Annotated in this window: 30 protein-coding genes (2 of these 30 only partly in view); 12 read left to right on the forward strand and 18 right to left on the reverse strand. The window is 74.7% G+C overall.

The annotated features are described in order from the left end of the window. On the reverse strand, positions 1-145 hold the beginning of the coding sequence (locus tag ACZ4UV_RS37405; RefSeq protein WP_467844138.1) for an amino acid adenylation domain-containing protein. Its footprint begins 1,349 nt before the window's first position; 145 of the gene's 1,494 nt are visible here — the first part of the coding sequence; its start codon is at positions 143-145; its stop codon lies beyond the left edge, outside the window. Between the two features lie 517 nt (positions 146-662). On the opposite strand from ACZ4UV_RS37405, the gene ACZ4UV_RS37410 reads away from it, so the two are divergent. After that, the gene (locus ACZ4UV_RS37410) at positions 663-2,849 is read left to right on the forward strand and encodes an AfsR/SARP family transcriptional regulator (protein WP_467844141.1); all 2,187 of its coding nucleotides are present in this window, start codon (positions 663-665) and stop codon (positions 2,847-2,849) included. A gap of 94 nt (positions 2,850-2,943) precedes the next feature. On the opposite strand, the gene ACZ4UV_RS37415 is transcribed toward ACZ4UV_RS37410, so the two are convergent. The 7 genes from ACZ4UV_RS37415 to ACZ4UV_RS37445 all read right to left on the reverse strand — a co-directional run bounded on the left by ACZ4UV_RS37415 (position 2,944) and on the right by ACZ4UV_RS37445 (position 21,696). Further along, complete coding sequence (locus tag ACZ4UV_RS37415) at positions 2,944-4,239, reverse strand: MFS transporter (RefSeq protein ID WP_467844144.1); 1,296 nt, start codon at positions 4,237-4,239, stop codon at positions 2,944-2,946. Next, positions 4,236-11,060: an amino acid adenylation domain-containing protein gene (locus tag ACZ4UV_RS37420; protein ID WP_467844147.1), complete on the reverse strand. Its 6,825-nt coding sequence runs from the start codon at positions 11,058-11,060 to the stop codon at positions 4,236-4,238. The genes ACZ4UV_RS37415 and ACZ4UV_RS37420 overlap by 4 nt, the downstream gene beginning before the upstream one ends. Before the next feature lie 62 nt (positions 11,061-11,122). Further along, positions 11,123-11,869, reverse strand: a complete 747-nt coding sequence (locus ACZ4UV_RS37425) for a hypothetical protein (protein ID WP_467844150.1) — start codon at positions 11,867-11,869, stop codon at positions 11,123-11,125. Further along, positions 11,863-14,742 carry a type I polyketide synthase gene (locus ACZ4UV_RS37430; protein ID WP_467844153.1) on the reverse strand — a complete coding sequence of 960 codons (2,880 nt, stop codon included), beginning with the start codon at positions 14,740-14,742 and terminating at the stop codon, positions 11,863-11,865. The genes ACZ4UV_RS37425 and ACZ4UV_RS37430 overlap by 7 nt, the downstream gene beginning before the upstream one ends. After that, positions 14,739-19,133 (reverse strand): MupA/Atu3671 family FMN-dependent luciferase-like monooxygenase, encoded by a 4,395-nt coding sequence (locus tag ACZ4UV_RS37435; protein ID WP_467844156.1) that lies wholly within the window; start codon positions 19,131-19,133, stop codon positions 14,739-14,741. Before ACZ4UV_RS37435 ends, ACZ4UV_RS37430 begins: the two co-directional genes overlap by 4 nt. Next, on the reverse strand, positions 19,130-19,903 hold the full coding sequence (locus ACZ4UV_RS37440) for a TylF/MycF family methyltransferase (RefSeq protein WP_467844159.1): 774 nt from the start codon (positions 19,901-19,903) through the stop codon (positions 19,130-19,132). The genes ACZ4UV_RS37435 and ACZ4UV_RS37440 overlap by 4 nt, the downstream gene beginning before the upstream one ends. Beyond that, a complete protein-coding gene (locus ACZ4UV_RS37445; RefSeq protein ID WP_467844162.1) occupies positions 19,900-21,696 on the reverse strand; it encodes a non-ribosomal peptide synthetase in 1,797 nt (598 codons plus the stop codon). Before ACZ4UV_RS37445 ends, ACZ4UV_RS37440 begins: the two co-directional genes overlap by 4 nt. 705 nt (positions 21,697-22,401) lie before the next feature. Between ACZ4UV_RS37445 and ACZ4UV_RS37450 the strand changes: the two genes are divergently transcribed. From ACZ4UV_RS37450 to ACZ4UV_RS37500, 11 genes are all read left to right on the forward strand, one after another. Continuing rightward, positions 22,402-24,219, forward strand: coding sequence for an asparagine synthetase B family protein (locus tag ACZ4UV_RS37450; protein ID WP_467844165.1), 1,818 nt, complete (start codon positions 22,402-22,404; stop codon positions 24,217-24,219). A 92-nt stretch (positions 24,220-24,311) separates the two neighbouring features. Further along, positions 24,312-25,919 (forward strand): condensation domain-containing protein, encoded by a 1,608-nt coding sequence (locus tag ACZ4UV_RS37455; RefSeq protein WP_467844168.1) that lies wholly within the window; start codon positions 24,312-24,314, stop codon positions 25,917-25,919. Continuing rightward, positions 25,916-27,310 carry an MFS transporter gene (locus ACZ4UV_RS37460; protein ID WP_467844171.1) on the forward strand — a complete coding sequence of 465 codons (1,395 nt, stop codon included), beginning with the start codon at positions 25,916-25,918 and terminating at the stop codon, positions 27,308-27,310. Before ACZ4UV_RS37455 ends, ACZ4UV_RS37460 begins: the two co-directional genes overlap by 4 nt. Before the next feature lie 9 nt (positions 27,311-27,319). Further along, entirely contained in the window at positions 27,320-28,738 is a 1,419-nt protein-coding gene (locus tag ACZ4UV_RS37465) for a condensation domain-containing protein (RefSeq protein ID WP_467844174.1), read from the forward strand. Positions 28,739-29,002: 264 nt separating this feature from the next. After that, entirely contained in the window at positions 29,003-30,019 is a 1,017-nt protein-coding gene (locus ACZ4UV_RS37470; protein ID WP_467844177.1) for an amino acid--tRNA ligase-related protein, read from the forward strand. Between the two features lie 59 nt (positions 30,020-30,078). Then, positions 30,079-30,924, forward strand: a complete 846-nt coding sequence (locus tag ACZ4UV_RS37475) for a class I SAM-dependent methyltransferase (protein ID WP_350790012.1) — start codon at positions 30,079-30,081, stop codon at positions 30,922-30,924. Positions 30,925-30,992: 68 nt separating this feature from the next. After that, positions 30,993-31,922: an FAD binding domain-containing protein gene (locus tag ACZ4UV_RS37480; protein ID WP_467844180.1), complete on the forward strand. Its 930-nt coding sequence runs from the start codon at positions 30,993-30,995 to the stop codon at positions 31,920-31,922. Then, a complete protein-coding gene (locus ACZ4UV_RS37485) occupies positions 31,919-34,774 on the forward strand; it encodes a molybdopterin-dependent oxidoreductase (RefSeq protein WP_467844183.1) in 2,856 nt (951 codons plus the stop codon). Before ACZ4UV_RS37480 ends, ACZ4UV_RS37485 begins: the two co-directional genes overlap by 4 nt. Then, a complete protein-coding gene (locus tag ACZ4UV_RS37490) occupies positions 34,771-36,027 on the forward strand; it encodes a His/Gly/Thr/Pro-type tRNA ligase C-terminal domain-containing protein (protein WP_467844185.1) in 1,257 nt (418 codons plus the stop codon). Before ACZ4UV_RS37485 ends, ACZ4UV_RS37490 begins: the two co-directional genes overlap by 4 nt. Further along, the gene (locus tag ACZ4UV_RS37495; protein WP_467844187.1) at positions 36,024-37,175 is read left to right on the forward strand and encodes a S66 peptidase family protein; all 1,152 of its coding nucleotides are present in this window, start codon (positions 36,024-36,026) and stop codon (positions 37,173-37,175) included. The genes ACZ4UV_RS37490 and ACZ4UV_RS37495 overlap by 4 nt, the downstream gene beginning before the upstream one ends. A 117-nt stretch (positions 37,176-37,292) precedes the next feature. Then, entirely contained in the window at positions 37,293-38,417 is a 1,125-nt protein-coding gene (locus ACZ4UV_RS37500) for an XdhC family protein (RefSeq protein WP_467844190.1), read from the forward strand. On the opposite strand, the gene ACZ4UV_RS37505 is transcribed toward ACZ4UV_RS37500, so the two are convergent. The 10 genes in view from ACZ4UV_RS37505 to ACZ4UV_RS37550 are tightly spaced (at most 52 nt apart) and all read right to left on the reverse strand, a layout consistent with a single transcriptional unit that may run on beyond the window. Next, entirely contained in the window at positions 38,340-39,641 is a 1,302-nt protein-coding gene (locus ACZ4UV_RS37505; RefSeq protein WP_467844193.1) for an MFS transporter, read from the reverse strand. The genes ACZ4UV_RS37500 and ACZ4UV_RS37505 overlap by 78 nt on opposite strands. Next, positions 39,638-40,708 carry a GntG family PLP-dependent aldolase gene (locus ACZ4UV_RS37510; RefSeq protein ID WP_467844195.1) on the reverse strand — a complete coding sequence of 357 codons (1,071 nt, stop codon included), beginning with the start codon at positions 40,706-40,708 and terminating at the stop codon, positions 39,638-39,640. The genes ACZ4UV_RS37505 and ACZ4UV_RS37510 overlap by 4 nt, the downstream gene beginning before the upstream one ends. Before the next feature lie 13 nt (positions 40,709-40,721). Further along, positions 40,722-42,197: a lyase family protein gene (locus ACZ4UV_RS37515; protein ID WP_467844198.1), complete on the reverse strand. Its 1,476-nt coding sequence runs from the start codon at positions 42,195-42,197 to the stop codon at positions 40,722-40,724. Then, the gene (locus tag ACZ4UV_RS37520) at positions 42,194-43,432 is read right to left on the reverse strand and encodes an ATP-grasp domain-containing protein (RefSeq protein WP_467844201.1); all 1,239 of its coding nucleotides are present in this window, start codon (positions 43,430-43,432) and stop codon (positions 42,194-42,196) included. Before ACZ4UV_RS37520 ends, ACZ4UV_RS37515 begins: the two co-directional genes overlap by 4 nt. Next, positions 43,429-44,505: a pyridoxal-phosphate dependent enzyme gene (locus tag ACZ4UV_RS37525; RefSeq protein ID WP_467844204.1), complete on the reverse strand. Its 1,077-nt coding sequence runs from the start codon at positions 44,503-44,505 to the stop codon at positions 43,429-43,431. The genes ACZ4UV_RS37520 and ACZ4UV_RS37525 overlap by 4 nt, the downstream gene beginning before the upstream one ends. A gap of 14 nt (positions 44,506-44,519) precedes the next feature. Then, complete coding sequence (locus ACZ4UV_RS37530) at positions 44,520-45,434, reverse strand: GHMP family kinase ATP-binding protein (protein ID WP_390047211.1); 915 nt, start codon at positions 45,432-45,434, stop codon at positions 44,520-44,522. A gap of 52 nt (positions 45,435-45,486) precedes the next feature. Continuing rightward, on the reverse strand, positions 45,487-49,917 hold the full coding sequence (locus ACZ4UV_RS37535) for an amino acid adenylation domain-containing protein (RefSeq protein ID WP_467844208.1): 4,431 nt from the start codon (positions 49,915-49,917) through the stop codon (positions 45,487-45,489). Next, positions 49,914-53,165 (reverse strand): non-ribosomal peptide synthetase, encoded by a 3,252-nt coding sequence (locus ACZ4UV_RS37540; RefSeq protein WP_467844211.1) that lies wholly within the window; start codon positions 53,163-53,165, stop codon positions 49,914-49,916. Before ACZ4UV_RS37540 ends, ACZ4UV_RS37535 begins: the two co-directional genes overlap by 4 nt. A gap of 6 nt (positions 53,166-53,171) precedes the next feature. Then, a complete protein-coding gene (locus ACZ4UV_RS37545) occupies positions 53,172-54,743 on the reverse strand; it encodes an amino acid adenylation domain-containing protein (protein ID WP_467844214.1) in 1,572 nt (523 codons plus the stop codon). Beyond that, positions 54,737-57,671, reverse strand: the 3' portion of a protein-coding gene (locus tag ACZ4UV_RS37550; protein WP_467844217.1) for an amino acid adenylation domain-containing protein. The gene runs 9,170 nt beyond the window's last position; 2,935 of the gene's 12,105 nt are visible here — the last part of the coding sequence; its start codon lies beyond the right edge, outside the window; it ends in the stop codon at positions 54,737-54,739. The genes ACZ4UV_RS37545 and ACZ4UV_RS37550 overlap by 7 nt, the downstream gene beginning before the upstream one ends.

The following is a 57,671-nucleotide window of genomic DNA, read 5'->3' on the forward strand; positions in this document are numbered from 1 at the left end:
CCGCGTCCACCAGCATCCGCCGTACCGTTTCGGCAGCCGCTCCCAGTTCGCCGTACGTGACATCCCGGGAGGAGTCGGTGACGGCGATCCTCTCGGGATGGTCGGCGATGCTCTTCTCGACCCAGACGTCGACCCGGTCGCCCATGACGCCGAACCACCCTTCCGCTGTGTGCCATTCGTGGTGCGCCAGGCACCGTCGGCGGGACGCTAGCCACTGAACGGATGCAGGTCAACACGTTCCGTGACCGTTCCGGATCGGTGCCCGGCGTGGACGGGCGGCAAGGGGGAGGCGTGCCGGCGCCGGGAGCTGGGGGATCGGCCGGGAAGGGGGTGATGGGGTCGGCGGCGGGCCGCGCGGGCAGCCTGGGGCGGGGGAGTCGCCGGAACCGGAAGAGAACCTGGGGTGGATCCTGACGCCCTGTCATCGCACCCCGGACGGAGGGGCAAGGGGGGAGGGTTCCGTACGCCGAAACCCTGTCCGTGAAGCGTTATTTGTGGCGGAGCGAGGCTTTTCGTGCCCCCGTTAGCTTGCTGCCGTGCAGGTCGGTGAGGCGGGTGCGGCATGGCCCGCGCCGTCCGGGCCCGGTGATCGTGGAGGGCCAGCACAGCCGTACACACCACGGCAACGCACGCCGGGGACGTACCAGAATCCGGAGACGCCCATGCCCCAGCACGAACTCCCGAAGCCAGACCACGAGGCCGCGCACGGACCGGTGTTCAAGGTGCTCGGCCCCTTGGAGGTGTGGGACGGGGATCGACGGGTCAACCCGGGCGGCGTGAGACAGCGTCACGTCCTCGCGACGCTGCTGATCTACGCGGACAGGGTCGTTCCCGTGAACCGGCTGATCCGCGCGGTCTGGGACGAGGAAGCGCCGGACACGGCGGGCAACCAGGTGCGCAAGATGATCTGGAACCTGCGCCGCAGGCTGCCCGGCTCGGTGCGCATCCTCACCGAAGCGCCGGGCTACCGGCTCGTGCTGAGCGAGGGCCAGCTCGACGCCCGTACCTTCGAGACCCTGCTGGGCCGCGCCGGTACCGCCGTCACCGAGGGCCGCGCCGAGGAGGCCGTCGAGCATCTCTCCCGCGCCCTGAAACTGTGGCGCGGCCGTGCGCTGAGCGGACTGAGCGGCGCCGTCGTCGGCTCGGGCGGCCGGGACCTCGACGAACGACGCCTCATCGCCACCGAGCGACTGGTCGACCTGCGGCTGCTGAACGGGGAGGCGCGGGCGCTGGTGCCCGACCTGTATTCCCTGGTCAACGCCCACCCTCTGCACGAGGGGCTGCGGGAGCGGCTCATGCTGGCCCTCTACCGGATCGGCCGACGCGCGGATGCTCTGCAGGTGATGGCCCAGGGCCGGGCGGAACTGGTGGAGCTGGGCATCGAGCCCGGCACCGGGCTCAGCCGCCTCCAGGAGCGCATCCTCAGGGACGATCCGGGCCTCATGCTTCCCGAACGCGAACGCGAACGCGAACGCGAACGCGAACGCGAACCCGAACCTGTAGCTGGACCTGGACCTGGACCTGGACCTGGACCTGGACCCGAGCCCGAAGCCGGCCCTGGCCCTGTACCCGGAACCGCGCCCCAGTCCGGGGACGAGCCCGACTGCGATCCCGCCCCCGTCCCCGCCTCCGCGTGGACCGTGGACGGCACCACGGGAAACGTCTCACCAGCCGCAGAGGCGACCGTGGCGACAGCCGCCGACCGGGGACGGGATCACGGCAGCCTGCCCTACGACCTCAAGGACTTCACCGGACGCCGCCGGGAACTGGACGCACTCCTCGCCCTCGGCGCCGCCGTCACCGACCGGGCCCCCACCATCGTGACCCTCACCGGCATGCCCGGTGTCGGCAAGACCGCCCTCGCCGTGCACGCCGCCCACCGCCTGTCCGCCGCCTTTCCCGACGGACGGCTCCACCTGGACCTCCAGGGCCTCACCCCGCACAGCGGTCCCCCGACCCTGGCGGAGGCACTGCGGCATCTGCTGCTCACCCTGGGCACGCCCGCTGGGGACGTTCCCGACGACCTCGACGCACGGTTGATCGCCTGGCGGCGGGCCGTGGCCGGACGGCGGGTGCTGATGATCCTCGACGGAGTGGTGGACACCGCGACCGTGCGCCCGCTGCTGCCCGGCACCGGAGGCTGTCTCGTCGTGGTGACCAGCCGTACCGTCATCGGCAATCTCGACGGTGCCGTCCCGATCCATCTGGGCCCGCTGTCCGAGGAGGAAGCCGTCGGCCTTCTCGGCAGCATCATCGGCACGCACCGGATCGGCGACGCCGGCGAGGCCCGCGACCTGGCGGCCGTCTGCGGGCGGCTCCCGCTCGCGCTGCGGATCATGGGCGCCCGGCTCAACAGCCGCCGCGCCTGGAGCCTCGCCCAGGCCGTCCGGCGGCTGCGCCGTCACGACCTGAGGCTGCGCGAACTCACCCTCGCCGACCGCAGTGTGGCCACCGGGATCGGCCAGTGCTACCGCGGACTGAGCCCCGCCCAGCAACGCATGCTGCTCGCCCTGCGCGCGGCACCGTCCGGCAGCATCGACGAACGGACCGCCGCCCGGCTGGCGGGCGTCAGCGCCGCCGAGGCGGAGGACGCCCTGGAAGGACTCGTCGACGCCTGCCTGTTGCAGTCCCTTCCGCAGCCCGGCGGCTACGCCCTGCCCGAACTGGTCCGCAGCTTCGCGGTCCAGGAGTCCGCCACGTCCCGCCCCGGGCCGACCCCCGCGCAGACGCAGCTCCCGCCCCGGACCGGGCCCCGGCCGACCGAGGGCCGCGCGACCCCGCCCGGCAACCGGCCCAGGCCCGACGGCGCCCGACGCCGCGGCCCCGCCGCCCGGCGGTCCGCCGCCTGAGCCCTCGGTGAGGGTGAGGGATGTGCCACGGCCCCGGGAACGGAGGTGATCGCCGCGGACTCCGCCGGACCCGGCCCGTGGCGCGACGCCTGGTTCACGGTCTGGCGGCCCCGGCCGTCTGGACTGCGGTGTGCCTTGGCAGCGCGGTGCGCAGCGGCAGCAGAAGGAGACAGGCCCCCGCCATCCCGACGGCCCCGACGAGCAGTGCGGTCGGGGCCCCGGCGCGGTGGCCGAGCCAGCCGCCGGCCAGTCCGCCCAGCGGTGCCACGCCCAGGACGACCGTGCGGATCGAGGCATTGACCCGGCCGTACAGCTCCTCCGGGGTCAACGTGGTGCGCAGGGTGCGCTGCGTGACGTTGAAGACGATGACGAGGGCGCTCGTCACGAAGTGGGAGCCCGCCACCAGAGCGGGCACCGCCGGGCCGGGCGCGAGGACCGCGGCCGGTACCGCGAGGCCGGCGGCCCCGGCGAGGGCCAGCGTCGCGAACAGTGTCCTCGTCGTCCCCAGCCGTCGCGCCACGCCGCCCGCGACCAGCGCGCCCGCGCAGGCACCGGCGCCGGAGGCCGCGTACACCGTGCCGATCCAGGACGCCGGGAGAGTCAGGTCGTGGGTGAGGAACACGAGCAGCGGCGGTTCGCTCACGAACAGGAACAGGTTGAAGACGGTGGTCGCGAGGGTCACGGCTCGCAGCGGGCGGCTGCGCAGGACGAAGGCCGCGCCGATCCGCATCTCCTCCCGCAGGGCCGTCCGAGCCCCGTCCGGTTCCCGTGCCGCACCGTTCTCCTGCCGTGGCGCCTCCGGCCGTCGCGCACGCTCCGTTTCGGGAAGTCGGCGGGTGAACAGCGCGGACACCACGTATGCCGCCGCGTTGCACAGCAGCGCCCACGGGCCGGTGAGCATCTGGACCGCCACGCCACCGACCGAACTTCCCACGATGGTCGCCCCCGACGCCGTCAGCTCGAACCGGGCGTTGGCGCGGGCCAGGTCCTCGGGGGCGACCAGGGTGGGCAGGCAGGCGCTGTACCCGACGTCGGACACCGCCCCCTGAGCGCCGATCAGCAGGGCCAGCACCGCCAGCAGGGGCAGCGAGAGCATCTGGCACACCGCCGCGACGGGCACCACGAGCAGCAGCGCGGCACGGACGAGATCGGCGCCGATGAGCAGGCGCCGCCGGGAGTGGCGGTCCACCCAGACCCCCGCGAACGGACTGACCAGAAGGTGCGGCAGGGTCCCGGCCGCGCTCAGCAGCCCCAGCTCCAGCGCGTCGGCGCGCAGGGTCACCGCCCCGACGAGGGGGAGCGCCACGACGGTGACGTTCGCGCCGAACTGAGAGGCTGTCTGCGCGGCCCACAGGTGTCCGAAGGCGGAACGGCGCAGGGGCGGGTTCATGAGCGGCTCGTCTCCTCACCCAGGTCCGCGAGGACTCGCGGATGCCGGACCAGGCCCTGGTGGTCGGTGTCGACCTCCCGCAGGTCGAAGTCGCCCGCCACCCGGTCCCGCCAGCGCCGTACGTCCGCGTCGGAGACGTCCCGGCTGCGGTGGAAGAGCAGCGCGCCGTCGTACCGGGGCGGCCGGTACCGGCTCAGCGCCCGCAGGTGTGCCCGGAAGACCGCGAAGTCGGCGTCGGGCGCCTCGCGCAGATGGCGTTCGCGCAGCTCGTCCTCCGAGGGCGGGCGCGCGCCCGGGTAGGCGCTGTCGAGGACCGCCAGCAGCGACACCTTCTCGCCCCTGGCGCGCAGTCGGGCCGCCAGTTCGAAGGCGACCACACCCCCGAAGGACCAGCCGCCCAGCCGGTACGGGCCGTTGGGACGGACCTGCAGGATCTCCGCAAGGTGGACCTGCGCCACCTCCTCCACGGACCCCAGCGCGCGGGACATGCCGAGCGCGTGGACCGGGACTCCCGAGGTGGCCAGTTCGCGGTAGCACAGGATGGTCCCACCGACCGGATGCACCATGAACAGGGGATCGCGCTCACCGGTCCGGCCGTCCAGCAGCGCGGCCTGGAGAGCCGGGGTCGAGTGGTTCAGGACCGCGCCGACCGGCAGGCGCTCACCGAACTCCTCCTGGAGCAGGCCGATCAGCCGCAGGGCCGCCAGCGAGTGCCCGCCCGCCATGAGGAAGTCGTCGTGCGCCCCGATCGGGCCACGGCGCAGGGCCCGCTCCCAGACGGCGGCCACCCGTGCCTCCGTGGGAGTCCTGGGCGCCGTCCACGTGGCGCGGTCAGCGTCGGGCCGGGGCAGCGCGGCGTGGTCCAGCTTGCCGTGCCGGGTCAGGGGCATCCGGTCCAGCGGGACGACCACCGAGGGAACCTGGTGCTCGGGCAGCAGCGTCCGGGCGAAGCGGATCAGCTCGCCGGGCTCGACCGGCGCCCCTTCGGTCACGGGTGCCCCTCCGGCCACGGCGTCCGCCGGCCGTGGCCCGTCGCCGGACGACCAGGTCACGTACGCGACCAGGCGGTCACCGTCGGCCGTGACCGCGCAGTGGCGCACCGCGGGGTGCCGGGTCAGGGCCACCTCCGTCTCGCCCGGCTCCACCCGGAAACCTCGGATCTTGACCTGCCGGTCGGCGCGGCCCACGAACTCCAGTTCACCGCCGGGCAGTCGGCGTACCAGGTCCCCGGTCCGGTAGACCCGGCGCGTGGTGCCGTCGGGCAGTACGACCCGCGGGAAGGAGCGCGCGGTCGCCTCGGCGTCGCGGTGATAGCCGAGCGCGAGCTGGGGGCCCGCGATGAGGAGTTCACCCGGTACCCCGAAGGGCACATCCCGGCCGTGCCGGTCCAGGACGTGCAGATCGACGCCGTCGACCGGGTGGCCGATGGGCACGCCGTCCCCGCCGCCGGGGACACAGCGCCACCAGGTGACCTCGACCGCGGCCTCGGTCGGACCGTAGAGGTTGAACAGCGCGGTGTCCGGCAGGGCGGCCAGGAAACGGTCCTGGAGCGGGCGCGGGAGGACTTCCCCGGTGCACAGCACGCGGGTGAGGCCCGTGCCGACGGCCGCGTCGGCCGTGTCGGGGTCATCGAGGAACGCGTCGAGCGCGGACGGCACGAAGACCGCGGCGGCGATCCGTTCCGCGCGCACGAGCCGGGACAGGGCGCCGGGGGTGCGGGGCGCCTCCGGTCCGGCCACGACCACCGTGCCGCCCGAGGTCAGCGGCCAGAACAGCTCCATCACCGCGACGTCGAACGTGCACGACGTCTGGTGCAGCACCCGTTCCCCGGGCGACAGCGCAAAGGTCTTCCGCAGCCACAGCAGCAGGTTGCACACGGCTCGGTGGGGCACGACGACCCCCTTGGGCTCGCCGGTCGAGCCGGAGGTGTGGATGAGGTAGGCGGGATCGTCCGCGGACACCGCCGGCAACGTCACCGGCGTACCGCCGGGCCCGGCCTCCCGGTGCACCTCGGCCTCCGCCTCCGGGGTCCGAACGTCCGCCTCCGCCTCCAGGGCGCGAACGTCCGCCTCCGTCAACGTCAGGTGCAGACCCGCTCGTTCGGCGAGCGCGGCCCGTCGCAGGGGCGGGTCGCGCGGATCCAGCGGGACATGGGCGGCGCCCGCCTTGAGCACGGCGAGGAAGGCGACCGCCTGGAGCGCGGACGGCTGGAGCACCAGCCCCACGAACCGCCCCGGGCCACAGCCCCGGCGCACCAGCGCGGCGGCCAGCCGGTCCGAACGGGCTGCGAGCTCCCGGTAGGTCAGGACGTGCCCGTCATGCCGCAACGCGGCCAGGTCGGGGGTGCGCCGGGCCTGGTCCGTGAAGAGCGCGTGCAGCAGGGCGGGGCCGCTCCGCCGCGCGCCCGCCTCGTCCTGTCGCCGGCCGGGGGAGCGTTCCGGCTGCGACAGCAGGACGGCGTCGGCGTACGGGGAGTCCGGCCGCGCGGTCATGGCGCGCAGGGCCGCCGTGTAGTAGCCGTGGGCGAGGGCGATCCGGTCCTCGGCGAAGCGGTCCGCGTCCCACCGGAGCCCCAGGCGCAGTGCGTCGTCGGCGCTGTCGAGCGAGAACTCCGCGCCGAACGGTATGTCCGCGTCGGCGGACCCCTCCTCCGCCACGATCTCGGGCGCCCCGGGCGGCAGTTCACGCTCGACGTGGAAGTGGGTGAAGTTGAAGAACGTGGTGAACAGGGCCGGCCGCCCGGTCACCCGCATGATCTCTGCCATCGGGTAGTGGACGTGCCGCTGGATCCGCAGATCGGCCTCGGCGGTGGCCCGGACGAGATCCGCCCAGCTCCCGCCGGTCATGGCCAGGCGCAGCGGGAGGGTGTTGACGAACAGTCCGATGGCCCGGTCGCCGTCGGGCTCCGGAACCCGGCCCGGGCAGACCGTGCCGCTGACCACGTCGTCCGTGCCCGACAGCAGGGCCATGACCCGCAGATGGGCCGCGAGGAGCACGGTGCGCACCGGCACGCCGAGGCCGCGCGCGAGGCGGGTGACCCCTTGGGAGAGGTCCGCGGTCACGGGCCGTTCCAGGTAGCGCATCGTGGTCCCGCCGCGGGCGGAACGCCGGCCGGGCAGTTCCGTCAGCGTCATGCCCGCCAGCTCCCGGCTCCAGAAGTCCCGCGGCGCCGGGTCGTCGAGCGCGGCCCGCTCCAGGGCGACGTAGGAGCGGAACCGGGCGGTGGGCGGCGGGCGTACGCCGGTCCGGGCGTACCGGGCGAGGAGTTCCACGAGGAGGGAGCGTTCGCTCCAGCCGTCCATGACGGCGTGGTGCTCGGTGACGAACAGCCGGGTCAGGTCGTCGGTGAGCCGCTGGAGGTGGAAGCGGATCAGGGGCGGCCTCGACGGGGCGAACGGGGTGGTGCGTTCGGCCTCGAACCGCGTCGCCGTGCGCTCCTGCCGGTCGGGCAGGCCGCGCAGGTCCTCCACGGTCAACGGCACCGGCACGCGCGCGTGGACGAGTTGGACGGGCTCGGTGAACCCGGTCGGCTCGAACGAGGTGCGCAGCAGTTCGTGGCTCTCCGTCAGGCCCGCGACGGCCTCCCGCCAGGCGTCCGCGTCGAACCCGCCGCGCAGGGTGTACGCCTTGACGTTGTGGTAGAGCCCCGAGCGCTCGCTGTGGAAGAACATCCCGGCCTGGAGCCGGGTCATCGGATAGGCGTCCGTGATCCCGGCGCCGACCCGGGCCCGGTCCTCGGCGGGGAGCAGGGCGAACGGCTCGTGCGGGTCCGGTCCGGTCGGTGGCGCGCAGACGGCGACGGCCGCCAGCTCGCGGACCGTCTGATGCCGCAGCAGGTCGGCCACGTCGATGTGCAGCCCCGTGTCCCGGGCGCGGGAGACGATCCGGACGGTGCGCAGGGAATCCCCGCCCAGCGCGAAGTAGTTGTCGTCCACGCCGACCACGGGCCGCTCCAGCACGTCGCGCCAGATCGCGGCGAGCGTCGCCTCGGCCTCGGTCGCGGGTTCCACGTGGGGGCCCACGGCCTGCTCCACGGGACTGGGCAGCGCGGACCGGTCGACCTTCCCGTTGGCGTTCAGCGGCAACCGGTCGAGCACCACCAGATGGGCCGGGACGAGATGGTCGGGGAGCCGCTCGCGCAGTCGGCGCCGCAGGACGTCGGAGCGGACCCGGGCGCGGGCGTCGGCGGAGGAGCCTGGCACGACGTACCCGACGAGCCGGCCGTGGCGGTGCGCGACGTACGCCTCCCGTACCCCGTCCAGTGCCGCGAGCGCCGCCCGCACCTCGCCCGGTTCGACCCGGAACCCGCGGATCTTGACCTGGTCGTCGATCCGCCCGTGGTACTCCAGCTCCCCGTCGGGCAGCGTCCGCACCAGGTCGCCGGTGCGGTACCTGCGGCCCCCCGGCCCCACCACGAACCGCTCCGCGGTCGGCCCCGGCAGACCGAGGTAGCCGTCGGCCAGTCCGGCGCCCTCCAGCCACAGTTCGCCCACGACGCCGCGCGGCACCGGGCGGCCCCGGTGGTCCAGGACATGGGCGCGCAGGTCCGGCAGGGTGACCCCGATGGGGCTGCCGGGACGGGTCAGGTCGGCTGCGGTCATCCGGCGGCACGTGGCGTGCACGGTGGTCTCCGTGATGCCGTACATGTTCATCACCTGGGGGCTGTCGTCGCCGTGCCGGGCGAACCAGCCGCGCAGCACGGCCGGGTCGAGCGCCTCCCCGCCCAGGACCACACGGCGCAGCGCCAGTCCGTGCGGCGCGTCCGCGTCGTACCGGATGAACTGCGCGAACGCGGACGGCGTCTGGCTGAACACGGTGACCCGCTCGCGGCGGAGCAGCGCGTGGAGGCGTTCGGGCGACCGGGTGATGTCCGGGTCCACGACGACCAGCCGCCCGCCGTGCAGCAGCGCACCCCACAGCTCCCACACCGAGTAGTCGAAGGCGTGGCTGTGGAACAGCGACCACACGTCGTCCTCGCCGAAGCCGAACCACCGGTCGGTCGCGGAGAACAGCCGCACGATGTTGCGGTGCGGCACCAGGGTGCCCTTGGGGGTGCCCGTCGACCCGGACGTGTGGATGACGTAGGCGAGATCGTCCGGGGTCACCCCGGTGTCCGGCGCGGTGTCCGGGTGCCGGGCGAGCGAGGGGTCGGTCACGTCGACGCTCTGTCCGGCGAATCCGGGCAGAGCGCTGTCGGCGACGAGGACGCGGAGGCCCGCGTCGGCCGCCAGGTGTCGCAGGCGGGCCGGCGGGTGGGCCGGGTCCAGCGGCAGGTACGCACCGCCCGCCTTGAGCACCCCCAGCAGTCCCACGACCAGTTCGACGGACCGCGACACGTGCAGACCCACCGGCGTCCCCGGACCCACCCCGTGCGCGCGCAGCCGATGCGCCAGCCGGTTCGCCCGCCTCTCCAACTCGCCGTACGTCAGGGCGCGGTCGCCCGCGACGACGGCGACCGCCTCCGGACGCCGGGCGGCCTGCTCGGCGAACACCTCGTGGGCGCACCGCGTCACCACGGGCTCGTCCCGGGCGGGCGCGGCGGGCGCCGGGACGACCTCCACCCGGGACAGGGGGACGTCGGGGTGCTCCGCGACCTCCCGCAGCACCCGCGCGTAGTGCTCGGCGAACTGCCGTGCCGTCGCCTCGTCCAGGGTGTCGCCCCGATACTCCAGGGTGCAGCGCACCCCTCGTCCCTCGTCCAGGACGTCCAGGAGCAGCGGGAACTTGGCCTCCGTGACGGGTACGTCGACCTCCTCGACGCGCAGTCCGGGCCGCGGGGTCCGGGGCGGCTCGTGGTAGCGCAGGGTGAACGCGGCCCGCACCAGCGGGGCACCGTCCACGCCCCGCTCCGGGCGGACGGCCGCCACGACCTCGTCGAACGGCAGCCGCTGGTGCTCCAGCGCGGCGAACAGCTCGTCGCGCACCGCGACGCTCAGGGCGCGGAAATCGCGGTCCGTGCCGACGTCGGCCCGCAGGGCGACGGTGTTGGCCAGCAGCCCCACCGTCCGGTCGAAGCGCGCGTCGGTCCGTCCGGCCACGACCGTGCCGATCACCACGTCGTCGACCCCGGTGTACCGGCCGAGCAGGATCGCGTAGGCGGTCAGCAGCACCCCGAACAGGGTGGTGTCCGACGCGGCGGCGAGCACGCGCAGCCGCTCGATCACCTCGGCGGGCGGAGCGAACACGTGGCTGCCGCTCGGCGCGCCCCGCGTCAGGGGCGGCGGAAAGGCGAGCGGCGGCGGCCCGTCGCCCAGTCTGTCCCGCCAGTACGCCCGTTCCCGATCGGCCTCCGCTCCCGTCAGGAACATGTCCTGGTCGGCGGTGAACACGCGGTACGGCACCGCGGGCGGCGCCTGCGCGGCGAACAGTTCCTCCAGCAGCAGACCCACCGACCAGCCGTCGCTGATGATGTGGTGCATGCACAGCAGGAGCCGCCACCGCCGGGGGCCCGTGCGCAGCAGCCGGACCCGGAACAGGGGACCGGCCGCCAGGTCGAAGGGGCGGTCGCGCTCGGTCTCCGTCCACCGGCGCACCGCGTCGTCCGGGAGGGACTCCCGCGCGGTCCCCGGCGGTTCGTCGTACCGCCAGTCGACGGCCGCGCCCTCGTCCACGACCTGGGTGAGCCGTCCGTCCCGGAGGGCGAACCGGGTCCGCAGCGCCTCGTGACGGTCCACCAGGCGCTGCGCGGCGGCGGCCAGTTCGTCCGGCCGCAGGTCACCGCTGATCAGGCGGGCCACCGGCAGGTGGTGGACGGCCGAGGGACCGGCCGCGGCCTCCAGGTAGTACATCCGTTGCTGGGCGCTGGACGCCGGAAGTTCCATGGTGGTCTCCGCTGGGGAAGTCGAGCCAGAAGGTCGTGTGCGGTGCCTGTGAGGGTGCGGGACTACGCCGGGGCCCGCTCGTGGCCGGTGAGGGCGCCGTGCGCGGTCAGGAAGGAGACGACGGCTTCGGCCGTGCGCGGATCGCGCAGCAGGTCCGTGCGGTCGCACCTGAGCCGCAGGCCGTCGCCCGGCGTGTGCGCCGACAGGATCCGCAGGGTCGGGCCCGTGCGGTCGGGCGGCGGTGCGTGGTGGGCGGCCAGCAGATGGGCCAGCCACCGCAGTGCGGAGTCCGTCACTGCCGAGGCGAGGTCGTCGACCTCCTCGGTGGTGGCCCCGTCGGCGCGCAGGGCCGCGCCGACATGGTCCGACAGCCGGGCCCGCGCCGCGCTGAGGAAGGCCCCGGGATCCGGGACCTGCGCGGCCAGGTGCCGCACCTCCCGGGGGTCCGGCCGGACACCGAGCTGGGCCAGGGTGGCGCCGTAGGCGGCCAGGACGGTCGCGGCGGTCACGGGTTCGGCGTCGAAGAGCACCAACGGCGCCGCACGGCCTCCGCGCCCGGCTCCGGCGGCGAGTACGGCGGCCAGCGGAGCCGAAGCGCAGTAGGCCAGCACCGCTCCGGCCGATCCCGGTGGCCTCCCGGCGGACAGCGCGGCCAGGTACCGGCCGGGCGGGAGGGGCGGCGGCGGCACGGCGAGCAGGTCGCGCGGTCCGGGCAGGCCCAGCTCGGACACGCGGGCCTCCGGACGCTCCCCCGGGTAGTCGAGCACCAGCAGGGGCCCGTCATGCCTGGAGCCCGCCGGGCTCACCACGGGAACCTCCGGCGGGCGAAGGGGTGGCCGGGCAGCGGGGCCCGTGGGCCGGGGCCGTTCAGCGCGGCCCAGTCGAGCGGGGCGCCGCGCCGGTACAGCGCGGCGAGCCCGGAGGGTCCCCAGAGGTACCAGGCGCTGTCGGGCAGCACCCGGCGGCCGAAGTCCCGCAGCACGGGCGTCGGTGCGATCTCCACGAAGTCCCGGGTGCCGGCGGCGCGCAGGGTCCGCAGCGCGGGGTCGAAGAGCACCGGGTACCGGACCTGACGCACCAGACAGTCCGCCTCGGGGACCGTCCCCGCGGGCAGGCACTCTCCGTCGGCCGCGGAGGCCCACGGCATGCGCAACGGATGCCAGTCGAGGTCCCGGGCGTGCTCGGCCAGCCGGTCCAGGACCGGTTCCATGAGGTGGGAGTGGTACGCGGTCGTCATCGGCAGCCGCCGGTGGGGCACCCTGTGCTGGTCGAGCCAGGACTCCGCCCGGTCCATCAGGGCCTCCGGGCCTGACAGGGTGTGCGAGGTGGGCGCGTTGTGGGCCGCGAGGTCCGCCCCCGTCGCCGCCGCCGCGTCGAGCGCCACGTCCACGGGAGCACTGATCGCCAGCATCCGCCCGGTTCCGGTGGACCGGGTCAACTCCTCGCGCACCAGCGCGAACCGGACCGCCTCGGCGAGCGGGAGGGCACCCGCCGTGCACAGTGCCGCCAGCTCGCCGAGGCTGTGCCCGACGACGGAACCGGGCCGTACCCCGGCGGACTCCCACAGCCGGGCGAGCGCGACCTGGAACACGACCTGGGCCGCCTGGGGCCGGTCCAGGACCTCGCCGAACGGTTCCACGACGGACCGGAAGACCGGCTCGTCCCGGAGGGCTTCGAAGTCCACCGCACCGGCGCCCTGGCCGCGGAACGCGAACGCCGCCGGACCGAACGCGACCGGACCTTCGCCGGGCTGTGGCTCGTCCCGCTGCGGCGCGGCGAGCGCGGCGTCCAGGGCGTCGGCCACCTCGCGGGACGTCCGCCCCGACACCGCCAGACGCGCGGCCGAGCGGGGCGGCCCGGCGTGCAGCCGCCTGGCCACGTCGCCCGCCGGGACGTCGTCGTGCCCGCGCAGCCAGTCGCGGAGCTGCTCGGCGCGGCGCCGCAGCGACGCCTGGTCCGGTGCGGCGAGCGGCACGAGCACCTCCCGCCCCGAGGCGCCCGCGACGGCGGGGGCGGGCGGTTGCTCCAGGACGACGTGCGCGTTGGTGCCGCCGAACCCCAGGGAGCTGACGCCCGCCCGGCGCGGTCCCGGCCCGGCCGGCCACGGTGCCTGTTCGGTGACGGGGAAGAACGGGCTGTCGGCCCACGCCAGCCGGGGATCGGGGACGGTCGTGTTCACCGTGGGCACCAGTTCGCCGTGGCGCAGCATCAGCACGGTCTTGATCAGACCGGCCATGCCCGCGCACGTGTCGAGGTGCCCGACCGACGGCTTGACCGAGCCGAGGCCGGTACGTCCGGTGGGACCCGGCCCGGCGGTCAGCGCCTCGGTGAGGGCCCGGAACTCGATCGGGTCGCCGACGGCGGTACCGGTGCCATGGGCCTCCAGATAGCCGATGGTGTGCGGCTCGGCGCCGGCGCGCTCCAGGGCGTGCCGGGCCGCCGCCGCGTGCCCGCCGACGGACGGGGCCGTGAAACCCGCTTTGGCCCGTCCGTCGTTGGTGACCGCCGACCCCAGGATCACCGCGTGCACGGTGTCGCCGTCGGCCAGCGCCCGCTCCAGCGGCTTGAGGAGGACCGCGGCGACGCCGTCCCCGCCCACGGTGCCGTCCGCGGCGGCGTCGAAGGCGCGCACGACCCCGCTGGGGGACAGGATGTACTCCGGGTCCGGCGGCCCGTCGGGCACGGGCGTGCGACGGACGGCCGCGGCACCCGCGAGCGCCAGGTCCGCGTCGCCCGTCAACAGGGCCTGGACCGCCAGGTGCACCGCGACCAGCGAGGTGGAGCAGGCGCTCTGCACGGTCACGGCCGGGCCGGTGAGACCGAGGTGGTAGGCGACCCGGGTGGCCAGGAAGTCCCCCTGGCCGCCGATGAGTTCCGCGACCGCGTCAAGGGGGTCGCCGGTGGCGTCGGCCCGCAGGAAGTACGGAGGCTGCGGACCGTAGAGGTTCATGCCGGACCCCGCGAAGACACCGATCCGCGTCCCGTCGTCCGGGTCCGGACAGCCACCGTCCTCCAACGCGTGATAGCAGGTCTCCAGGAGCAACCGGTGCGCCGGATCCGTCCGTTCCGCCTCGCGCGGACTCACTCCGAAGAACGCGGCGTCGAAAGAATCCACGTCGGACAGCGGCTCACCGACCGAGCAGACCCCGGCCCGCAGGTTCCGCCAGAACGCGTCGATGTCCGGCGCGCCGGGGAACCGGGCGGCCATGCCGATGACGGCCACCCGCCGGTCCACGGCCGCCGGCGCGCCGATCCGGGCCGGGGGCCGCGGCTCGGTCCGGTCGGTGCCGTCGAGATGCCTGGCCAGGGCGGTCACCGTGTAGTGCTCGGTCAGCGCGGCGGCGGGCACGGGCCGGGCGAACTCCCTCTCCAGGCGCACCCGCAGCCGGGTGCCGAGGAGAGAGGTCAGGCCCAGCGCGCGGAAGGGGACGTTCCGGTCGACCGGGTCGCCACCGAGCAGACCGGAGAGGGCTGCGGCGATGCGCTCCTCGGTGCCCCTCTCCGCGGCGCTCCGCTCCTCGGTGCCGTGTGCCGCGCCGCCGCGCGCCTCGGCGGCGGTCGACCCAACGCCCGGCTTGTCGGCGGCGGTCAACGCATCGCCGCGTATCTCGGCGGCGGTCAACGCATCGTCCCGCTTGTCGGCGGCGGTCAACGCATCGCCGCGCGTCCTGGTGCCGGTCATCGGACACCCTCGAAACGCCGGGCGAGGGCGCGGATCGTCGGCGCTCTCAGGAACTCGGCCATCGGCACCCGGTCGCCCGTCTCGGTGCGGATCCGCTCCAGCATCCGCACGGCGTTCAGCGAGTTGCCGCCCACCTGGAAGAAGGACACCTCCGCGGGAAGGCTCTCCGCCCCCAGTTCCAGGCACCACAGCCGGTGCACCCGTTCCTCCTCGGACGTGGCGGGCGGACCGCCGGCCGGCAGCGTCTCGGCGACGCCCGAACTCCGCAGCAGGTCCCGGTCCAGCTTCCCGTTGGCGCCCACCGGGAGCCGGTCCACGGCGAACCAGGCCGCCGGGACGAGATGACCGGGCAGCGATTCCGCCAGCCCCGCCCGCAGGACGGACACCCAGTCCTCCAGCGGCTCCCGCAGCACCACGTGCGCGACGAGCCGCGGTTCCGGCTCGTGCTCCGCGAGCACCGCCGCCCCGGCCACCTGGGGCAGCGCGTTGAGCGCCGCCTCCGCCTCGCCCGGCTCGACCCGGAACCCGCGGATCTTGACCTGGTCGTCGGTACGGCCGAGATGGTCGAGGGTGCCGTCGCGGTTCCAGCGGACGACATCCCCGGTACGGAACCAGCGCCGGGTCCCGTCGTCCACGAAGCGGCGCGCGGTGAGGGCCTCGTCGCCCGGGTAGCCGTCGGTCACCTGCTCCCCGCCGACCAGCAGCTCTCCGGGCACCCCGGGTGGGACCGGACGGCCGTCGCGGTCCTCGACGCGCAGCAGCACGCCGGTGACGGGGCGTCCGATCGGCGGACTCGGCCCGTCGTCCGGGGTCACCAGGTGTTCGGTGACGATGATCGAGGTCTCGGTCGGACCGTACTGGTTGAACAGACGTGTCTGCGGCTGGGCCGCCAGGAACCCGCTGAGCGGGGGCAGCATGCGCAGGGGTTCACCCGCGCAGAAGATCTCCCGCAGCGAGGGCATCGGCCCGGCGCCTCGCAGGAGCGCCGCCAGCGGTGTGCCGGGCAGGCAGAGGCGTGCCACCTCGTGACGCCGCACGATCTCGCCCACGGTCGCCGGGTCGAGGCGGTCGGCATCGTCCAGGAGGACCAGTTCGGCCCCGACGGCGAGCGTCCCGAAGATCTCCTGCACGCTCACGTCGAAGCCGGGGGAGGTCCACTGGAGCGTGCGCAGCGCGGGGTGCGCCCGCGACTGCCAGCGCACCAGCGCGACCGGACCCCGGTGCGGCACCGCGACCGCCCGGGCGCCGCCCGTGGTCCCCGAGGTGAAGATCAGGTAGGCCGTCGAGCCGGGGTCGGTGCGCAGGCCCGGCGAGGTCGCCGGGAAGCCGGGGTCCGCCTGCGGGTCGGTCAGGACGAGCACGGCTCCGCTGTCGCGCACCATGGCGGTGCGCCGGGCCTCGGGCAGCGCCGGATCGATGGGGACGTACGCCGCCCCGCACTTGAGGACCGCCAGCACGGCGGTGATCAGTCCGGCTCCCCGGGGCAGCAGGACGGCCACGGTGCTGCCGGGGGACACCCCTTCGCCGATCAGACGGTGGGCGAGGCGGTTGGCGGCGGCGTCCAGCTCGCCGTACCGGGTCGTGCCGTGCGGGCCCGACAGCGCGACCGCGTCGGGCGTGGCGGACGCCGCCCGCTCGAACAGTTCGTGCAGACAGGCCGGCTCGTCGGCCCCGACGGCCCGGGCCGAGGAACCGTCTTCGGCCCGCTCGCGCTCCGCGTCCCCGGACCCGTCGTGGGACGCCACGAACCGCGCGTCCGCCTCGGTCAGTCCGGCCAGCGCGGACAGGGCGCCCGCCGAGTCGGCGAGTCCCCGGCCGAGCAGCTCCTCGACGTAGCGCAGCAACCGGGCGACCGTCTCCGGGTCGAAGAGGCGCTCGTCGTACTCCACCGTGCACCCCAGGCCGTCCGGGCGCGCCGTGAAGTAGAAGGTCAGGGCGAACGGCGCCTGCGCGCGCGGCACGTGCAGAATCCGGGCGGACAGACCCCCGCCGCCCAGGTCCGCGTCGGCCGCCTGCTCGTACTCCACCAGCACGTCGAACAGCGGGTTGGTACCCGGGACCCGCTCCGGGTTGACCGCCTCCACCACGGCGTCGAGGGGCACGTCCCGGTGCTCCAGCGCGTCCATGACCGCGCCGCGCACCCGCCGCACGAGACCGGCGAAGGACGGGTCGCCCGACAGGTCCAGACGCAGGGCCAGGGTCTCCACGTACATCCCGATCCGGTCCTCGGCGCCCGGCGGGCGGTGGGAGACCGCGGTGCCCAGCACGACGTCGTCGGTGTCGCCGAACCGGCCGAGCACGGAGGCGACCGCGCTCAGCAGCGTGGTGAACGTCGTGGCGCCGACCGAGCGGCCGAAGGCGCGGACGCGCCGGGCGAGCGCGCCGTCGAACTCGTGCGAGAGGGTCGCGCCGAGCGCGGGGCCCGAGACGCCGCGCGGCCGGTCGACGGGCAGCCGCAGCACCGGGGCACCGTCCAGCAGCCTCTTCCAGAACTCCAGACCGTCGCCGGCCGGGGGCGTGTCCGGGACCGGTGCCGGGGAGAGCGGGGGCAGCAGAGCGGCCTCGCCCCGATGGCACGCCGCGAGATCGCGGAGGAAGACCATGGTCGACTGCGCGTCGAAGACGCTGTGGTGCGCCACCAGATACAGCAGATGGCGGTCGGGACCGAGCACGCCCAGCGCCACCCGCCACAGCGGACCGGTCGTCAGATCGAAGGGTGCTGAGCCGTGCGCCGCGTGCAGCGCGGCCACCGCCTCCTCGCGCGTGCGCCCGGTGAGATCGGTGACGGGGCAGTCCGGGGTGAACGGCGGCCCGACGATCTGCCGCAGGACACCGTCCTCCTCCCGGAAAGCGGTGCGCAACGCCTCCTGGCGGTCCACCACCGCGCGGAGCGCGTCGAGCAGCGCGTCCCGGTCGAGCGGACCCTCCAGCTCCACGGCCTTCGGCTCGTTGTGGACGGCGCGTCCCGGATCCATCCGGTCCATCAGCCACATCCGCCGCTGCTGCGGGGAGGCGGGCGCGGCCACGGCCGGGGACGGCTCGTCCGCGGCGACGGCGGGGGACGGTTCGTCAGGTGCGACGGCAGGCGACGGTTCGTCCTTGAGTACGGCCAGGTGGGGGAGACCCGCCAGCATGTCCGCGGCCGGAAGGCCGAAGTCCACGAACGCGCCCACCTCGTCCACACCCGCCCGCACCAGCGCGTCCAGCACCGGCCGCACACCGTGCGGGGAGCCGATGAGGGCGCGGGTCGCGCAGTAGCGGTCGTAGGCGCGTTCCAGCAGGAACTCGACGTCGTCGGCCGGGGTCCGGGCGAGGTCCACCTCGACCCCGAGGCTGCGCACCGCGTTGTCGAACAGGGAGAGCGAGGACATCAGATAGGCGCGGAACGGCCCGTACGCCTCCTGCCGTGCCCGCTCGGCGTCGCCGCGCAGATAGGTGTGGACGAGGACGGTGACCCGGCCTTCCCGCGGGTCCAGCCCGCACCGGGCACGCGTGCTCCGGTACAGCGCGATGTTGCGCGCCAGGTCGTCGACGTCCTGCTGCATCAGGTTGGTCACCACGCCCACGTCCTCGCGCGCCGCCCGTTCCCAGCTCGCGGGGCTGGACAGGACGGCCACGGACAGCGGCGGCCGAGACTGCACGGGCGCCGGGAAGAGGGTCACCTCCACGGTGTCGCCGTCGCCGGAGACACCGGTGTGCGGCGCGCCCGACCACAGCCGGCGCACGGTGTCCAGGCGTTCGTACATCAGCTCGCGCCGGTCCTCGAAGTGCTCCGGCGCCAGGACGAAGTCGCCGGAGTGCCAGCCGGACGCCACGCACAGCCCGGCCCGGCCACCGGAGAGGTTGTCGACCATCGCCCACTCCTCGGCCACCCGGACGGGATGGTGCAGGGGCAGCACCACCGAGCCCGCGTGCAGCCGGATGGAACGGGTGCGCACCGCGAGCGCGGCGGCCAGCACCGCCGGGTTGGGGAACAGCCCGCCGAAGGAGTGGAAGTGACGCTCGGGCACCCACAGGGAGTGGAAGCCGTTGCGGTCGCCGAACTCGGCGGCGGCCAGCAGCGCCTCGTACCGCGCGGGTCCGTCCCCGTGCGGGTAGTCGCCGAAGAAGTACAGGCTGAAGTCGACGGACCCGGCGGCCGGCGAACCGCCGGAGACGTCCGTGTCCGGGGCGAGCCGGGCGGTCACCGAGCGGACGGACAGCTCGTCCTCGAAGAGCACGCGGACCGGCAGCCGCACCCCGAACCGGTCGTGGACCTTCCGGGTCAGGGCGAGCAGCACCAGCGAGTCCGCCCCCAGCGCGATCAGCGGCCGGTCCGGGTCGACGGAGTCCACCGGCAGCCCGAACACCTCGGCGACGAGGGCGCGCACGGCGGGGAGCGTTGCGTTCACGGGGTGGTTCCTTCCGGGGGCGTCAGGCGCCAGAAGGCACCCAGTCCGTCGATGTCCTCGATCTCCTCGGTCACCCCGTGGCGCTCGCGCCAGTCGTGCACGGCGTCCCGACAGGCCGGGATGTGGTAGTCGTCGACGATCACGAATCCGCCCGGGGACACCTTCGGGTGGAGGAGGTCGAGGGTCTCGACCGTGGAGGTGTACAGGTCGCTGTCGAGCCGGAGCACCGCCAGCTTCCCGATCGGCGCGGCGGGGAGCGTCTCGTGGAACCAGCCCGGCAGGAAGACGACCTGGTCGTCGAGCAGGCCGTACCGTTCGAAGTTCCCCCGCACGGTGTCCAGGTCCACGGCGATGACGTCGTTGTGGGTGTGCGCGGCCAGCGCGCGGTCGGCCGGGTGGGTGTCCGCGTCGGGCAGCGGCATGCCCTGGAAGGAGTCGGCGACCCACACCCGGCGGTCCGTCACGCCGTGGGCGCGCAGCACCGCCCGCATGAGGATGCACGCGCCGCCTCGCCAGACGCCCGTCTCGATCAGATCGCCCGGCACGCCGTCCGCCAGCACCCGCTCCACGCAGAACTGGAGGTTGTCCAGCCGCCGTCGGCCGATCATCGTGTGGGCCTGGCTGGGCCAGTCGACGCCCAGTCTGCGGTTGAGCGGTTCGTAGACGGTGGAGGGCGCCCAGCCTGCGGGGATCGGCGGATCCTCGTAGATGGTGTTGGACAGCACCTCCTTCATGAGGTCCAGATACAGGTCCAGCGTCCGCGGGCTCATGCGTCCCCCACCGGGTCGGGCGTCTCGGTCAGTCGTCGGGCCAGCTCGCGCACGGTGGGCGCGGACAGGAAGCTGTGCAGGTCGACCCGGGCCGGGTAGCGGGTGCGCAGCCTGGCCAGGACCAGCGCGGCCGACAGGGACGTGCCGCCCAGCGACTGGAACGGCTGGTCCCGTCGGATGTCCGTGTGGCCCAGGACCGCCGACCACACCGACGCGACGTCCCGCTCCACGGTCCCGGTCGGCGGGTCGCCCGCCGCGCCGGGGCAGGCCGGGGCGGGCAGCCGCGCGCGGTCGACCTTCCCGTGCGCGGTGAGCGGGAGCCGGTCCACGGCCTGGATCCGCGCGGGCACCAGATGGGCGGGAAGCGCCGCGGCGAGCCGGGCCCGCAGTCCCGCCGTGTCACCGGCGACATGAGCCGCCAACTGCGTCTCCCCGGCGACCTGTTCGGCCGTCACCGCGCACTCGCGCACTCCGGGCAGGCCGCCGAGGACCGCCTCCACCTCCGCCGGGTCGACCAGATGGCCGCGGATCTTGACCTGGTGGTCGACCCGCCCGAGGAAGCGCAGCAGTCCGTCCGGATCCCGTGCGACGAGGTCGCCGGTGCGGTAGGCGGTGGCGGTCCGGCCTCCGTCCGCGGTCCGCGCCGAGTCGTCCGCGGTCCGCGCCGAGTCGTCCGCGGTCCGCGCCGAGTCGTCCGCGGTCCGCGCCGAGTTGTCCGCGGTCCCCGACGGGCTGTCTTCGGTGCCCGCCGAGTCGTCCGCGGTCCGCGCGGAGCCGTCGGCGGGGACGAAGCGGCGTGCCGTCTCCGCAGGGTCGTTGAGGTAGCCGTAGCCCACACCCGGCCCCGTCAGCCACAGCTCCCCGTCGACGATCCGCGCCCCGAATCCCGGCAGCGGGGTGCCGATCGGCGGCAGGTCCGGCCAGGACGCGGGCGGGCCCGTCAAGGTGTGTGCGACGGCCACATGGGTCTCCGACGGACCGTAGTGGTGGTGCAGCCGGCATCCGGGCAGCTCCTCGAAGAAGCGCCTGAGCCCCGGCGTGATCCGGAGTGCCTCGCCCGCCACCGCCACCTGCCGCAGCGAGCGCGGGACCGTACCGGTGTACGGCGCGAGCGCGGCGAGCCGGTCCAGCACGACCGGTGGTACGAACAGCCGCTCGATCCGCCACGCCTCCAGCAGTTCCGCCAGCCGCACCAGGTCCCGGCGTTCCTCCTCGGCGGGCAGCCGCAGTACCCCGCCGCTGCACAGCGCCGTGAACACCTCCTGCACGAACACGTCGAAGCCCAGCGGGGCGAACTGAAGGGTGCGCAGCGGCCTGCGCGAGGTGCTCGCCAGGGTCCAGTCGATCAGCGCGTCGACGGCCCGGTGGGGCATCCCCACCGCCTTCGGCCGTCCCGTGGAGCCGGAGGTGAACACCACGTACGCCAGCCCCTCCAGGGGCGGGCCGGGGCGTCCGGGACGCAGTTCAAGACCCGGGGCCACCACGAACCGGGCCCCGCTGTCGCGGTGGATCCGCCGGATCCGGGACGGGGGGTAGCCGGGGTCCACGACACAGAAGGCGCCGCCCGCCCGCAGTGTCGCCAGGACGGCGACGAGCAGCTCCGCGGTGCGGCCCGTACCGACGACCACGACCTCGCCGGGCCGCAGTCCCCGCGACGTCATGCGGGCGGCCAGCCGTCCCGCCCGCTCCCACAGCGCACCGCGGGTCAGGACGCCGTCCGCCGACTCCACCGCGGGGGACTCGGGACGGGACCGTGCCCGCTCCTCCACCAGCTCAAGAACGCGTGATTTCACCTGCGTCTCCTCCAGGACAGGACACCTCGGGCCGCTGCCGGAGCCCGGCGGGGTCAGGACCCCCGCTGCGCCAGCAGTGCACCAGAGCGGTGTTCCGGGTTCCGGGCCGAGCGGGTTCCGGCCCGGTGTCCGGCCGTTTCCGGTCATGCCCGCCTGCGCGGGGTGGCGGCGACGCCGGGAGGTGAACGGTGCAGGGGCGCAGGGCTGTTGAAGGGAAGTGCGGGGGAGTGACTGGCCAGGGGGTGCGGGGGAGTGGTGGCGGTGATTGCCCAGAGGCCGTGGGCCGGTGTGATGGGGACCGTCCAGAGGCCGTGGGCCGGAGTGATGGGGACCGTCCAGAGGCCGTGGGCCGGAGTGATGGGGACCGTCCAGAGGCCGTGGGCCGGAGTGATGGGGACCGTCCAGAGGCCGTGGGCCGGGGTGACTCCGACCGTCCAGGGAGCGCGGGTCGGCGCCGCGGCGACCGCCGAGCGTGGGGGCGGGGGACCGGGCGCGGCGTCGAGCGGCAGCGTTCCCGCACCGTGCCCTCCGCGTTCCGGGGCCCGCTCGGCGGAGCCCCCCGGTGGAATCCCGACGGAGGGTCGCCCGGTACCGCCCCCACCTAGCGTGACGGCGTCAAGGCGACGCGGACCAGCCGGTCCGGGCCAGCGGGTCCGGGGGCACCGCGTGGCGCGCAGCAGACGGCCGTGGGCGAGGTGGGACCGAGTGGGCGGCATCGCGGGATGGACCGACGGACAGCGTGATCTGACACGCGCGGACGCTGAGGTGACCGGGATGCTCACCGGCCTGCGGGTCCGGGCCCCACACGACGGCGGCACCTGGAGCGAGCCGCGTGCCGCGCTCGTCCAGCGCGGCGACCCCGTCCGGCGCGGGCCCGCCGCCCCGGCCACCGTCCGCGAGGACGGCCGGACCGTCGCGGTCGCCGTGTGCGACGGCCATCTGCGCAACGCCGCGGCCCTGTGGGACGCGCTCGGCGCCGGCCGCCACCCCGGTCCGCACCCGCCCTCCGCCTCGGAGGTGATCGCGCGGGCCTACCTGCGCTGGGGCACGGGACTGGCCGAACGGCTCGAAGGACTCTGCTCGTTCGCCGTCTGGGACACCCGGTCCGGTGACCTCGTGCTGGGCCGGGACCGGTTCGGCGTCCGTCCCCTGAGCTGGATCCGCACGCCCGGCGGCGTGGTCTTCGCCTCCGATGTCGCCGTCGTGACCGCGCACCCCATGGTCAGCCCCGAGGCCGACGCCGACGCCCTGTGCGCCCTGCTCACCCTGATGCGCGAGGACGGCCGCGGCGCCCTGAGCGGTGTCAACGAGGTCCCGCCCGCCACCGTGCTCCGCTTCACCCCGGACGGCGCGATCCGCGCCCGCGCCTACTGGTCCCTGGAGGCCCACGAACACGTCCTCGACGCGGACGCCACCGCCAAGGAGGCCGACCGGCTGCTGCGGGCCTCGGTCGCCGCGGACATCGAGGACGACGACACGGCCGTGCTTCTCTCCGGCGGGCTGGACTCCAGCGTGCTCGCCGGACTGGTCGCCACCGGGACCGGGCGCCGGCCGGTCACGGGCACCGTGTCCTTCGCCCGCACCACCTCCCGCATCCCCGACCGCCCCTTCATCGAGGACGTCGTCCGCTTCTGGGACTGCGACCACGAGGACGTCGTCGTCGACATCGACCATGTCCTCGACCCCGCGACCCGCGAAGAGGTGCTCGCCGCGAAGGACTACCCGACCCCCTGGGGCGACAAGAACGTCACCCCGTACCTGCTCAGCCGCTCCCTCGCCGTGCACTCCGCCGTCGGGCTCTCCGGCGAGGCCGCCGACACCATGTTCGGCGGCCTCTACGGCGACCTCGACGGCGTGCCCGAACTGACCACCTTCCCGTGGCTGGAACAGGCCCGCCGGTTCGGCGTCGCCCACGGCATCGGCACCGGTCTGTTCCACCCCGACCTGCTGCGCGTCCTCGACGTCGACGGATACCTGGAACGCGTGTTCCGCACCGCGCTCGATCGCGTCCCCGTCCTCCCGGACGACTCACCGGGCCGCCGCACCGTACGGCAGATCGACCATCTGACCGTCACCCGGCTGCTGGAACAGACGATGCTGCACACCGAACGCCTCGGTGCCGCCGCCGGGGTCCAGATGCGGTTCCCGTTCGCCGACCACGCGCTCTACACGTTCATGTACAACGTCCCGGTCGCGATGAAGTTCACCGGCGGACGCACCAAGAGCATTCTGCGCGACCTGGCCCGCGACCTCGTGCCGCCCTCCGTCCTGGAACGCCGGAAGTCCACCTTCCCCGCCCTCTACGACGACCGGTACAAGGCCTTCGTCACCCGCCGCCTGCGCGACCTGCTCGACGACCCGTCGGCACCCGTGCACGCCGTCACGGACCTCGACGCCGCCGCCCGGGTGGCCGACGACCCCCGACTCCTCGACCGGGGCGGGTGGTTCGGGCGCGCGGACGTGGAGATGCTCCTCCAACTCGACGCCTGGCTGCGCCGCCACCAGGTACGGCTGCGGATCTGACCCGGCCGCCCCTCCGCCGGCGAGGACGCCCCACGCGTCCGGCGCCACTCATCACGACACCACCACGCGTGGAACCCGGGAGACGACCTTCGATGAACACCACCCCGAACACCACCCCACACACCACCCCGCACAGCGTGCCCCTTTCCGTGGGGCAGGAGGCCATGAAGGTGGCCTGGCAGATCGATCCGCGGCAGTGGACCAACATCATCCCCGTCCCGCTCGCCGTCGACGGCGACCTCGATCCCGGCCGACTACGCCACGCGGTCGACCGCCTGGGCACGGCGTTCCCGCAGCTCAGGGGCCGTGTGACGGGCAGCCCCGGCAGCCACCGGCTGGACTGGGGCGACGCCCCGCCGATCCCCGTCACCGAGATCACCTCGCACCTCGCCCGCGACGAGGCCGTACGCCTGGCCTGGCAGACCCCGTTCGACCTGGGCGCCGGCCCGCTGGCCCGGGTCCAGCTCCTCACCGGCCCCGACTGGAAGGTCCTGCTGCTGACGCTCCACCACATCGTGGCCGACGGCGCGTCCGTGCTGCTCCTGCTGGAGGCCCTGCGCCGGGCGTACGCTGGGGAGCCGGTCGACGTGCCCGACGACCCCCGCGCCCTCCAGGCGCACGCCCTGCGCTCGGTCCGGCTCGCGGAGGACACCGACGGCGAACGCCACCGGGCCTACTGGGCCGCCGAGTTGGGCACCGGGATCACCCCTCTCACCCTCCCGGCCACCCCCGCCGACCCGCCCCGCCCCACCATGCTCAGCGACGTCCTGCCCGACGACCTGGTCTCCGGACTGCGCCACCGCGCCGAGACCTCCGGCGTCTCCTACGTCACCACCCTGATGGCGGGCTACTACGCCCTGCTGCGCCGTCACACCGGTACCTCGGACGTCCTGTCCTTCCTGCCCTTCCACGGCCGTACCCTGGAGGAGACCCGGCAGCAGGTCGGCTATTTCGTCAACCTGCTTCCGGTACGCGCCCGCGTGAGCGCGACCGACACCTACACCGACGTGATGCGCCGGCTCCGCGGACGGGTCAAGAGCGCCCTCGCCCACGGCGACCTGCCGCTGCCGACGATCATGCGCAGCGCCGGACTGGTGGGCCCGCAGGCCCGCGAACTGACCCACCGCAGCATCTTCCAGTACTGGCACGCGGGCCTGCGCGACGGCCTGGACGTCATGGACCTGCGGCTGGACGCGCCCGGCTCCCACGCGGTGCTCAGCCTTCAGGACATCGAGAGCACCGCCGGTTTCACCCTGGCCGTCATGGTCCGCGAGGACAGCGCCGGCACCCATGTGCTGTGGAAGGACCCCGTCGGAGCGCTGGGAGAGCCCCTGCTCAAGTCCCTGGCCACCGACTACCAGGACATCCTCTGGACCGTCGCCGACGACCCCGACACCCCTGTGGCCGAGATCCTCTCGAACCCGGCCTCCGGTGCCGTGTCCGGCACCGGCCCGGCGGACCCCGCACACACTGACGACGACGCCCTCGCCACCATGATCGGACTGTGGCAGGACGTCCTCGGCATCGACGACGTCCGGCCCCAGGACAGCTTCTTCGAACTGGGCGGCCACTCGCTCCTCGCCGAGAGCCTGATCATCGAGGTCTCCCGCCGGTTCGGCCGCGAGGTGGACCTGAGCGTCCTGTTCAGCCTGCCGCGCCTGGCGGAGTTCACCGAACACGTCGTCGGACCGCGCCCGTGAGCGACACCCGCGCCGCCCCCGACACCGGCGCCGCCCGCGGCACCGGCCTGTGGCGCCACCCGGCGCTGCGGGCCGTGCTCGCCGCGGAGTGCGTGTCGATGCTCGGCAGCTCGCTGAGCGTCGTCGCCGTGCCGTGGCTGATGCTCACCCGGACCGGATCGGCCGGTGCCATGGGCGTGGTGATGGCCGCTCAGATGGCCGGGACCACCCTGATCGGCACCCTGGGCGCCTCCTGGACCGGTCGCGCGGGACCCCGCCGCGTGATGCTCCTGGGCGATGCCTGCCGCGGGGTACTGATCGCGCTCGTCCCGCTCCTGGCCTCGGCGGGAACCCTCGCGGTGCCCCTGACCGCCGCGGCGATGTTCGTCTTCGGTGCCGTGATGGCGCCCTACTCCGCAGCTCAGCAGGCCACGCTCTCGGACGTCGTCGGCGAGGACGGGACACTCCTGAGCCGGGCCACCGCCGCGCTCCAGGGCGCCATGCGGCTCAGCATGATGCTCGGACCGCCCCTCGCCGGCGTCCTCGTCGCCCTGTTCGGCTCGGTCCCCGTGATCCTCGCCGACGCCGCCAGCTTCGCCCTGTCGCTGCTGGTGCTCCGCCGCTTCCTCCCCCCGGCCGTCCCGTCGCCGCCCCCTCCCTCGCGGCTGGGCACGGCGGGCGTACGCGCGCTGCTCGCCGATCCCCTCACCGCCACCTGGTCGCTCGCCCTCGTCTGTTCCGAGTTCGCCTGGCAGGGCCTGTTCGCGGCCCTGCCGGTCGTCGCCCTGGAGTTCGGCGAACGCGGGCCCACGGTCGCCGGAGCGCTGTCCGGTGCCTTCGGCGCCGCCGCCCTCACCGGAACCCTGCTCGTCGGCCCCCTGCTGCGGCGCCTGTCCGCACCGGTGCTCGCGGTCGGCGGCCGGGTGCTCCTCGCTCTCTGCTTCCTGGTCCTGCCGCTGCCGCTCGGGATCACCGCCGTGTTCGGCTGCCTGGTCCTCGCCGGACTCTTCAACGGCGTCTCCAGCGCGCCGGTCGCCGCGGTGCGCGCGCTGCGCCTGCCGGGCGCCGTCCGGCCCGAGGCGCTCACCGTGGCCACCGCCGTCGCCCTGGCCGGGGGCACCTGCGGACTGCTTGTCAGCAGCACGACGATCCGGGCGGAGGGAACCCGAACGCTCTTCGTCGTGCTGGCCCTGGCCCAGGTGACGGCGGCGTTCCTGCACCTCGCGGGCTTCGCCGCGGACCGCCGTTCCACCGGTGCGGGACCGCGGACGCGTGCTCCGGGCCCGGCGCCCGACCACGACGGCGCCGCCCCGATCGCGAACCCCGGGCCACCGCTTCCCGGGCAGGCGCCGGGCCGGACGGCGCTCGCGGCCCGTGACGGCGCACCGCCCGCGCAGCCCCGCGATTCCTGAGGAGTTCCGTTGACCGCCCGACCCGCCGAAGTCGCGACCGAATCCTCTGCCGAAGTCCCGGCCGAAGCGCTGACCGAAGTCGCGACCGAATCCTCTGCCGAAGTCCCGGCCGAAGCGCTGACCGAAGTCCCGACCGGCGCCCCCGCCGACGCCTCGCCCGACCTCTGGCGCGGCGTCCCGCACCGGATGAGCATCGGCCTGCGCCACCAGCTCCGTGACGACGGTTCCCTGCCGTCGGAGAACCTGACCTGCTTCCTCTTCGCGTTCCCCGGCGTCGACATCGACGTGCCCCGCCTCGAACGGGCGCTGGCGCGTGCCGTGGTCCTCAATCCCGCGCTCGCGCACCGCTACCGGGTCGACCCCGACCACGGACCCCAGTACCGCGAGACGGCCTGGCGTCCGCGGGTGGACCTCGTCGAGCCGGTCGCCGCCGACTGGGAGTCCACCCGGGCGACCGCCCGCCGTCTCGCGGACGCCGAGATGACCAGGCCCTTCGACCTGCGCGACGGGCGCCTGCTGCGGGTCACCCTGGTGCGGCACCCGGGCGGGGAGGGCTGCGTCCTGGTCGTCACGGCCGATCACACGGTCTGCGACGGGATCTCCTACGCCCGCTTCCTCGACGACCTGTCCGCCGCGTACCGCGACGGTGACACGACCGGAACCGACCGCGCCCGGCCCCGTGCCTCGCTGGCCCGGGTCGCCGCCGCCGAACGCCGTGCCCTGGCCGGCGCGGCCCGCGACGAACTCTGCGACGCGTGGCGCCGACGCCTGCCCGACGGCATCCCCGACATGGTGCTGGCCCGGCCCCTGTCCTGGACCGAGTGCACCCGGGAGGGCGAGCAGGCCGCCACCGTCCTCACCGGCGCCGCCTACGCACGACACGTCCGGCAGGCCGCCGAACTGTCGGTGTCCAGCTTCATGCTGGCCACCGCCAAGCTGCTGCACGCGATGCGCCCCAGTGTGCTGGGTCCCGGCCTCTCCTTCTTCTCCCCGCTGCCCGGACGCTTCGTGCCCGCCGCCCGGGACGTGCTCGGCAACTTCGTCAGCGTCCTGCCCGTCACGGTGCGGGAACCGCGGTCCGCCGACCTGACCGCCATGGCCGAGGCGGTCCGCGAGAGCGTGCTGTGGACCCTGCGCCACCAGGGCGTCCCCTTCGACGTGATCCGGGACGCGGTCGGCAACGGCGACGCCGGGAACGGGGAGTTCGCCTACCAACGCCGGTCGGTCTTCATCTCGGGCAACCCCGTCATGCGCCTGGAACTGGAAGGCGTGCGCGGGCAGTTGAGCGTCCCGACGCTGTCCGACGCCATGTTCGACCTCAGCCTGTGGATCTCGGACACCGGCGACGAACTCCGCTGCAGCGGCGTGTTCCGCAAGCGCCTCCTGGACCGTTCCCTCGTGGAGACCTGGCTCGCCGCCCTGGGCTGAGCCGGGATCAGGAGCCCACGCGGTGCGCTCCCGGTGGCCCGGTGCGGGAGGGCCGCGCCCCACGCCGTACCCATCGCTTTCCCTGCGTCCCGCGCACCGGGCGGTGGCCACGGAACGAACGGCAACGGAACGGGAATCGCCGGGTGCCAGGCTGCGATCAGTCGAACGGCCGCCGGAGCGAGGACCAGCCGCCCGGTCGCCGGCGACCCCCCTTCCCCGATCCCGTCCCTGACGGGCGTGCGCGAAAAACTGGAGGTCCACGGTATGTCGAAAGTCGATTCACGCCCGCCGCAGGGGCCGCTCGCCGAGGCTCTGCCGCGCTTCCTGCGGATCCTGGACGACCCGCTGTACACCTCCCTGGTCGACCTCCAGGACCTGGTGAACTACGAGACCGCCGCGTTCTGGCGGGCCCGGCAGGTCAAGGCGCTCCACCTCCCCGTCACCACCTCCTCCATCTCCTCGCCGATGGGCCTGGGCAGCGACTCGCTGCCGGTCCAGGTGGACCTCTTCGGCGTCCCCACCTACCTCGCCGACTCCATGCAGTTCCTCCTGGAGTACGGCTGCCGCATCGCCGACCAGGGCTGCTACTACCTCATGCCGAGCTTCCGCGGCGAGGAGACCGACGCCACCCACCTCAGCCAGTTCTTCCACAGCGAGGCCGAGATCCCCGGCGGCCTCGACGACGTGATCGCGGTGGCCGACGCCTACCTGCGCCACCTCACGGAGGCGGTCCTGCGAGAGCTGGAGGGCCCCGTCGCCCGGATCGCCGGCGGCGTCGAGCACCTCACCGACTTCCTCGCCAAGCCGGCCGCCCGGATCACCTTCGACGAGGCCGTGACCGCCCTCGACGGCGACCCGGAGTACTTCGAGTTCCACGACCAGTGGCGCACCATCACCAGGGCGGGGGAGCGCCGGCTCATGGAACTGCACGGTCCCGCCGTGTGGCTCACCCACTTCGACCACCTCTCCGTCCCCTTCTACCAGGCCACCGACGCCACCGGCGCCAAGGCCCTCAACGCCGACCTGCTCATCGGACCCGGTGAGGTCGTCGGCTGCGGCGAACGGCACACCGACGCCGCCCACGCCCTCGGCGCGCTCGCCGCACACGGCGTCTCGCCCGACGACTACGACTGGTACCTGCGGATGAAGCAGGAGAAGCCCCTGCACACCAGCGGCTTCGGCATGGGCGTGGAGCGCTTCTTCATGTGGGTCCTGCGCCATTCCGACGTACGCGACCTGCAGCTCCTGGAGCGCGCCAACGGCCTCCCCGCCACCCCCTGACCCCTCCGGCTCCACCTCTCGGCCCGGACATCTCCCACCCCTCTCACAAGGAGCACCTCATGAACCTCGGCGACCTGACCGCCCAGCAGATCCGCGCGATGAACTACAACGAGCTGATCTCCGTCGTGCGCGAGACCAACCGCCCGCCCGGCGGTGTGAAGACCATCTCCCACCTGGCCGTCGGAGCCCACCTCGACAAGGACAGCCACGTCCTGGAGATCGGCACCAGCACCGGCATCACCGCCATCGAGCTGGCCCGTCTGGTGGGCTGCCGGGTCACCGCCATCGACATCAACGAGCGCAGCATCGCCGAGGCCAGGCGCCGCGCCGAGAGCCTCGGCGTGGACCACCTGATCACCTTCGAGGTCAACGACGCCACCGCGACCGGCTACCCCGACGACACCTTCGACCTGGTCTTCTGCGGCAACGTCACCTCCCTCATCCCGGACCGCGCCAAGGCGCTCGCCGAGTACTCCCGGGTGGTCAAGCCGGGCGGGTTCATCGCCGCCATCCCGATGTACTACGTCAAGCAGCCCTCCGAGCAGCTGCTCGCCGACGTCACCGCCGCCATCCAGGTCACGGTGGAGCCCCTGGAGGAGTCCTACTGGCTGGACTTCTTCCTCGGTGACGGCCGCATCCCGTTCTCCCGCGAGCAGTACACCTTCGACTGGATCTCCGACGAGGTCGTGGAGTCCTTCATCCAGGACATCCTCGCCCGTCCGCACCTCGACGAGCTGAGCGCCGAGGCCCGGGAGGTCCTGGCCGAGCAGTACGCCGTCTACATGCGGCTCTTCCGCGACAACCTCGCCCAGATGGGCTACACCGAGCTCCTGGTGCGCTGCGAGGCGGACGAGCTCGGCGAGCCGGAGCTGTTCGACTCCAGCCCGGTCCTCCCGCGGCCCTGACCCCCGCCCCGCACCGGATCCCCCGGGCTCCGGTGCGGGCCCCGTCCCGAGAGAGGGCGTCGTCGTCCGTGAAGCTCCCCCCGATCGCCCATGTGGCGCCCCGGCGCCTCGGTGAGGCGGTGTCCCGCCTGGCCGACGCCCCGCAGGGCCAGGCCCTGCCGCTGGCGGGCGGCCAGAGCCTCGTCCCGCTGCTGGCGTCCCGGGACCGTACGCCCCGCCTGCTGGTGGACCTCCGCGACCTGGGGGAGCTGACCGGGGTCGGCGAGCACGACGGCTTCCTGCGGATCGGAGCCATGACCCGCCAGCACACCCTCGCCACCCACGCCCGCATCGGTGCCGCCGCCCCCCTGGTCGCCGAGGCCGCGGCCCGCACGGGCCACGCGTCCGTCCGGCACCGCGGCACCTTCGGGGGCACCCTCGCCCACGCGGCCCACCCCGCCCAGCTCGTCGTCGCCGCGTACGCCCTCGACGCGCGCCTCCTCGTCAGCGGTCCCGGCGGCGCGCGCACGACCGCTCTGCGGTCCCTCTTCGCCGGCCCGGGACTGCGGCACGACGAGATCCTCACCGCCGTCGAGCTGCCCCTGCGCGGGCCGGCCAGCGGCCACGCGTTCGGCCAGGTCGCCCATCCGGTCGGCGGCCGGCCGGTCGCCTCGGTCGCCGCGGTCGTCGACACCGCACCGGACGGCACCGTGCTGCGGGCCGAAGTCACCGTCGGCACCCGGGTCTCCCCGCCCACCGCGGTGGACGTCACCCACCGGCTCCGGGACGCCGGCGCCGCCGCCGCGGAGACCGTGCCCACCGGTCCGGGACAGCCGCAGCGGCAGGGACCTCCCACCGGACCTCCCGCCGCGTACTGCCGGCACGCCGCACGGGTCCTCGCGGACCGCGTGCTGACCCAGGCGATCACCAAGGCACGCCGTCCCGGCGCGGGCGCACCACCCGTACCGAGCGGCTCCGGCCACGACGCACCGCCCGTACCGACGCGGGAGACACCATGACCTGCACACCCGGCACCGCCCCCGAACCACCCCCGGGCGCGCCGCACCGGTGCGGGACCCTCGCCGACCACCTGCGCGACTGCCTCGGACGCAAATCCGTCCGGCTCGGCTGCGAGGACGGCGTCTGCGGCTCCTGCACGGTGCTCCTCGACGGCCGTACGGCCCGCGCCTGTACGGTCCTCGCCGCGCAGGCCGAGGGGCTGCCCGTCCGCACCGCCGAGGACCCGGGGGACCCGCTGATGCGGCACCTGCGCGAGGTGCTCTGGGCCGAACACGCCTTCCAGTGCGGATTCTGCGCCGCCGGATTCCTCATGGAGATCCACGCCCTGCTCACCGAGCACCCCGACCCCACCGAGGAACAGGTCCGGCACCGGCTCGCGGGCAACCTGTGCCGGTGCACCGGCTACGAGAGCATCGTCCGCGCCACCCTCACCGCGGCCCGCACCTGGACACCCGCTCCGCCGGGCGGCGCGCCCACGCCGTCCGTTCCCGCTGCGACCACCGACCCCGCCATCGGCACCAGCGCCCTGCGCGCCGAGGACCGCACCGTCCTCGACGGCCGCGCCCGCTTCATCGCCGACCTCGACCGTCCGGGCATCCTGCACGCGCGCTTCGTCCGCAGCACGCGCCCGCACGCCCGTATCACCGGTCTCGACATCGGGGCGGCCCGTACCGCGCCCGGGACGGTCGCCGTCCTCACCGCCGCCGACCTGCGCGGCAGCCTCAACCCGATCACCATCGCCTGCCCCCTGAAGGGCTACACCGCCCCCGACTTCACCCCGCTCGCCGAGGACCGCGTCCGCTTCGAGGGCGACCCCGTCGCCCTGGTCGTCGCCACCGGCCAGGCGGAGGCGGAGCACGCCGCCTCGCTCGTCGTCGTCGGCTACGACGACCTGCCGCCCGTCCTGGACGCGCGAGCCGGCGCCGACGGCGCGCACCAGCCCCTCTTCCCCGACCTGGACGGCAACGTCCTCTACACCGAGCACCGCGTCCACGGCGACGTGACCGGCGCCTTCGCGCGGGCCGCCCGCGTGGTGCGCCACCGGCTGAGCCAGGAGCGGGTGCAGAACGCGCCCCTCGAACCCCGGGGCGGCCTCGCCTCCTACGATCCCGGCAGCGGTCGGCTCACCTACGACGTGGCGTCCCAGTCGCCGACCTCCCACCGGCAGTACCTGTCCGACGTCCTCGGCCTGGACCTCGACCTGGTCAGGGTCCGCGTCCCCGCGAACATGGGCGGTTCCTTCGGCATCAAGGGCGGGGTGTTCCGCGAGGACATCGCCGTGTGCTGGGCGAGCCGTCACCTGGGCCGCCCCGTCCGCTGGATCGAGGACCGCCGCGAACACCTGATCGCCGCCGGACAGGCCCGGGGCGAGGAGATCGACGTCGAGGCGGCCCTGGGGGCCGACGGCGAACTGCTCGCCCTGCGCGCCGATCTCGTCGTCGACCAGGGCGCCTACCCCGTGCCCCCGGTCGCCAGCGCCGTCTTCGTCGCCATCGTCGGCTGCCTGATCCCGAACGCCTACCGCGTGCCCGCCTACGAGTTCACCGGCCGCCTCACCCTGACCAACCGCACCCCGTACGTCGCCTACCGCGGCCCCTGGGAGATGGCGACGTTCGCCGCCGAACGCACCATGGACCTGATCGCCCGCGCGGTGGGCGAAGAACCCGCCGACTACCGGCTGCGGCACCTCGCGCCGGTGGACGGCCCCGATCCGCGCATGATCACCGGCGCCCGGCTCACCGACGTCCCCGCACTCGGCTCGACCCTGCGGCGGGCCCGGCACGAGGCCGCCGTCGCGGAGTTCCGCACGCGGCAGGCGGCGGCCCGCGCGGAGGGGCGGCTGCTCGGACTGGGCGTCGCGACCCTGCTGGAACCCGCGCCCGGCCCGTGGAGTCTGCACGAGGCGATGGGCGCCCACATGGGTCCCGAACCCGTCCGGGTCCTCTTCGGCCCCGACGGCCGCGCGCAGATCAGGACCGGACAGATCCCGCACGGCCAGGGCCATGTCACCACGCTCGGGCAGATCGCCGCGACCATCCTGGGCCTGCCGCTGGACGCGGTCGACGTCGTGCACGGGGACACCGACCTCGTGCCCTACAGCCTGGCCGGGACCGGCGCGAGCCGGGCGGCGGCCCTCGCGGGCGGGGGGGTGCTGCGCGCCTCCCGCACCTTGCGGGCCAACCTTCTGACGGCCGTCGGGCGCCGCACCGGACTCGCCCCCCTGGACCTGGACGTCGTCGCCGGGAAGGTCGTCGACCGACGCGACGGCCGCACCGTGGGCACGGTCGCCGACCTGGCCGCCGCGTGCGTCGCCGCGGAAGGGGAACGGGCGCGGCTCGACGTGAGCGAGGTCTTCGACAGCGAGGAGACCGGCTGGGCGGAGGCCACCCACTGCTGCTGGGTCGAGGTGGACCCCGAACTGGGCACGGTCGCCGTCGACCGCTACCTCGTCGTCGCGGACAGCGGACGCATCATCAACCCGGCGATCGCGGACGGACAACTGCGCGGCGGCGCCGTGCAGGGCATCGGCACCGTGCTCCAGGAACGGTCGGGGTACGGACCCGACGGCGCCCAGCTCTCCCGCGACCTCACCGAGTACCTGCTGCCCACCACCCGCACCGCTCCGGCGATCGACGTCGTCCACCTGGAGTCCCGGCGGACCGGCGACGTGCCCTTCCGCGGCCTCGGTGAGGGCGGCGCGGTCCTGGCCCCCTCGGCCGTGGTGGGCGCCGTGGAGGACGCGCTCGCGCACCTCGGCGTCCGCCTCACCGAGCGCCATCTGCCGCCCTGGCGCGTCCTGGACCTGCTGGCGGCCCACCGGATCCCTACGCCCGTACCGGAGTACCGATGAGACTGAGCAGGATCCCGCACAGCGAACTGCTGGGCGCTCCTCTTCCCGATCCCGACGACACCGAGGCCGACCTCGCGCACCACCTCGGACTGGCCCGCTTCACCGACGCCGGATTCCCCTGGTTCGCCCCGATCGGCCAGCGCCTGGTCACCCACATCCGGCAGGTCGTCCGCAGAGAGATGGAACGCGCCGGGTACGCCGAGTTCCGCGGACCCGCCGTCCACCGCGTCGAGACCCTCGCGCCGGCCGGGTGGCTGGAGCGGTTCGGCGGCGAACTGATCGGCTTCAGCGCCCCGTTCGAGCAGTACACCCTCGCCGCCACCAGCGAGGAACCCCTGCTGAGCTGGATCGGCTCGGCGGGCCTCGCCTCCCACCGGCAGCTCCCCATGCGGCTGTTCGAGTTCCGGGAGATCTTCCGGTTCCGCGACCGGCCGCAGAGTATTTACAACTCCCGCCAGTTCCAGTGCTGTCTGTTCGCCAGCCTGGACACCGACCACACTGCGTACCTCGCCAGCGCGGCGCACGCCCAGCGCACCGTCCGCGCGGTCCTGGACCGCCTGCGGCTGCGCGCCGAACTGGTCCGCGACGAGGCCACCGGCGGCTTCGAGTTCATCTTCCCCTACGCCCGCGGCGACCGTCCCCGCAGCCGCACCATCCCCTACCACCGCGACGCCGCGCGCCCCAGGACCGCCGAGGACGACATCCCTCAGGGCGGAGTCGCCATGGGCTACGGCTACACCCACACCCCCGCCTTCGACGTCCGCTTCCGCGACGAGGACAACCAGGTGCGGACCCCGGTGATGGGCACCTACGGCATCGGCGTCCAACGCTGCGTGCTGGCCCTGCTGGAACAGCACCGCGTCGCCGAGGGCATCGCCCTGCCCGCCGCAGTGCGGCCCTTCGACGTCACGGTGACCGTCCAGGGCCGCGACCCCGGCACGACGGAAGCGGCCGAGCGGGTCTACCGGACCCTCCTCGACGCCGACGTCAGCGTCGTCCTCGACGACCGGCACGGCGCGTCCATGGGCAGCCGGATGCGCTTCGCCGACGCGGTGGGCGTGCCCTGGCGGGTGGTCGTGGGCCGCGACGCCGCCGGGAACGGGACCGTCCGCCTGCGCGGCGCGCGCGGCACGGGTGAACCGGAACGAACCCTGACCGTCGACGGCCTCCTCGACCACCTGGCCCTGCGCGGCCACGAGGAGTGGACCGCCGGCCCCGACCGCCGCGACGAGGAGATCGGAGCGACCGCATGACCACGACCACCGAACCGAGCACGGCCACCGAACCGAGCACGGCCACCGAACCGAGCACGGCCACCGAACCGAGCACGGCCACCGAACCGAGCACGACCCCGGCCGCGCCCGGCGGCGCCACGCCGGCGCGCTGGCCCGCCGCGCTGCCCGCGAACGCCACGCTGGGCGTGTGGGCCCCGAGTTCCCCGGCCCCGGTCCTCTTCCCGCGCCGCTTCGCCCGGGGCCTCGCCGCGCTGCGCCGACGCGGACACGCCGTCGTCGTCGGCGACTCCTGCCGGTCCGCACAGGGCCCGGGCACCCTGCCGCCGGCCGCGCTCGCCGAGGAGCTGCACACACTCCTGGAGGAGACCGACGGCGTGATCGCGGCCGTCGGAGGCTGGACGCTCACCCCCGTCCTCCCGTACCTGGACTTCGACCGCATCGGCCGCGCGGGCAAGCCGCTCGTCGGCTACAGCGACCTGACCTCCCTGGTCAACCTGGTGCCCCACCGGTCCGGACTGATCGCCTTCCACGGCCCCATGGTCGTCTCCGAATGGGGCGAGGCGGACGGCCCCTGGGAAGCCACCGAGACCGAGTTCGACCAGTTGCTCGGCGCGCGGCACCCCTGGACCGAGCGGACTGTGCCGACGGCGGGCGACTGGTCGGACGAGAACCTCTTCTGGGACCGTGAGGACGACCGCCGCCGCCACGGCAACAGCGGCGCCCAGCCGCCCCGCACCCTGCGGACGGGTACGGCCGAGGGGCCCCTGTGGGGAGGGTCCCTCCTGGTGCTCGGCCTGCTGCTCGGCACCTCCCTCTGGCCCGAACCCGCTCCCGGCTCGATCCTGTTCCTGGAGGCCGACGGGATGGCCCCGGACGAGTTCTGGGCGCGCCTGGAGCAGTTCCGCCTGGCCGGTGTCCTCGACCGGGCGGCCGGTGTGATCCTGAGCCGGATCAGCGGTCCGCGGCCGACGTCCTCCGGATTCGCCGGGCACGACGAGACCCTGCTGCGGATCCTGCCGGACGGCCTGCCCGTGGCCGCGGGCCTCCCGCTGGGCCACGCCGACCCGATGCTCACCCTCCCGGTCGGCGGCACGGCCCGCCTCGACTGCCAGGACCCCACCGCCGTACCCCGGTTGGGTCTGCTGCGCCCGCGGCCCGCCGGGTGACCACCCCCCGCGTCCACCGCCGGTACCGGCCGGGCGCGGGGCCCCGGCCGTGACCGCGGCCCGCCGATCCGGCCCGCCCGCCCGCCCCACGAGCACCGCGTACGAGAAGAGCCCCCCGTGCTGAACATCGCCCCCGCCCTCGCCGCCTGGTGCCGCGCCGACCGCCCCTTCGCCGTGGCCACGGTGATCGATGCCACCGGCAGCACACCGCTGCCGGTGGGCACGTCCATGGCCGTAGACGCCGACAGGCGGGTGGCGGGGAGTGTCTCCGGCGGGTGCGTGGACGCGGCCGTCCACGAGCTGTGCCGACAGCAACTGGAGGAGGACGGAACCCCGGAGGAGGCGCACTTCGACTCCTCCGACACCGACGCCTGGGCGGCCGGCCTGATGTGCGGCGGCGGCATCCGCGTCCACGTCCAGCGCGTCCACCCGGCCGACCGGCACCACCTGGCGGCCACGCTCACCGCGGCGGCCGAGGGGCGGACCGTGGGCCTGCTGCAGATCACCCGGAGCGCCGACCCGACGCTGGCGGGCCGCGTCCTGCCGCTGTCCGACGACGGGACCTCCGCTCTCGCCGGGCCGGTGCCGCCGCGTCTGGCCGCGCTCGCCTCCGGCGTCCACCGCACCGGCGTCACCGGGCTCGTGCGGACCCCCGAGGGCGCCGACTGCTCCGGTGCCGAAGCGCTGGTGCACACCCGCAGACCCGCCCCGCGGATGCTCGTCTTCGGAGCGGTGGAGTTCGCCGACGCCCTCACCCAGGCGGGCCGCTTCCTCGGCTACCACGTCACGTTGTGCGACGCCCGCCCGGTCTTCGCCACGGCCGAGCGGTTCCCCCACGCGCACCGCGTCGTCACCGACTGGCCGCACCGGTTCCTCGCCGCCACCGCCACCGACGAACGCACCGTGGTGTGCGTGCTCACCCACGACCCCCGGTTCGACATCCCGCTGCTGCGCGACGCGCTCCGGCGCCCGCTCGGCTACGTCGGCGCCATGGGGTCGCGCCGCACCCACGCCCGCCGCCTCGAACTCCTGCGTGCGGAAGGGGTCGGGCCCGACGCCCTCGCCCGGCTGAACGCGCCGATCGGGCTCGACCTCGGCGCCACGACCCCGCAGGAGACGGCGGTGTCCATCGTCGCCGAGATCCTCGCCCGCACCCGCGGCCGGTCAGGCACCCCGCTCGGCGGCACCACCGGCCCCATCCACCCCCGGGCCGGCGAAGTCGCGCATCCCGCGCAGCGGTGAGCACACCACCCACACCGCGGCCAGGCAGGTGCCGCAGGCCGCGATCCACAGGGTGCCCCTGATCCCCGCCGCCGACCCGCCGAGCACGCCCCCGGCCAGCGCGCCCACGGTCATCGCGCCGAAACCGACGAAGCGCACCGAGGCGTTCACCCGGGCCAGCATCGTCTCGGGGCACACCACCTGCCGGTAGCTGACCTGGGCGACGTTGTACACGACGACGCCGTACCCGGTGACGAGGAACCCGGCCAGGGCCGGGACGAGCAGCACCCCGCGCCCCGCGAGCGGCACCAGGAGCAGGGCCGGGAAGGTGACCAGCGGTACCAGCCACACCGCGCGGGCCTGGCCGACGCGGCGCACGACGCGGTACGCCGAGAGCGCCCCGAGCACCCCGCCCAGGCCCAGCACGCTCAGGACGGCCCCGACGGCGGAGCCGGGGAGGCCGAGCACCCCGGTCAGGAAGAGGACCTGCACGGCGCTGAGCACCCCGGCGAAGAGGTTCGCGGTCGCCGTGCAGGCGGTGATGGCCAGCAGCGGGCGGCTGCGGACCAGGAACCGCAGTCCGGCCCGTATCTCGGCGGGCAGCCGCCGGTCGGTGCCTTCGGCGGGGTGCGCCGGGTCCGCCTCACGGACCCGGCGCAGCAGCAGGGTCGACGCCAGATAGCCGAGGGCCGTGGCCAGCACCGGCAGGGCGGGCCCGGCGAGCTGGGCGAACGCGCCGCCCACGCCGGGCCCGGTGATCTGGGCGAGGGACTGGCTGGACTGGAGACGGGCGTTGCCCTGGAGCAGACGGTCGCGGCCGACCAGGGCGGGGAGGTGGGACTGGTAGGCGACGTCGAACAGGACGGCGAGGACACCGCACACCAGGGCCACGGCGATCAGCTGGCCGACCGTGAGCAGGCCGGCCCACCAGGCCACCGGGATCGTGCAGAGCAGCAGCGCCCGGCCGGTGTTGGCGCGCCGCATCAGCAACCGCTGCCGGGCCCGGGCCACCCACACCCCCGCCGGGAGCCCGATCAGCAGGTAGCCGGTCGTCTCCGCGGCGCTCAGCAGGCCCATTTCCAGCGGGGTCGCCGCCAGAGTGGTGGCGGCCAGCAGCGGCAGCAGCGCGTTGCCGACGTACGTGCCGAACTGACTGACCGTCTCCGCCGCCCAGAACAACCGGAACGCGTGGTGATCGCGGAGCGCGGCCGACGGCGGCGCGGGCGCGGTGACCTGCTCGCTCACCACCGGGCCCCGGGCGCGGTGGCCATGACGTCCGCGAGCACCGTCACGGCCCGGTCGACGTCGGCGGCGGTGACCCCGGAGTGGGTGACCGCGCGGATGCGGCCCCGCCCCAGTTCCGCGAGGTGCACGCCGTGGGCGCGCGCGCCCTCGATGAGGGAGTCGGTGGTGTGGGCGGTGCGGTCGGTGTCCACGGTGAAGAACACCATGTTGGTGCGCGGGGGTTCGGCGTCCAGGCGCAGTCCGGGGATCCCGGCGAGACCGTCGGCGAGCCGGCGTGCGTGGGCGTGGTCGTCGGCGAGCCGGTCGATCATCTCGGTCAGGGCGACGATCCCGCACGCCGCGATCATGCCGGCCTGACGCATCCCCCCGCCGAGCATCTTGCGGTACCGGCGGGCGTCGGCGATGGACTCCTCGTCCCCGACGAGCATCGACCCGATCGGGGCGGACAGCCCCTTGGACAGGCAGAACTGGACGGTGTCCGCCGGGGCTGCGATGTCGGCGGCCGGCACACCGAGGGCGAGGGCCGCGTTGAACACGCGGGCCCCGTCCAGGTGCAGGGCGACGCCGTGCGCGCGGGCCAGGGAGCCGGCCGCCGCGAGGTAGCCGGTGTCGAGGGGGATTCCGCCGAGACGGTTGTTCGGCGTCTCCAGGCAGAGCACCGCGGGCAGCGCGAACTGCGGGTCCTCCCGGTCGACGTCGAAGGCGTCCGCCACCGCGGCCAGCGGCAGGGTGCCGTCCGCGGCGGCGGGGACGGGTTCGTAGACGAGGCCGCCGAACACCGAGGCGCCGCCCGCCTCGTAGACGTAGATGTCGGACTCGGCGCCGACGACGGCCTTGCCGCCGCGCGGGCCGTGGGTGAGCAGCGCGGCGAGGTTCGCCATCGTGCCGCTGGGCATCAGCACACCGGCCGCCTTGCCCAGCAGCTTCGCCGACATCTCCTCCAGTTCCCGTACGGTCGGGTCCTCGCCGTAGACGTCGTCGCCGAGGCGGGCCGCCCTGGCGGCGTCGAGCATGTGGGGGGTGGGCAGGGTGAAGGTGTCACTGCGCAGTTCAACGACGTGGCTCATGGGTGGGGCTCCCTCACGGTCGGCGGATCAGGGCGGACACGGCGTCGCCGAGGCTGCGTTCGGCGGTCGCCCAGTGGGCGCGGCGGGCCTCCGCGGCGGCGGCGAGCCGGTCGAGCTCGGCGTCGGAGTCGTCGAGGGCCGCGGTCACGGACGCCGGGGCGGGGCCGCCTCCGGCGCCCGCCGCGGCGGCGATCGACGCCGGGTCCAGGGCGTCGAGCAGGGCCCGGGGCCGGTCGCCGAGGTGCGCGGCGGCGGTGTCCTCGAAGGTGCGGCCGGTCGCGAGGGCCATGGTGCTGATCTCGCCCACCGTGTGGTGCGCCGTGCGGAACGGCACCCCCGCCACGACCAGGCGCTCGGCCAGCGCGGTGGCCGCCGTGTGCCCGTCCGTCGCGCGCCGCAGCATGAGGCCGGGGTCGGGCTCCGCGCCCTCGAACATGAGCCGCAGCAGCACCACGGCGTCGGTGGTGGCCTCCAGAGCCGGCCACAGATGACCGACCGCCTCGGTGCCGACGGCGATGGCGTTGGTGTAGCGCGCCGTCGACATCGCCGCGGTCGCCGCGGTGAGCGCGCCGAGCGCGGCGGCCGCCTTGCCCTGGACGTTCTCCAGCAGGAACGGGTTGCGTTTCTGCGGCATCATCGAGCTGCTGCCGACCAGGTCGTCGGGCAGCAGGAGCAGGGGGTTCTCGGCGCTGGTCCAGGACTGCAGGTCGTGCGCGGTCCGGGTCAGGAGCACACCGAGGACGGTGCAGGCGGCGAGCAGCCGTAGCACCACGTCCCGCGAGGCCACCGCGTGCAGGGAGTTGGTCAGGGGCGCGGTGAACCCGAGCAGTTCGGTGGTGCGCGCCGGGTCGACGGGCAGGGTGGTCCCCCCGGTGGCGCCCGCGCCGAGGGGGTTCTCGCCCAGTTCGCGTCCGGCGTGCTCCAAGTGGTCCATGTCCCGTACGAGAGCGGCGGCCACCCCGGCGAGGTAGTGGCCGTAGGTGATGGGGACGGCGGGCTGGTGGTGGGTGTACGCGGGCATGACGGTGGTGCTCCAGCGGCGGCCCCGCTCCACGAGGACCCGGCCCAGCGTGTCGGTCTCGGTCAGCAGCCGGTCGTAGGGGCGCCGCAACTGGAGCCTGACGACGGTGGCGTTGAGGTCGTTGCGGGACCGGCCGCTGTGCAGGACGCCGCCGGTCTCCTCGCCCAGGGTGTCCACGAGGTAGCCCTCGTAGGCGAGGTAGCGGCCCCGGGGCGCGGGCAGATGGCGCAGGGGGGCGAAGTCGGCGGCGCGGAGTTCCTCGATGCCGGAGAGCAGCCGGGCGGCGGTCGCGCGCTCGATGACCCCCCGCTCGGTGAGCATGACCACGTGGGCGCGGTCCACCTCGCTGGTGGGCCTCAGTTCGGCGGCCACCGGGTCCGGAGGGACCCGGAGGTGCCGGTCGAAGAGGATGTCCGCCGCCGCCGGTGTCACGGCGGAGGACAGACGTCCGGTGACGGAGACGGTCATGCGGTGTCCTCCGGGGCGGTTCGGGCGCGCAGGGAGGTGCGCAGCAGGGTCAGGGCCGCGTCGGCGGCCCGTGCGGCGGCCGACGCGTCGGGGGCGGTGGCGAGGGCGTGGCCGACCCGGTCGCGGTGGTCGTGCCGCGGTGCGAGCGGCACGTCCCTGGTCCCGGTGAGGACCGTGGCCGTGACGTGGGGCGGCGGATCGTCGAGGGCAGCGGACGGCTCGCCGAGCACGGAGGGTTCGTCGACCACGAGGAAGCGGAGACTGGAGTGGTGCGCGGAGCGGGCCGCCAGGTCGGGGCGGTGGCCGAGGGCCGCCCCGACCTGGGCGCCGACCAGGTCGATGCCGAGGGCGGTCCGCACCAGCTCGGGGATCATGCCGCCCGCGAGCCGCGGGTTGACCTCGATGACCACGGGGCCCCGGGCGGCCAGGCGCAGTTCGACGTGGGCCGCGCCGTGCCCGAGGCCGAGCGCCTCGACCGCGGCCACGGCCGTGTCGGCCAGCGACCGTGCCGTGGCGTCCGGCACCGGAGCGGGGACGTCGTGCCCGGTCTCGACGAAGTAGGGGGCGGCGCCGAGGTGTTTGCCCACGACGGTGACGGGGGTGCGCCCGAACACCTCGACCGAGAACTCCGGACCGTCCACGTACTCCTCGACGAGGAGACCGGGCACGGTCGGGATGCCGCGCTCGTTGTGGGTGCGGGCCAGCAGCAGGGCGGCGTGCTCGGCGGCCTCCGCGAGACTGCCGCACAGCCGCACCCCGGTGCTGCCGGACCCGTCGGCGGGCTTGAGGACCGCCGGCAGTCCGGTGTGCCGTACGGCGGAGAGGGCCGCGTCGGCGTCGGTCACCAGGGTCTGGGCGGCCACCGGCACGCCCCGCGCGGCGAGCGCGGCCCGCTGACGGCCCTTGTGCCGGCAGCGGATCACCGCCTGCGGGTCGGGTCCCGGCAGGCCGAGAGCGCGCGCGGCCTCGGCGGCGACGGGGACGAAGTAGTCAGAACTGGTGGTCACCCCGGCCGGGGGACCCGCGTCGAGCGAGGCGATCGCGTCGAGGACCGAGTCGGCGCTCGACGTGTCGGCCTCGACCACGGCGATCTCCTCGGCGCGGGCGTAGCCGTAGCGGGCCGGATCCTCGGCGAGCAGCACCGGCCGGACACCGAGATCCCGGGCGCGCCGTGCGAACAGGGGGCCGGTGCCGGAGGTGTTGGACTCCACCAGGACCAGGAAGGGATCGGTCACAGGTCCTCCACGGGTGCGGGGCCGGAGCGGCCGGCGCCGTCGCGGGTGGCGTCGTCGAGGGAGCGGCGGCGCCAGTGCATGCGCGCCCACCCTCCGACGGCGTCGTGCGGATCGGTGACGGTGCGGGGAGCGGGGGCGGCCGGCGCGTCGAGCAGCCCCCGCTCCGCCAGCCACTCGTCCTGGTAGACCGTCTCCTGGTACCGGTGTCCCTCGTCCGGCAGGAACGCGACCACCTGCGCGTCGGGGTTGCGTTCGGCGTACCAGCGGGCGACCAGGAAGGACGCGCCGCTGGTGGGGCCCATGTAGAGGGCGTGCAGGGCGTGCAGTTCACGGGTGGCCCGGAAGACCTCCGCGGGGCCCGCCCAGTGCACCTCGTCGTAGGCGTCGTGGCTGACGTTGGGCGGGACCAGGCTGTTGCCGAGGCCGCGCACCACGCGCGGCCCGTCGACCTGGCCGAAGATGGCGCTGGGCGAGGTGTCCACGCCGATCAGGCGCATCTGCGGCTGGAGCAGCCGCAGGAAGGCCGCGGTGCCTCCGGTCGACCCGCCGGAACCGACCGGTCCGACCAGGCAGTCCACGGCACCGACGGTCTCCGCGATCTGCTCGGCCACGGCGGCGTAGGCGTTGGGGTTGTCGGGGTTGTGGTACTGGCCGGGGACGTAGTGGTCGGGGTACAGGGCCCGCAGTTCCTCCAGCCGGTCGAGGCGGGCCTGCTGGAAGCCGCCGTTGGGGCTGGGCTCGGCGCAGATCTCGACCTGGGCGCCCAGTTCGCCCAGCCTGCGGCGCAGGGCCGGGTCGATGGCCGGGTCGCCGACGATGACCAGGGGGTAGCCGCGCAGCCGGCACACCATCGCGAGCCCCAGGGCGAAGGTGCCCGAGGACGTCTCCAGGACCGTGGTGCCGGGGGCGAGTTCGCCGCGCTGCTCGGCCCGGTCGATCATGAAGCGGGCCGGGAGCAGTTTCATCAGGGTGAACGCGGCCACGCAGAGGTTGGGGCCGATCCGTATGAGCCGCGGCAGGACGGTCGCCTCGACGACCGACGCACTGGCCGCGGGCAGAGTGGATGATCGCATGCTCTCCGTTCTCATCATGTCGTCGTGAAGTGCCAGGTGTCGTCGATGCCCAGGGCGGCCAGGCGCTTGCGGGCGCCGTCGGTGCGGGCGGCGAGGTCGGGCAGGGCGGGGTCGAAGAGGAGCCCGGCCACGTCACCGCTGTGCGCGACCTGGAGCCCGGCCGCGCCCACCGCCTCGCTGACCCGCAGGAGGTCGGTGAGCCCGGGGACCGGAAGATGGCGCTGGTTGATCCTGGCGCTGGCGGTGGCCACCCTGCCGAGCAGGGCGACGTCACCGGTGCGGATGGCACGGCGGACCGTGCCCAGCAGGGGGCGGAACGCCTCGATCTCCCACACCGAGTAGCGCGCGGGCGGCAGGGTCAGGGTGTCGGTGCCCAGGCTGTCCGCGCTGGTGCCGAAGCCCAGCACGGCCAGCGGCATCAGCGGCCCGCCCATGTCCTCGATGACCTCGCCCTCGCGGTGCGCGAACAGGACGGTCCGGTGCGGGTACATGAGCGCGTCGGACGCGGTCTCGGCCGCGACGGCCAGGGCGGCGTACTGCGCGGGGCTGGGGCGGCGACCGGCGGCCTCGTAGACGGCGCCGATGGTCGCCACGACGTCCGCGGTGGACGAGCCGAAACCACGGCTGGGCGGGATGTTGCTGGTCAGACTGAGGGTTCCGCCGGCGGGCACGCCGCCCAGCGAGCGCAGGGTCAGCTCGGCGGCCCGGCGCGCCTTGGTCCGCCACGGGTCACGCATGACGATCCCGGTCGCGGTGTCGGACGGCTCGAAGACGGCGTGGGACTCGTAGAGGGGGCAGGGCAGGGTGATCAGGGCGCGGCGCAGGCGTCCGTCGGACTCGAAGACGCCCTGGAGGATCTCTCCGTGGTGGCCCACGCTGTGGTGGGCTCCGCGGACACGGACCGCCGTCCCGGCCGGGCCTGTGGACATGTCGTGCAGCATGGCTTCCCTCAGGGTTGGTGGATGGGGGCGCCGGTGCGGGTCACGCGCGGCCGGTGGGCTGCGGCGCGAGAGGGCGGTCCGGCCGTACGGGCAGGGTGGGCACCGCCGTGAAGCGGGCGGGGATCTGGTAGTCGGGCAGGGACTCGGAGAGGAAATCGATCAGTTCGTCGCCGTCGGGGACGGCGGAGCCGGTGCGCGGCACGAGGTAGGCGTGGAGTTCGCCGTCGGCCGTGACGACGGCCGCCTCGGCGATCTGGCGGTGGGCGGTGAGGCGGGTGCGGGTCTCGTAGGGCGCGACGCGGAAGCCCGAGACGGTCGGCCAGGACCCGGCCGTGCCCAGGATCTCGAAGCCGTCGTGGACGGTGTGCCGGGCCCGGTGGCCGGTGGGCACGAGCCCGGAGGCGTCGCCGTGGGCGAGGTGGAGTTCACCGGGGACCCCGGCGGGCAGCGGCTCCCCGCGGGAGTCGAGCACGGCGGCCGTGACACCGGGCACCGGGTGACCGACCGGTACGACGACCGCGGCGGGTTCCGGGGCCGGGCCGAGCGGCCGGTACAGCGCCAGCGGCACCTCGGCGGTCCCGAACCCGGCCGCGAGGCGGACACCGACGGGCTCCCGCAGCGCGGTGGGGTCCAGGTCGGGACCGAGGGCGAGGACCGCCTCGGCGCCCCGGGCCAGGGCGTCACGGTGGTGGGCGAACAGCGTGGTGACGGTGGTGTCGGGCAGGAGCAGCGCGGAGAACGGTTCCTGACGGCCGGCCAGGAGCCCGGCCAGCGCGGCGGGGGAGTGCGGCGCTGTCTCCGGGACGACGAGCGTGCCGCCGCGGGCCAGTGTGGTCCACACCTGGAGCAGGAAGAGCGCGCTGTCGGTCGCGGCGCTCTGGAGGACCTGCCCCGCACCGAAGCCGAGGTCGTCGAGGGCGCCGAGGGCGCCGGTGAGCGCACTGCGGGTGATCCCCGCCTCGCCGACCAGGGCCAGGACGTCGTCTCCGGACGGCCGGAAGCGCGTCTCCGGGCCGTCCGGCACGACCGCCGGGCCCGTCGCCGGCGTCCCGGTGAAGAGGGTCTCCGTGGCCGCCGGTTCGGCGCCGGGCGCCAGCACCCGCGCCGGGGCGCCGGTACGGGCGGCGGCCAGCAGCGCGGCGACGAGGTCGGCGCCGGGGTCCAGCCGCAGCGCGACGGGATGCCCGGGGCCGGCCCCCTGCCGGGACAGCGCCTCCGCCAGACGGCCGGCGCGCAGACCCAGTTCGCGGTAGGTCACGGAGCCGGAGTGCGTCCTGACGGCCGGCGCGTCCGGGTGCTCCGTGACGCACCGCTCCGCCAGGTCCACGACCGTGGCCTCGGCGGACCCGGCCCCGGCGGTGCTCGCCGTGGCCGCCCCGGTCAGCGGGAACCGGGACACCGGCAGGTCGGGCTCGTCGAGCGCGGCGCGCAGCAGGTCGAGGTAGGCGCGGACCATGCTGCGCATCGTGTCCGCGTCGAAGAGGTCGGTGGCGTACTCCCAGATGATCGTCAGCGCGTCGTCCTCGCTGCTGGGGCGCTTGCCCACCCGCTGCTCGGCGCGCGGGATCGCGACGATGTTCAGGTCCGCCTTCGCCGACCCGTTGTGCTCCATGCGCACCTCGCCGCGCAGCCCGGCGAAGTCCAGGTCGGGGACGGCGGAGTCGTGGAAGCTGAACATCGCCGAGAACAGCGGGTTGCGCGAGAGGTCACGCGCCGGGGCGACGGCCTTGACGAGCTTCTGCAGCGGCACGTCCTGCCACGCGTACCCCTCCACCGCCGTGTCGTGGACCCGCGCGAGGAGCTGCCGGAACGTCGGGTCGTCCTCCAGACGGACCCTCAGCGGCACCGTGTTGACCATCATCCCGATCAGCCGCTCGGCCTCGGCGAGCCTGCGGTTGGCCACCCCGACGCCCAGCACGAAGTCGGTCTGGTCCGCGTACCGCGACAGCAGGGCGGCGAACGCGGTCAGCATCGTCGAGTAGAGGGTGACGCCGAACTTCCTGGCCCCTTCGCGCAGCCGCTTGTACTCGTCCGGTTCCAGGGTCACCCGTACGACGTCGCCGCGGAAGGTGAACTCCGGCGGGCGGGGCCGGTCGGTGGGCAGTTCGAGGGCGGGCGGGGCCCCGTCCAGAACCCGCGCCCAGTGACCGAGGTAGCGGTCCATGACGGGGCCGTCCAGCCAGGACCGCTGCCAGGCGGCGAGGTCGGCGAACTGGAACCGCGGCTCCGGCGGAGCCTCCGTGCCCTCGGCGAACACGGAGTACAGACGGGTCAGTTCACCGACGAAGACCGCGAACGACCAGCCGTCGTGCACCAGATGGTGCTCCACGTGGATCAGCCGGTACGCCTCGGGCGCGTCCTTGGTCACGACCCAGCGGGCCAGCGGAGGCTTCTCCATGTCGAACGGCTGGGCCTGCTCTCGCGCCGACAACTCCTGCCATGCGCGCTCCCGTTCCTCCTCGGACAGGCCGGAGAGGTCCACCAGCGGCACCTCGATGTCGATCGCGTCCATCTCGACCGGGCACTGCACGGGCACCCCGTCGACCTCGCGGAACGCGGTGCGCAGGATCTCGTGCCGGCGCACCAGCTCGGTGAGGGCGGCCCGCAGCGCGGTCATGTCCAGGACGCCGCGCAGGGTCAGCGTGGCCTGCATCCGGTACGCCTGGTTGCTGGGCGAGAGTTGTTCGAGGAACCAGACCCGCTCCTGCGGGAAGGACAGCGGGATGGGCCGGGAACGGTCCGCGTGCCGCATCGGCGGCGGTGCGGGCACGGTCGCCGCCTCGTCGAGGGGAGCGCCGCTGTCGACGAGCGCGGCGATCTCGCGGGGGGTGGCGAGGCGGAAGAGGTGGGAGAGCGGGATGTCGGTGCCGAGGTCGGTGCGGATGCGGGCGGCGAGACGCCCGACGAGCAGGGAGTGGCCGCCCAGTTGGAAGAAGTCGTCGGTGGCGCCGGCCGGGGTGCCGCCGAGCAGTTCCGACATCAGGGCGGCGACCGCGGCCTCGGTGGGCGTGGCCGGCTCGTCGCCCTGACTCACCTCGGACTTGTACGGCGACGGCAGCGCCTCCCGGTCCACCTTGCCGCTCGGCGTCAGGGGCAGCGCGGGCAGCGCGACCATGGTGGACGGCACCATGTGCGCGGGCAGGGTGCGCGCGCACCAGGCCCGCAGGTCGGCGGGGTGCGCCTCGTCGACCGGGGTGGCCACGTAGCCGACCAGGACGGTGCCCCGCGCGACGACGACGGCGTCGGAGACCGCCGGGTGCGCGCGCAGCACCTCGGCGATCTCGCCCGGCTCGACGCGGAAGCCCCGGATCTTGACCTGGTGGTCGGCGCGCCCGGCGTAGAGGTAGCGGCCGTCGGGCAGACGGCGGGCGAGGTCGCCGGTGCGGTAGGCGCGGCCGTCGGCGACGGGGACGTAGCGCTCCGCGGTCAGGGCGGGCCGGCCGAGGTAGCCGCGCGTCACCCCGGCGCCGGAGACGACGAGTTCACCGATCTCGCCGGGCCCCACCGGCAGCCCCGCCTTGTCGAGCAGGTCGATGCGCACACCCGGCAGCGGTCGCCCGATGTCGGGTGTCGCGGAACCGGTCACCTCGCCCGTGGTGGCCACGATGGAGATCTCGGTCGGCCCGTAGGCGTTGAAGACGCGCCGGCCCGGACTCCAGCGGGCCACGATCTCCGCGGGCAGCGCCTCCCCGCCGCACACCAGGGTGCGCAGCGCGGGGAGTTCGGCGTCGGGGAGCGCGGCGACCACCGACGGCGGCAGCAGGGTGAAGGTCACTCCGAGGCGGTCCATCAGGTCCACCAGACCGGGGCCCGGCACCACGCTCTCGGAATCGGCCAGGACCAGCGTCGCGCCGCCGGTCAGGGCGACACCGGTCTCCAGCACGGACGCGTCGAAGCTGGAGGGCGCGAACTGCAGGACGCGGTCGCCCGTCCCCACCCCCCACTCGGTCCGCATCCCGGCGATCGTGGCGGCGACGCTGCCGTGCTCGACCAGGACGCCCTTGGGCTTTCCGGTGGAGCCGGAGGTGTAGATGACGTAGGCGAGATCGCCGGGGCCCGCGGCGTCCAGGGGGACCGGGGCGGGGGAGCCGGCGGCGTCCGGGTCCAGCACGCGGACGTCCCCCGGCAGCCGGCGTGCCGCGCTCTCGTCGGCGATCACCAGGGAGACACCGGAGTCGCGCAGCATGTACTCCAGCCGGTCCTGCGGGTAGGACGGGTCCAGCGGCACCCAGGCGGCTCCGGCCCGCATCACGGCGAGCAGGGCGGTGGGCAGCGCGGGGCCGCGGCTGACGCAGACCCCGACGAGCGACCCGTGTCCGCCACCGGCGGCCACCAGCCGGTGGGCCAGCAGGGCCGAGCGGCGCTCCAGTTCGCCGTAGGTCAGGGTGCCGTCCGCCCACAGCAGCGCCGGCTCGTCGGGGGTACGCAGGGCGTGCTCAAGGAACGCCTCGTACAGCAGAGGAGTCTTCATCGCGTCGTACCTCGTTCGTTGTCCGCGGGGCTGGTGGCCGGGGAGAGGTCTGCGAGGAGCCGGTGCGCCTCGTCGTCGGACAGCGCCTCGATCTCGGCCAGGATCATGTCGTGGATGTACTCCGCCGTTCCGGCGACGGTCGGCCGCTCGAAGATCACGCTCAGCGGGAGCGGGACGTCGAACACCTGCCGCATCCGGTTGACGGCCCGGGTGGCGATCAGCGAGTGGCCGCCGAAGGAGAAGAAGTCGTCGAGGACGCCGATCCGGGGCACCGACAGCACCTCGGCCCAGATGTCGGCGACGGTCCTCTCGGTCTCGTCGCGGGGCGCGACGTACTCGTCCGTCTCGTGGTCCGCGGGGTCGGGATCGGGCAGCAGCGAGGGGCTGAGCTTGCCGCTGGCCGAACGGGGCAGCGCGGGCAGCACGGTGAGCGTGGTGGGCACGGCGTATCCGGGCAGCCGCGTGGACAGGTGCTCGCGCAGCTCGCGCACGGAGGTCGTGCCGCCGTCGAGGACGGCGTAGGCGGCCAGGCGCAGGTCGCCGGAGGCGGCGCGGCGGGTCACCACCGCGGCGTCCGTCACCGAGGGGTGCTCGCGCAGCGCGGCCTCCACCTCGCCCAGCTCCACCCGGACACCGCGCACCTTCACCTGGCGGTCCATCCGCTCCAGATAGGTGAAGGAGCCGTCCGGGTGCATCCGGCCGCGGTCCCCGGTCCGGTACACCCGCTCGCCGGGCCGGTAGGGGTGCGGGACGAAGGCGCCGGCGGTCTTGGCGGGATCGCCCAGGTAGCCGCGGGCCAGACCGGTCCCGGCGATGCACAGCTCGCCGGGGACGCCGGGCGGCAGCGGGGCGAGACGGTGGTCGAGGACCATGACCTCGTTGTTGTCCATGGGCCGTCCGAGGCTGACCGCGCCGCTCCCGTGGGTGTCCCGGGGGCCGCAGACGTGGAAGGTGGAGTCGATGGACACCTCGGTGGCGCCCCAGGTGTTGTCCAGGCTGACCGCGTCGCCGAACGCGGCGCGGAAGCGTTCCACGAGGGCCGGGCGCAGGGCCTCGCCGCTGGAGAGGACGCTGCGCAGGTTCCGGCGGAGCGCGGCGGTGTCGGCGGGGGTGAGTTCCTCCAGGAAGAGGTCCAGGACGCTGGGGACGAACTGCACGTGGACGGCGCGGTGGCGCACGGTCGCGTCGACCAGGGCGCGCGGGTCGCGGTGCAGCCCGGGCGGCAGCAGCGCGACCGTGCCGCCGGTGATCAGCGGCCAGAGGATCTCGACGGCGGCGTCGTCGAACGGCAGGGTCGTCTTGTGCAGGACCGTCTCGCCGGGGCGCAGGCCGTGCCTGTGCTGCATCCACGCCATGCGGTTGACCCAGCCGCGGTGGGTGCAGGCCACGCCCTTGGGGCGGCCGGTCGAGCCGGAGGTGTAGTAGACCGCGCACAGGTGGTCGGGGTGGACGGTCACGGACGGGGGCGCCGCCGCCTCCCGGGGGTCGACGCGGAGCGGGACGGCACCCGCGGCGGTGACCGGGTCGGCGTGCTCGCCGCCGATCAGGCAGACCGGCGCGCCGGCGTCGGTGAGCAGGGTGACGATCCGGGCGGCGGGCGTGGCCGTCTCGATCGGCAGATAGGCGCCGCCGGCCTTGAGGATGCCGAGCAGGCCGACGACCATCGCCACCGACCGGTCGATCAGCAGGCCCACCGGTACGTCCGGGCCGACCCCGTGGGCGGTCAGCCGACGGGCGACGGCGTTCGCCGCCGCCTCCAGGGCCGCGTAGCTCGTCGTGGCGCCGTCGGCGTCGACCAGGGCGACCGCGTGGGGCCGGGCGGCGGCACTGAGGGCCACCAGCTCGTGCAGGGTCTGCGCGGGCGTGTCGACGGCCGGACGCAGCACCAGCGCGCGCAGGGCGTCCTGTTCGGGCCCGGACAGCAGCGGGATGTCGTCCAGGAGCGTGTCGGGAGCCTCGGCGACGTGCCGCAACAGCCGCTCCAGCCAGGTGCCGAGCCGCTCCACGGTGGCGTCGTCGTACAGGTCGACGTCCCAGTTCACCCCGCACCACAGCCCGGCGGCGCCCTGCTCGAAGCTGACGCACAGGTCGTACTTGGCGCCGTGGTACGGCATCGGGAGGTCGGTCACGGTCAGGCCCGGCATCCGGGGCGAACGGCGGCGGCCGGTGCGGAAGTTGACGAGGATCTGGAACAGCGGGGTGCGGGACGGGTCACGTTCGGGGGCGCTCTCCTCCACCAGCCGGTCGAAGGGCACCTCCGCGTGCTCGAACGCGTCGAGCGCCACGTCCCGGAACTCCTCGACGAACCGGCGGAACGTCAGCCGCGGGCCCGGCCGGCCGCGCAGCGGCAGCATGTTGATGAGCAGGCCCAGCAGCCGCTCGGTCGCCGGGTCGTCGCGCCGCGCGTAGGTGGTGCCGGTGGTCACGTCCTGCCGCCCGGTGCTGCGGTACAGGACGGCCTGGACGGCGGCGCTCAGCAGCATCGCGGGTGTGGCTCCCGCGGAGCGGGCCAGCGCGGTCAGCGGCTCGGCGACCTTCGGCGGCAGCACGAACGCGGTCCGTGTCGCCCCCCGGCCCGCCCGTACGGCGGGGCGCGGACGGTCGGCGGGCAGTTCGAACGCGGTGAGGTCGGCCAGCGTCTCGCGCCAGTGTTCGAGCCCGGGGCTCCCGGGCCGCCCGGCCTCGGCGGCGCGGGCGTCGAGGCCGGCCGCCACGACGCGGTACGGCTCCGCGGGCGGGGGGACGGGGGAGGGGGCGCCGGTGGTGAAGGCCGTGTAGTCGGCGGCCAGTTCGTCGTAGACGAGGGCGCACGACCAGTCGTCGGCGGCGACGTGGTGGAGCGTGAGGACGAGGGTGTGCTCGCGGGCGCCGTGCCGGATCAGCAGGGCGCGCACGGGGAGTTCGGCGGCCAGGTCCATCGGGGTCGCCGCCTCCGCGGCGAGGGCGGCCTCCAGCGCCCCGGCGTCGCCGACCTCCGTCTCCCGCAGCCGGAACAGGCCGACGGGGCGGACCACGCCCACCGGTCCCGCCTCCGCGGCCAGCACGCCGGTGCGCAGCACCTCGTGACGGGCCACCAGGGCCTCGAGCGCACGGCGCAGGGCGTCACGGTCGAGCGGGCCGGCGAAGTGCAGACGGAGCGGGATGAGGTAGTCGGACGACGAACTGCTCATCTGGTCGACGAACCAGGTCCGTTCCTGGTCGCGGCTGAGCGGCACCTGGACCCCGGTGTGTCCGGGGGTGGCAGACATGGGCGATCAGATCCTCTCGGGCAGGGCGGCCGGGGCGGCGGGAACGGGGACGACGTCGAGCACGGCGAGGCTGCCGCGCCCCCAGGCGGGCTCGGGCAGCCGGCGCCGGTCCTCCTTGCCGTTGGCGTCCAGGGGCAGCGCGTCCAGCGCCACGTACTCGGAGGGCAGCATGTGGCGCGGCAGCCGCCCGGCGAGGAAACGGTGCACGTCGGCGGCGCGCAGCGGCCCCGTGTCACGCGGCACGACATAGGCGACGACACGTTTGTCGCCGGGCGGCGCGACGCGTGCGGTGACCAGGCAGGAGCGCACCTCGGGTGCCTCGCCGAGCGTCGCCTCGATCTCGCCGGGCTCGATGCGGAAGCCCCGGATCTTGACCTGGCTGTCGGCACGGCCGACGAACTCCACGGTGCCGTCGGGGCGTTTGCGGCCGAGGTCGCCGCTGCGGTACGCGCGCCGTCCCGTCTCGGGGTCGGTGACGTAACGCTCCGCGGTGAGCTCGGCGCGGTCGTGGTAGCCGCGGGAGACGGTCTCCCCGGCGATCCACAGCTCGCCGGTCGCGCCCGCCGGGAGGGGGCGTCCGCGCTCGTCCATGACGTGCAGGCTCGCGCCGGGGATCGGGGTGCCCAGTGGCAGCGGGGACTCCACCTGGTCCGGGTGGGTGAGCAGCCGGCGGCAGATGGCCACGGTGGTCTCGGTCGGCCCGTAGATGTGCGCCACCGTCAGCCCGGGGTTGGTCTCCAGCACCCGCCGCACCCGGGCCGGGGACACCACGTCACCGCCGGTGATCACGGTGCGCAGCGGCGCCAGCGCCTCGGGCACGTCGTCGGCGATCCGGTGGAAGAGGCCCGACGACAGCCACAGGTCGGTCACCTCCTCGCGGGCCAGCACCTCGCCCAGCTCCGCGGAGGTCAGCAGGCCGTCCGGCGGGAAGGCCAGGCAGGCGCCGCGCAGCAGCACCCCCCAGATCTCCAGCACCGACGCGTCGAAGGAGAACGAACTGCTCTGGAGCATGGTCCGGCCGGGCCCGAGCGCCGCGAAGTCCTGCCGCAGCGCGAAGGCGGTGACGTTGCGCTGCTCGACCAGCACCGCCTTGGGCAGGCCGGTCGATCCCGAGGTGTACATCGCGTACGCCAGGTCCGTGGGCGCGGACAGCTCCGCCGCACCGGGCGCGAAGGGGTCGTCGCCGTCGTCACCGGAGTCGGCGGCCGGGTCGAGGATCACGCAGTCCGCGAGGGCGGGCGGCAGGTCGCCGCCGTCGCCGGAGGACACCAGGACGCGGATGCCGCTGTCCCGGCGCATGTGCGTCAGCCGCTCCTGCGGGTACGTCAGGTCCATCGGCAGATAGGCGCAGCCCGCGCGGAGCACCGCCAGGGCCGACACCACGAAGCCCGGTGACGGGGTGGCGGCCACCCCGACCAGCTCCCCGGGCCGCACCCCGAGCCGGAGCAGACCGCGGGCGATCCGGGTCGCGGCCCGGTCCAGCTCGCCGTAGGTCATCCGGGTGCCGGGCGCGCGCAGCGCCACGGCGTCCGGGTCGCGCACCGCCCACCGGCGGAACGCGGCGTCGATCGTCACCATCGTGCGTCCTCCAATCCGACCCCGAGGTCGTGCAGCAGTTCTCGAAGGAAGTCCTCACCGGCGTCGGAGTTGGCGGTGACGACGAGGCCCAGACCGCGGTCCGGGTCGGCCCAGGTCAGCGAACGGAAGCCGGGGACGCCCCCGGTGTGTCCGAACCACCGGCGGCCGCCGTACGGCTTGCCCGCGGTGCCCAGGCCCCCCGGGGTGCCGGGGTGGGGGCGCAGCATCTCGGCCGCCGCCTCCGCACCCAGCAGGACCGCCGGGCCACCGGTGACCGCCCGCTGGATCTCGACGGCGACCCGGGCCAGGTCCCTGGGGGTGGACCACAGGCCGCCCGCGGCGGACTCCGGGTACAGGTGCCAGCCCTCCGGGTAGGGCGCGCCCGACGCCTGGTGGTTGCGGGCCAGCGTGGTGCCGGGCAGATCCGGCACGCGCGGCGCGAAGTCGCTGTCCCGCATGCCCAGCGGGTCCAGGACGAGCGCGCGCATCAGCGGCGCGAACTCCTGCCCCGTGACGTCCTGGAGCACCTGCTGCACCACGGTGAAGTTGCTGCTCGAGTACAGGTACGGCGATCCGGGCGGGCCCACGGGCCTGACCGGCGGGGTCAGCGAGGGCGGACCGCCGGCGAGGACCTGCGCCGGGCTGGGCATCGGCAGGCCCGCGCGGTAGCCGTCGTAGGACTGCGCGCCGAGTCCCGCGGTGTGGGTGAGCAGATGGCGCAGGGTGACCCCGTCACCGGGCAGCCGCCAGGAGGTGAGCATCCGGTTGACGTCGGTGTCGAGATCGAGCCGCCCGTCCTGGACCAGGGCCATCACGCCCAGCGCGGTGACGTGCTTGCTGATCGAGCCGACCTGGAAGACGGTGCGCTCGTCGACCTCGACCGGGTCGTCGGCCCCGAGGACCCCGAAGCCCCAGGCCCCGCGCAGGTCACCGTCGTCGATCAGGGCGATCGCCACGCCCGGTACCCGGTGCCGCAGCATCGGCAGCCTCGGGGCCGGAGCCCCCGCGAACAGCCGCCGCACGAAAGGCTCCGCCGGCACACGTGTCTCCTCGGGCGGGGCGGCGGCCAGGTCGGTGAGGTGTTCCAGGTGCCGTTCGGCCAGTTCGCGTACGGTGCCGGCGTCGAAGTGGTCGGCCGCGTAACGCCATTCGAGGTGCAGCTCGCCGTCGAGGACCGCCGCTTCGATCTCCACGAGGTGGGAGCGCCGCTGCTCCGGGTCGACGTGCTCGCCGAGCGACCGGGGAAGGGGCCGCAGCGGCGCGTCCCCGGCGGGAGCGGTGTCCCGGCGGCCGTGGTAGTTGAACGAGAGCTGTGCCGCCGGTGCGGTGCCGTCGTCCCCGCGCAGGTACCGGGCGAGTCCATGGCCGATGCCGCGCCCGGCGGGCGTGCGGGTGTGCTCGGCGACCACGTCGATCCAGGCGTCCATGGCGCCGGACTCCGGCCGGGTGAGCAGCAGCGGCTGCACACTGGTGAACCAGCCGACCGTGCGGGTGAGGTCGACGTCGTCGAACAGCGGCTCACGGCCGTGCCGTTCCACGTCGATCGCGCAGGTGTCACCGCCGGTGGCCTCGGTGAGCGTGCGGGCCAGTGCCGCCAGCATCAGGTGCTCCGGCTCGGCGCCGCGCCGCGCGGCGGCCTGGCGCAGCAGGCCCGCCGTGGCCCCGGCCGCGAGGACGACGCTCGTGGAGCGGGCCCGGCCCTCGGTGTTGTCACCGGCCTCCCGGTCCGCGGGCAGCGGCGTGACGGACGGACGCGGCAGCGCCCAGTAGGCGGCCTCGGGTGCGAACTCCGCGCTGTGCGCGTGCTCGCCCAGCCGCCGCGCCCAGTGCTGGACGGAGGTCGTCTTGGCGGGCAGTTCACCCCCGGCGCACAGGGTGGCGAGGTCCTCGACCAGGATGTGCCAGGACACGGTGTCGACGGCCACGTGGTGGACCACCAGCAGGAGCTGCCCGGTGTGCCGCAGCAGCACGGCACGCAGCAACGGCCCCCTGGCCAGGTCGAGTCCGCTGTGCGCGGCCTCCACCGCGGCGTCGGCCTCGTGTGGGGTGTCCACGACCGTGAGCGGGTCGTCGTGGCCGCCCGCCGGCGCCAGGTCCTGGTGCCAGCGGTCCTCCCCGCGGCTCCAGCGCAGCCGGAGCGCGTCGTGGTGGTCGATCAGGGTCCGCAGCGCGGCCCGCAGGACGTCGGGGCCGATCTCCGGAGCGGCGTGCAGGAGCCGGCTCTGGTTGAAGCGGTCGCGGGGCCCGACGGCGGCGTACTGGTGCTGGATCGGTCCGAAGGGGACCTCGCCGGTGACCGGGACCTGCTCGGCGTGGACGCTGGTGGAGCGGCCCTGGGCGGCCGCCTCGTCCGAGGCCGCGGCGAGGGAGGCGACCGTCGGGTGCTCGAAGACCATCTTCGGGGTGATGGACAGGCCCGCCTCACGCGCCTTGGCGACGGTGTGGATCAGCAGGATGGAATCCCCGCCCAGCGCGCGGAAGTTGTCGTGCACCCCGACGCGCGGCACCCCGAGGACCCGGCACCAGATCCGGGCGACGGCCTCCTCGGTCGCGGTGCGCGGAGCCACCTGGGACTCCGGTGCCACCTCGCGGGCGGCGGGGTCCGGATCGGGCAGGGCGGCCCGCTCCACCTTGCCGTTGGCGTTGAGCGGGACGGAGTCCACGGCGACGAGGAACCTCGGCACCATGACGTCGGGCAGCTCCGCGCGCAGGGCGGCGAGCGTACGGTCCGGGTCGTCGCCGCCGACGGTGTACCCGACGAGCGTTTTGGAACCGGCCACGGTCCGTACGTCGGCGACCGCGTCCCGGACGCCCGGCGCCCGGCGCAACGCGTCCTCGATCTCGCCGAGTTCGACGCGCACTCCGCCCAGCTTGACCTGGTGGTCGGCGCGGCCGGCGAACTCCAGGACGCCGTCGGCCCGTCGGCGT

Source organism: Streptomyces sp. NPDC028289 (genome assembly GCF_055565975.1).

Bases quoted from the DNA above. Each gene is read 5' to 3' on its own strand.
- ACZ4UV_RS37415 (WP_467844144.1), bottom strand. From the start codon at position 4,239: ATGAACCCGCCCCTGCGCCGTTCCGCCTTCGGACACCTGTGGGCCGCG.
- ACZ4UV_RS37530 (WP_390047211.1), bottom strand. From the start codon at position 45,434: ATGTCCACAGGCCCGGCCGGGACGGCGGTCCGTGTCCGCGGAGCCCAC.
- ACZ4UV_RS37440 (WP_467844159.1), bottom strand. From the start codon at position 19,903: ATGAGCCCGCGGACGCTGGACCTGTATCTGGACCTCATGAAGGAGGTG.
- ACZ4UV_RS37485 (WP_467844183.1), top strand. From the start codon at position 31,919: ATGACCTGCACACCCGGCACCGCCCCCGAACCACCCCCGGGCGCGCCG.
- ACZ4UV_RS37470 (WP_467844177.1), top strand. From the start codon at position 29,003: ATGTCGAAAGTCGATTCACGCCCGCCGCAGGGGCCGCTCGCCGAGGCT.
- ACZ4UV_RS37475 (WP_350790012.1), top strand. From the start codon at position 30,079: ATGAACCTCGGCGACCTGACCGCCCAGCAGATCCGCGCGATGAACTAC.
- ACZ4UV_RS37545 (WP_467844214.1), bottom strand. From the start codon at position 54,743: ATGGTGACGATCGACGCCGCGTTCCGCCGGTGGGCGGTGCGCGACCCG.
- ACZ4UV_RS37410 (WP_467844141.1), top strand. From the start codon at position 663: ATGCCCCAGCACGAACTCCCGAAGCCAGACCACGAGGCCGCGCACGGA.
- ACZ4UV_RS37515 (WP_467844198.1), bottom strand. From the start codon at position 42,197: ATGACCGTCTCCGTCACCGGACGTCTGTCCTCCGCCGTGACACCGGCG.
- ACZ4UV_RS37495 (WP_467844187.1), top strand. From the start codon at position 36,024: ATGACCACGACCACCGAACCGAGCACGGCCACCGAACCGAGCACGGCC.
- ACZ4UV_RS37455 (WP_467844168.1), top strand. From the start codon at position 24,312: ATGAACACCACCCCGAACACCACCCCACACACCACCCCGCACAGCGTG.
- ACZ4UV_RS37430 (WP_467844153.1), bottom strand. From the start codon at position 14,742: ATGACCGGCACCAGGACGCGCGGCGATGCGTTGACCGCCGCCGACAAG.
- ACZ4UV_RS37540 (WP_467844211.1), bottom strand. From the start codon at position 53,165: ATGTCTGCCACCCCCGGACACACCGGGGTCCAGGTGCCGCTCAGCCGC.
- ACZ4UV_RS37490 (WP_467844185.1), top strand. From the start codon at position 34,771: ATGAGACTGAGCAGGATCCCGCACAGCGAACTGCTGGGCGCTCCTCTT.
- ACZ4UV_RS37420 (WP_467844147.1), bottom strand. From the start codon at position 11,060: ATGGAACTTCCGGCGTCCAGCGCCCAGCAACGGATGTACTACCTGGAG.
- ACZ4UV_RS37525 (WP_467844204.1), bottom strand. From the start codon at position 44,505: ATGCGATCATCCACTCTGCCCGCGGCCAGTGCGTCGGTCGTCGAGGCG.
- ACZ4UV_RS37535 (WP_467844208.1), bottom strand. From the start codon at position 49,917: ATGAAGACTCCTCTGCTGTACGAGGCGTTCCTTGAGCACGCCCTGCGT.
- ACZ4UV_RS37510 (WP_467844195.1), bottom strand. From the start codon at position 40,708: ATGAGCCACGTCGTTGAACTGCGCAGTGACACCTTCACCCTGCCCACC.